This window comes from Citrobacter braakii, from assembly GCF_002075345.1.
GTDB classification, from domain to species: domain Bacteria; phylum Pseudomonadota; class Gammaproteobacteria; order Enterobacterales; family Enterobacteriaceae; genus Citrobacter; species Citrobacter braakii.
In genome coordinates, this window is the sequence record NZ_NAEW01000002.1 from 56,955 (window position 1) to 113,825 (window position 56,871).

At 49.0% G+C, this 56,871-nt stretch carries 58 protein-coding genes, 3 tRNA genes and 2 pseudogenes (2 of these 63 running past the window's edge); 15 read left to right on the plus strand and 48 right to left on the minus strand.

The window, feature by feature from the left end:
- A protein-coding gene (gene tar / locus BZK42_RS04630; RefSeq protein ID WP_080858823.1) for a methyl-accepting chemotaxis protein II crosses the window boundary here: on the minus strand, positions 1-264 show its 5' end (the start). It extends 1,392 nt beyond the left edge of the window; 264 of the gene's 1,656 nt are visible here — the first part of the coding sequence; it begins with the start codon at positions 262-264; the stop codon falls past the left edge of the window.
- Positions 265-670: 406 nt separating this feature from the next.
- Between tar and BZK42_RS04635 the strand changes: the two genes are divergently transcribed.
- Positions 671-1,930: a dicarboxylate/amino acid:cation symporter gene (locus BZK42_RS04635; RefSeq protein ID WP_016153439.1), complete on the plus strand. Its 1,260-nt coding sequence runs from the start codon at positions 671-673 to the stop codon at positions 1,928-1,930.
- 75 nt (positions 1,931-2,005) lie between these two features.
- On the opposite strand, the gene cheW is transcribed toward BZK42_RS04635, so the two are convergent.
- The 6 genes from cheW to flhD all read right to left on the minus strand — a co-directional run bounded on the left by cheW (position 2,006) and on the right by flhD (position 7,449).
- Positions 2,006-2,509 carry a chemotaxis protein CheW gene (gene cheW / locus BZK42_RS04640; RefSeq protein ID WP_080858824.1) on the minus strand — a complete coding sequence of 168 codons (504 nt, stop codon included), beginning with the start codon at positions 2,507-2,509 and terminating at the stop codon, positions 2,006-2,008.
- A gap of 20 nt (positions 2,510-2,529) precedes the next feature.
- A complete protein-coding gene (cheA, locus tag BZK42_RS04645) occupies positions 2,530-4,584 on the minus strand; it encodes a chemotaxis protein CheA (RefSeq protein ID WP_016156813.1) in 2,055 nt (684 codons plus the stop codon).
- Positions 4,585-4,588: 4 nt separating this feature from the next.
- Positions 4,589-5,518: a flagellar motor protein MotB gene (motB, locus tag BZK42_RS04650; protein ID WP_016153441.1), complete on the minus strand. Its 930-nt coding sequence runs from the start codon at positions 5,516-5,518 to the stop codon at positions 4,589-4,591.
- Positions 5,515-6,402 carry a flagellar motor stator protein MotA gene (gene motA, locus BZK42_RS04655; protein WP_016153442.1) on the minus strand — a complete coding sequence of 296 codons (888 nt, stop codon included), beginning with the start codon at positions 6,400-6,402 and terminating at the stop codon, positions 5,515-5,517. The genes motB and motA overlap by 4 nt, the downstream gene beginning before the upstream one ends.
- A 124-nt stretch (positions 6,403-6,526) precedes the next feature.
- Positions 6,527-7,111 (minus strand): flagellar transcriptional regulator FlhC, encoded by a 585-nt coding sequence (gene flhC / locus BZK42_RS04660; protein WP_085951062.1) that lies wholly within the window; start codon positions 7,109-7,111, stop codon positions 6,527-6,529.
- Positions 7,108-7,449, minus strand: coding sequence for a flagellar transcriptional regulator FlhD (gene flhD, locus BZK42_RS04665; RefSeq protein WP_016153444.1), 342 nt, complete (start codon positions 7,447-7,449; stop codon positions 7,108-7,110). Before flhD ends, flhC begins: the two co-directional genes overlap by 4 nt.
- 792 nt (positions 7,450-8,241) lie before the next feature.
- Here flhD and uspC point away from each other — a divergent pair.
- Positions 8,242-8,670 (plus strand): universal stress protein UspC, encoded by a 429-nt coding sequence (gene uspC, locus BZK42_RS04675; protein WP_016153445.1) that lies wholly within the window; start codon positions 8,242-8,244, stop codon positions 8,668-8,670.
- Positions 8,671-8,687: 17 nt separating this feature from the next.
- On the opposite strand, the gene otsA is transcribed toward uspC, so the two are convergent.
- The 6 genes from otsA to BZK42_RS04710 all read right to left on the minus strand — a co-directional run bounded on the left by otsA (position 8,688) and on the right by BZK42_RS04710 (position 15,554).
- Complete coding sequence (otsA, locus tag BZK42_RS04680; RefSeq protein WP_016156814.1) at positions 8,688-10,109, minus strand: alpha,alpha-trehalose-phosphate synthase; 1,422 nt, start codon at positions 10,107-10,109, stop codon at positions 8,688-8,690.
- On the minus strand, positions 10,084-10,887 hold the full coding sequence (gene otsB / locus BZK42_RS04685) for a trehalose-phosphatase (RefSeq protein ID WP_080858826.1): 804 nt from the start codon (positions 10,885-10,887) through the stop codon (positions 10,084-10,086). The genes otsA and otsB overlap by 26 nt, the downstream gene beginning before the upstream one ends.
- A 175-nt stretch (positions 10,888-11,062) precedes the next feature.
- Positions 11,063-12,049 carry an L-arabinose ABC transporter permease AraH gene (araH, locus tag BZK42_RS04690; protein ID WP_016153448.1) on the minus strand — a complete coding sequence of 329 codons (987 nt, stop codon included), beginning with the start codon at positions 12,047-12,049 and terminating at the stop codon, positions 11,063-11,065.
- Between the two features lie 14 nt (positions 12,050-12,063).
- A complete protein-coding gene (gene araG / locus BZK42_RS04695; RefSeq protein WP_016156817.1) occupies positions 12,064-13,578 on the minus strand; it encodes an arabinose ABC transporter ATP-binding protein AraG in 1,515 nt (504 codons plus the stop codon).
- 113 nt (positions 13,579-13,691) lie between these two features.
- Entirely contained in the window at positions 13,692-14,681 is a 990-nt protein-coding gene (locus BZK42_RS04700; RefSeq protein ID WP_003034602.1) for an arabinose ABC transporter substrate-binding protein, read from the minus strand.
- 315 nt (positions 14,682-14,996) lie between these two features.
- Complete coding sequence (locus BZK42_RS04710) at positions 14,997-15,554, minus strand: DJ-1/PfpI family protein (RefSeq protein ID WP_080858827.1); 558 nt, start codon at positions 15,552-15,554, stop codon at positions 14,997-14,999.
- Positions 15,555-16,107: 553 nt separating this feature from the next.
- Here BZK42_RS04710 and BZK42_RS04715 point away from each other — a divergent pair.
- On the plus strand, positions 16,108-16,611 hold the full coding sequence (locus BZK42_RS04715; protein ID WP_016153451.1) for a non-heme ferritin-like protein: 504 nt from the start codon (positions 16,108-16,110) through the stop codon (positions 16,609-16,611).
- A 138-nt stretch (positions 16,612-16,749) separates the two neighbouring features.
- Here BZK42_RS04715 and BZK42_RS04720 read toward each other — a convergent pair whose 3' ends face one another.
- Positions 16,750-17,001, minus strand: coding sequence for a DUF2766 family protein (locus BZK42_RS04720; protein ID WP_016153452.1), 252 nt, complete (start codon positions 16,999-17,001; stop codon positions 16,750-16,752).
- 128 nt (positions 17,002-17,129) lie between these two features.
- On the opposite strand from BZK42_RS04720, the gene BZK42_RS04725 reads away from it, so the two are divergent.
- A complete protein-coding gene (locus tag BZK42_RS04725) occupies positions 17,130-18,551 on the plus strand; it encodes an MFS transporter (RefSeq protein ID WP_080858828.1) in 1,422 nt (473 codons plus the stop codon).
- Between the two features lie 33 nt (positions 18,552-18,584).
- Here BZK42_RS04725 and BZK42_RS04730 read toward each other — a convergent pair whose 3' ends face one another.
- On the minus strand, positions 18,585-19,223 hold the full coding sequence (locus tag BZK42_RS04730) for an RpiB/LacA/LacB family sugar-phosphate isomerase (RefSeq protein ID WP_016153454.1): 639 nt from the start codon (positions 19,221-19,223) through the stop codon (positions 18,585-18,587).
- Between the two features lie 268 nt (positions 19,224-19,491).
- On the opposite strand from BZK42_RS04730, the gene yecR reads away from it, so the two are divergent.
- Positions 19,492-19,827: a YecR family lipoprotein gene (gene yecR, locus BZK42_RS04735; RefSeq protein ID WP_080858829.1), complete on the plus strand. Its 336-nt coding sequence runs from the start codon at positions 19,492-19,494 to the stop codon at positions 19,825-19,827.
- Positions 19,828-20,021: 194 nt separating this feature from the next.
- Positions 20,022-20,519 carry a non-heme ferritin gene (ftnA, locus tag BZK42_RS04740; protein WP_016153456.1) on the plus strand — a complete coding sequence of 166 codons (498 nt, stop codon included), beginning with the start codon at positions 20,022-20,024 and terminating at the stop codon, positions 20,517-20,519.
- A 45-nt stretch (positions 20,520-20,564) separates the two neighbouring features.
- On the opposite strand, the gene BZK42_RS04745 is transcribed toward ftnA, so the two are convergent.
- Positions 20,565-20,804, minus strand: a complete 240-nt coding sequence (locus BZK42_RS04745) for a YecH family metal-binding protein (protein WP_016153457.1) — start codon at positions 20,802-20,804, stop codon at positions 20,565-20,567.
- Positions 20,805-21,029: 225 nt separating this feature from the next.
- Between BZK42_RS04745 and tyrP the strand changes: the two genes are divergently transcribed.
- Positions 21,030-22,241, plus strand: coding sequence for a tyrosine transporter TyrP (gene tyrP, locus BZK42_RS04750; protein WP_019077056.1), 1,212 nt, complete (start codon positions 21,030-21,032; stop codon positions 22,239-22,241).
- Positions 22,242-22,269: 28 nt separating this feature from the next.
- On the opposite strand, the gene BZK42_RS04755 is transcribed toward tyrP, so the two are convergent.
- The 5 genes from BZK42_RS04755 to BZK42_RS04775 form a co-directional block, all read right to left on the minus strand.
- Positions 22,270-22,935, minus strand: a complete 666-nt coding sequence (locus BZK42_RS04755) for a YecA/YgfB family protein (RefSeq protein WP_080858830.1) — start codon at positions 22,933-22,935, stop codon at positions 22,270-22,272.
- A gap of 209 nt (positions 22,936-23,144) precedes the next feature.
- On the minus strand, positions 23,145-23,426 hold the full coding sequence (locus BZK42_RS04760; RefSeq protein ID WP_016153460.1) for a heavy-metal-associated domain-containing protein: 282 nt from the start codon (positions 23,424-23,426) through the stop codon (positions 23,145-23,147).
- Positions 23,423-23,779: a mercuric transporter MerT family protein gene (locus tag BZK42_RS04765; RefSeq protein WP_047416569.1), complete on the minus strand. Its 357-nt coding sequence runs from the start codon at positions 23,777-23,779 to the stop codon at positions 23,423-23,425. Before BZK42_RS04765 ends, BZK42_RS04760 begins: the two co-directional genes overlap by 4 nt.
- Entirely contained in the window at positions 23,757-24,899 is a 1,143-nt protein-coding gene (locus tag BZK42_RS04770; protein ID WP_029139580.1) for a transglutaminase-like domain-containing protein, read from the minus strand. Before BZK42_RS04770 ends, BZK42_RS04765 begins: the two co-directional genes overlap by 23 nt.
- Positions 24,900-25,105: 206 nt before the next feature.
- Complete coding sequence (locus tag BZK42_RS04775) at positions 25,106-25,576, minus strand: SRPBCC family protein (RefSeq protein ID WP_080858831.1); 471 nt, start codon at positions 25,574-25,576, stop codon at positions 25,106-25,108.
- 396 nt (positions 25,577-25,972) lie between these two features.
- On the opposite strand from BZK42_RS04775, the gene BZK42_RS04785 reads away from it, so the two are divergent.
- A complete protein-coding gene (locus tag BZK42_RS04785; RefSeq protein WP_080858832.1) occupies positions 25,973-26,314 on the plus strand; it encodes a hypothetical protein in 342 nt (113 codons plus the stop codon).
- 219 nt (positions 26,315-26,533) lie between these two features.
- Here BZK42_RS04785 and arsC read toward each other — a convergent pair whose 3' ends face one another.
- Genes arsC through BZK42_RS04800 form a run of 3 tightly spaced genes read right to left on the minus strand, consistent with a single transcriptional unit; the run spans position 26,534 to position 28,626 of the window.
- A complete protein-coding gene (gene arsC, locus BZK42_RS04790) occupies positions 26,534-26,959 on the minus strand; it encodes a glutaredoxin-dependent arsenate reductase (protein ID WP_019077061.1) in 426 nt (141 codons plus the stop codon).
- A gap of 12 nt (positions 26,960-26,971) precedes the next feature.
- Positions 26,972-28,261 carry an arsenic transporter gene (locus tag BZK42_RS04795; RefSeq protein WP_016156830.1) on the minus strand — a complete coding sequence of 430 codons (1,290 nt, stop codon included), beginning with the start codon at positions 28,259-28,261 and terminating at the stop codon, positions 26,972-26,974.
- Between the two features lie 44 nt (positions 28,262-28,305).
- Complete coding sequence (locus tag BZK42_RS04800) at positions 28,306-28,626, minus strand: transcriptional regulator (RefSeq protein ID WP_016153468.1); 321 nt, start codon at positions 28,624-28,626, stop codon at positions 28,306-28,308.
- A gap of 86 nt (positions 28,627-28,712) precedes the next feature.
- Here BZK42_RS04800 and arsH point away from each other — a divergent pair, with 86 nt between their 5' ends.
- Positions 28,713-29,411 carry an arsenical resistance protein ArsH gene (gene arsH / locus BZK42_RS04805; protein WP_016153469.1) on the plus strand — a complete coding sequence of 233 codons (699 nt, stop codon included), beginning with the start codon at positions 28,713-28,715 and terminating at the stop codon, positions 29,409-29,411.
- A 58-nt stretch (positions 29,412-29,469) separates the two neighbouring features.
- On the opposite strand, the pseudogene BZK42_RS29235 reads toward arsH, so the two are convergent.
- Positions 29,470-29,595 (minus strand): annotated as a pseudogene (locus BZK42_RS29235) (IS30 family transposase); the annotation flags it as partial.
- A 139-nt stretch (positions 29,596-29,734) separates the two neighbouring features.
- On the opposite strand from BZK42_RS29235, the gene BZK42_RS29240 reads away from it, so the two are divergent.
- Entirely contained in the window at positions 29,735-29,905 is a 171-nt protein-coding gene (locus BZK42_RS29240) for a YnfU family zinc-binding protein (RefSeq protein ID WP_162835200.1), read from the plus strand.
- A gap of 393 nt (positions 29,906-30,298) precedes the next feature.
- On the opposite strand, the gene cspA is transcribed toward BZK42_RS29240, so the two are convergent.
- Entirely contained in the window at positions 30,299-30,514 is a 216-nt protein-coding gene (cspA, locus tag BZK42_RS04810; protein WP_016153470.1) for an RNA chaperone/antiterminator CspA, read from the minus strand.
- Between the two features lie 297 nt (positions 30,515-30,811).
- On the opposite strand from cspA, the gene cspH reads away from it, so the two are divergent.
- Both cspH and BZK42_RS29630 read left to right on the plus strand, forming a co-directional pair.
- Positions 30,812-31,024, plus strand: coding sequence for a cold shock-like protein CspH (gene cspH, locus BZK42_RS04815; RefSeq protein WP_049040548.1), 213 nt, complete (start codon positions 30,812-30,814; stop codon positions 31,022-31,024).
- 65 nt (positions 31,025-31,089) lie between these two features.
- Complete coding sequence (locus BZK42_RS29630; protein WP_016153471.1) at positions 31,090-31,179, plus strand: hypothetical protein; 90 nt, start codon at positions 31,090-31,092, stop codon at positions 31,177-31,179.
- A gap of 641 nt (positions 31,180-31,820) precedes the next feature.
- Here the strand turns inward: BZK42_RS29630 and BZK42_RS04820 are convergent.
- From BZK42_RS04820 to uvrY, 14 genes and pseudogenes are all read right to left on the minus strand, one after another.
- On the minus strand, positions 31,821-33,692 hold the full coding sequence (locus tag BZK42_RS04820; RefSeq protein WP_080858833.1) for a DUF262 domain-containing protein: 1,872 nt from the start codon (positions 33,690-33,692) through the stop codon (positions 31,821-31,823).
- A 57-nt stretch (positions 33,693-33,749) separates the two neighbouring features.
- Complete coding sequence (locus BZK42_RS04825; protein ID WP_047358320.1) at positions 33,750-34,259, minus strand: hypothetical protein; 510 nt, start codon at positions 34,257-34,259, stop codon at positions 33,750-33,752.
- A 51-nt stretch (positions 34,260-34,310) separates the two neighbouring features.
- Positions 34,311-35,066, minus strand: coding sequence for a M48 family metallopeptidase (locus BZK42_RS04830; protein WP_080858834.1), 756 nt, complete (start codon positions 35,064-35,066; stop codon positions 34,311-34,313).
- Complete coding sequence (locus BZK42_RS04835; RefSeq protein ID WP_080858835.1) at positions 35,063-38,347, minus strand: type I restriction endonuclease subunit R; 3,285 nt, start codon at positions 38,345-38,347, stop codon at positions 35,063-35,065. Before BZK42_RS04835 ends, BZK42_RS04830 begins: the two co-directional genes overlap by 4 nt.
- A gap of 69 nt (positions 38,348-38,416) precedes the next feature.
- Positions 38,417-40,201, minus strand: a complete 1,785-nt coding sequence (locus BZK42_RS04840; RefSeq protein WP_080858836.1) for a cold shock domain-containing protein — start codon at positions 40,199-40,201, stop codon at positions 38,417-38,419.
- A gap of 22 nt (positions 40,202-40,223) precedes the next feature.
- Positions 40,224-40,908, minus strand: a pseudogene (locus tag BZK42_RS04845) (YecA/YgfB family protein).
- Entirely contained in the window at positions 40,905-42,089 is a 1,185-nt protein-coding gene (locus tag BZK42_RS04850) for a restriction endonuclease subunit S (RefSeq protein ID WP_080858837.1), read from the minus strand. Before BZK42_RS04850 ends, BZK42_RS04845 begins: the two are co-directional and overlap by 4 nt.
- Positions 42,079-43,602, minus strand: a complete 1,524-nt coding sequence (locus BZK42_RS04855; protein WP_080858838.1) for a type I restriction-modification system subunit M — start codon at positions 43,600-43,602, stop codon at positions 42,079-42,081. The genes BZK42_RS04850 and BZK42_RS04855 overlap by 11 nt, the downstream gene beginning before the upstream one ends.
- A gap of 233 nt (positions 43,603-43,835) precedes the next feature.
- Positions 43,836-43,922 (minus strand) — tRNA-Leu (locus tag BZK42_RS04860).
- Positions 43,923-43,934: 12 nt separating this feature from the next.
- Positions 43,935-44,008 (minus strand) — tRNA-Cys (locus BZK42_RS04865).
- Between the two features lie 51 nt (positions 44,009-44,059).
- A tRNA-Gly gene (locus BZK42_RS04870) sits at positions 44,060-44,135 on the minus strand.
- Between the two features lie 151 nt (positions 44,136-44,286).
- Complete coding sequence (pgsA, locus tag BZK42_RS04875; RefSeq protein WP_016153472.1) at positions 44,287-44,835, minus strand: CDP-diacylglycerol--glycerol-3-phosphate 3-phosphatidyltransferase; 549 nt, start codon at positions 44,833-44,835, stop codon at positions 44,287-44,289.
- A gap of 55 nt (positions 44,836-44,890) precedes the next feature.
- A complete protein-coding gene (gene uvrC / locus BZK42_RS04880) occupies positions 44,891-46,723 on the minus strand; it encodes an excinuclease ABC subunit UvrC (protein ID WP_016153473.1) in 1,833 nt (610 codons plus the stop codon).
- The gene (uvrY, locus tag BZK42_RS04885) at positions 46,720-47,376 is read right to left on the minus strand and encodes a UvrY/SirA/GacA family response regulator transcription factor (protein ID WP_006684079.1); all 657 of its coding nucleotides are present in this window, start codon (positions 47,374-47,376) and stop codon (positions 46,720-46,722) included. Before uvrY ends, uvrC begins: the two co-directional genes overlap by 4 nt.
- A gap of 295 nt (positions 47,377-47,671) precedes the next feature.
- Between uvrY and BZK42_RS29635 the strand changes: the two genes are divergently transcribed.
- Entirely contained in the window at positions 47,672-47,815 is a 144-nt protein-coding gene (locus BZK42_RS29635) for a hypothetical protein (RefSeq protein WP_428839379.1), read from the plus strand.
- 19 nt (positions 47,816-47,834) lie between these two features.
- Positions 47,835-48,059 (plus strand): DUF2594 family protein, encoded by a 225-nt coding sequence (locus tag BZK42_RS04890; protein ID WP_016153474.1) that lies wholly within the window; start codon positions 47,835-47,837, stop codon positions 48,057-48,059.
- Positions 48,060-48,125: 66 nt separating this feature from the next.
- Here the strand turns inward: BZK42_RS04890 and sdiA are convergent, their stop codons facing one another.
- The 8 genes from sdiA to BZK42_RS04930 form a co-directional block, all read right to left on the minus strand.
- Positions 48,126-48,848 (minus strand): quorum-sensing transcriptional regulator SdiA, encoded by a 723-nt coding sequence (gene sdiA, locus BZK42_RS04895; RefSeq protein ID WP_016156833.1) that lies wholly within the window; start codon positions 48,846-48,848, stop codon positions 48,126-48,128.
- Between the two features lie 231 nt (positions 48,849-49,079).
- A complete protein-coding gene (gene tcyN, locus BZK42_RS04900; RefSeq protein ID WP_003030477.1) occupies positions 49,080-49,832 on the minus strand; it encodes an L-cystine ABC transporter ATP-binding protein TcyN in 753 nt (250 codons plus the stop codon).
- Positions 49,829-50,497, minus strand: a complete 669-nt coding sequence (tcyL, locus tag BZK42_RS04905) for a cystine ABC transporter permease (protein WP_003030474.1) — start codon at positions 50,495-50,497, stop codon at positions 49,829-49,831. The genes tcyN and tcyL overlap by 4 nt, the downstream gene beginning before the upstream one ends.
- 21 nt (positions 50,498-50,518) lie before the next feature.
- Positions 50,519-51,505: a D-cysteine desulfhydrase gene (gene dcyD / locus BZK42_RS04910; protein ID WP_047358000.1), complete on the minus strand. Its 987-nt coding sequence runs from the start codon at positions 51,503-51,505 to the stop codon at positions 50,519-50,521.
- Between the two features lie 106 nt (positions 51,506-51,611).
- The gene (tcyJ, locus tag BZK42_RS04915) at positions 51,612-52,412 is read right to left on the minus strand and encodes a cystine ABC transporter substrate-binding protein (protein ID WP_016156835.1); all 801 of its coding nucleotides are present in this window, start codon (positions 52,410-52,412) and stop codon (positions 51,612-51,614) included.
- 100 nt (positions 52,413-52,512) lie between these two features.
- A complete protein-coding gene (fliZ, locus tag BZK42_RS04920) occupies positions 52,513-53,064 on the minus strand; it encodes a flagella biosynthesis regulatory protein FliZ (RefSeq protein ID WP_016153478.1) in 552 nt (183 codons plus the stop codon).
- Between the two features lie 57 nt (positions 53,065-53,121).
- Positions 53,122-53,841 carry an RNA polymerase sigma factor FliA gene (fliA, locus tag BZK42_RS04925; RefSeq protein WP_016153479.1) on the minus strand — a complete coding sequence of 240 codons (720 nt, stop codon included), beginning with the start codon at positions 53,839-53,841 and terminating at the stop codon, positions 53,122-53,124.
- 162 nt (positions 53,842-54,003) lie between these two features.
- Complete coding sequence (locus tag BZK42_RS04930) at positions 54,004-55,497, minus strand: flagellin N-terminal helical domain-containing protein (protein WP_075848423.1); 1,494 nt, start codon at positions 55,495-55,497, stop codon at positions 54,004-54,006.
- Positions 55,498-55,752: 255 nt separating this feature from the next.
- On the opposite strand from BZK42_RS04930, the gene fliD reads away from it, so the two are divergent.
- On the plus strand, positions 55,753-56,871 hold the 5' portion of the coding sequence (gene fliD, locus BZK42_RS04940) for a flagellar filament capping protein FliD (protein ID WP_080858839.1). 288 nt of this gene lie beyond the right edge of the window; 1,119 of the gene's 1,407 nt are visible here — the first part of the coding sequence; it begins with the start codon at positions 55,753-55,755; the stop codon falls past the right edge of the window.

The following is a 56,871-nucleotide window of genomic DNA, read 5'->3' on the forward strand; positions in this document are numbered from 1 at the left end:
ATCGTTTTTCGCTCTGCTTTGCTGGTTGGACGCGTCCATCATCATGCGTGCAGAAGAACGGCTTAAATTGATACGTGTTTGCAGCATCAGATCCCATGTTGAGGTGAGTTCACTTTGCTGCTGTCGAAGATCGTTAGAAATAACAAAACTTTGCTGATTCTGCTGCAATGAAGAAAACAACAGACCACCGGAAACAAGCTGTAGCAGTGCGAAAACCCCCAGCACCATCATCAGCATTGTGACAACGCGGATACGGTTAAACATAAGGCACCTTCCTGAAAACGAGTTATCAACGTTATCGGCAGTCGCTGAGATAACTTTACGTTTGCGAAAAGGAAATCCTGAAGGGACGTGAAGCCTCGCGGAAGGAGGGGAAGACGGGTGTACGGCAACCACAAATCATTCACATAAAAACGTCACAATTATCATGTGAATAACATTCAAACTTATCTGTGGGCGCGGTCATATTGGATGAAATAGTCATTATTTCGTGACCAAGATCACAAATACATATCCTCTGCACCACAACAAAATGGATAAAAAATTAAAAAAAGTTGTATCAGCTGGCGCTTTAATTCAATTTATATGATGAATATTTAGTTACCAATTAATAAATATAAAAAATGAGTAACCGAACAATAAATGTTAAATCCTTACTGAGGGCTTTTTAGTGGCAAATGCAAACAAACTCACGTTGTTTATCGTGATCTTCATGTTGGCGGGGATCCTGTCAGGGGCGGTGATCCACTCTTATGCCGCCCCCGGCGTAGTGACCGCCTGGGCCGATAATATTACGCTTCTCACCGACATCTTTTTGCGCCTGATTAAAATGGTGATCGCACCTTTAGTATTCAGCACCCTGACCGTCGGTATTATGCGCCTGGGGGAAACGTCCACCATCGGGCGCGTAGGCGGCAAAGCGATGATCTGGTTTATCAGCTCTTCCATACTGTCTATTCTGGTCGGTCTGTTTGTGGTTTCTCTTGAGCAACCCGGAAGCGGCCTGAACCTGGCGATCCCGCTGGAAGCCACTGATACCGGCCTGGCCGTGAGCGGCATGAGCCTGAAAGGTTTCCTGACTCACACCATCCCAACCAGCATAGCCGAGGCGATGGCCAACAATGAGATCCTGCAAATTGTGGTGTTCTCGATGTTCTTCGGTATTGGTGGCGCATCCCTTGGTGAGAAATTCAATGCCCCGCTGGTTGCCGCGCTGGATGTGGTCTCCCACATTATGCTGAAGGTGACTGGCTACGTGATGTACGTTGCGCCGCTGGCCATTTTCGCCGCCATTTCCTCCGTTATCTCCACCCAGGGTTTGGGGATCCTGCTTAACTATGCGTCGTTCATCGGCGGCTACTATGTGGCTATTTTGCTGACCTGCCTGGTTCTGCTGGCGGTCGGTTATGTCATGCTGAAAAAAGAGGTTTTTCGTCTGGTAAGCATGCTGAAAGATCCGGTTCTGGTCGCATTTACTACCAGCAGCTCGGAAGCCGCCTATCCAAAAACGCTGGAGCAATTAACCAAATTTGGTTGCTCGCCTAACATCGTGTCATTTGTATTGCCTATCGGTTATTCATTTAACCTGGTCGGCTCGATGGTTTACTGTTCATTTGCCTCGATGTTTATCGCGCAGGCCTATAACATTCACCTCTCCTTTGCAGAAATCACCGTCCTGATGCTGACGCTGATGCTGGCGTCAAAAGGGATTGCCGGCGTGCCGCGTTCTGCGCTGGTGGTGCTGGCAGCAACCATTCCGAGCTTTAATATTCCGGTTGCCGGGATTCTGTTACTGATGGGTATTGACCACTTCCTGGATATGGGACGTTCAGCAATCAACGTATTAGGTAACGGGATTGCAACGGCGATGCTGGCACAAGATGAAGGTTTACTGGAAGAAGAACCGGAGCTGGTTGAGCGGGAAGCGTAAGGGGAAATCTGCCGGATGTGCTACGCGTATCCGGCCTACAACCGCAATCATTGTAGGCCGGATACGGTATAGCGGTTACGCGACGTGACTGGCGGCAATATCCAGCAGCGCCATTTCTTCGCTATTGAGCAGCTTCTCAATGTTAACCAGGATCAGCATCCGGTCACCCAGAGCCCCCAGTCCCGTCAAGTATTCCGTCGACAGCGTTACGGCAAATTCCGGTGCCGGACGGATTTGTTCCGTTGTCAGCGACAGCACATCCGAGACGCCATCGACCACAATCCCGACCACCCGCTGGCCCAGATTCAGCACAATCACCACGGTGTTTTCGTTGTAATCCACATCGCTCTGGCTAAACTTCACGCGCAGGTCAACAATCGGCACAATCACACCGCGCAGATTGGTGACACCTTTGATAAACGCAGGCGTGTTAGCAATACGCGTCACCTGATCGTACCCACGGATTTCCTGCACTTTCAGGATATCGATACCGTACTCTTCATCCCCCAGCGTAAACACGAGGAATTCCTGACCTGACGGTTCGCCGGCCAGTTTAGTTACATTACTCATACCGGTCATATTATTCCCTTCTCACTCAATCAGGCGGCTGTGATCGCCACACGTTGTTCGCGGTTTAATCCCTGCAATGCAGAGACATCGACAATCAGCGCGACGCTGCCGTCGCCGAGGATCGTTGCTGCAGAAATACCTGGCACTTTGCGGTAGTTGCTTTCCAGGTTTTTGACGACCACCTGGTGTTGACCAATTAACTGATCGACCAGCAGCGCGTAGCGACGCCCTGCACTTTGCAAAATCACCACAATGCCTTGAGTCGCTTCGGTTTTTGCGCCTTCAACCTCAAAGACTTTCCACAGCTCAACCAGCGGTAAATATTCGCCACGCACTTCCAGCACGCGCTCTCCTCCGGCCAGCGGATGGAGATCTTCTTCGCGCGGTTGCAGTGATTCCATAACGGCATTCAGCGGCAGAATAAAGACTTCGTCGGCCACGCGCACGGACATGCCGTCGAGGATCGCCAGCGTCAGCGGCAGCAGAATTCGGATAGTCGTCCCCTGTCCCTGTTTGGACTGGATCTCAACATGGCCCCCCATCTCCTGGATATTTCGCTTCACCACATCCATACCCACGCCGCGGCCAGAGACATCCGTCACCTGTTCAGCGGTCGAGAAGCCCGGGGCGAAGATCAGCATACCGACTTCGTCATCGCTCATGTTTTCGTGGATCGGCATCCCCTGGGAGATAGCTTTGGCGAGGATTCGTTCACGGTTCAGACCGGCGCCATCATCGGTGACTTCAATACAGATATTCCCGCCCTGGTGCTCCGCGGAAAGCGTCAGATTACCGATTGGGCTTTTCCCGGCTTCAAGGCGTTTTTCCGGCAGTTCAATACCGTGATCGAGGCTGTTACGCACCAGGTGCGTCAACGGATCGATGATGCGTTCAATCAGGCTCTTGTCGAGTTCGGTTGAGCTTCCCACCTGTGTCAGTTCGACCTGTTTACCCAGCTTACCGGCCAGGTCACGCACCAGACGCGGAAAACGACTGAACACATACTCCATGGGCATCATACGAATCGACATCACCGACTCTTGCAAGTCGCGGGCGTTACGTTGTAACTGACCCATACTGGTGATGAGATCGCCATGATTGACGGGATCCAGTTCGTTAGAACGTTGTGCCAACATAGACTGGGTGATGACCAACTCACCGACCAGGTTAATGAGCTGATCGACCTTCTCAACCGCTACGCGGATGCTGGTCGACTCGCTGGCGCGGGCGGGTTTGTCGCGTTCCGCGCGTCCGTTTGGCGCTTCACTGGCGGCGGCTTTTGCCGCTGGCGCAACGGCAACCGGCTGCGGCTTCGCGACAACGGCTACCGTTTCTGCTTCAGCTTCAGCTTCAGTTTCAACGGCTACCGGCGCTGCGCTGACGGTTTCGAATTCAATCTGATCAGCTTCAATCACAAAGCACAGCACCGCGATGATGTCATCTTCTGCGAGGTTGCCATCAAGCGTTGCTGACAACGTGTCGCTCCCTTTCACCACATCGGTTAAGGTCGCCAGGTTCCCCAGCTCCTCTTCCAGTAAATCCACTTCATTGGCTTTCAGGCGCGTGAGAATAATGCGTTTCTTGCTCTCTTCACTTGCAGACTCAGGCTGTGCAACCGCCTCTTCCTGCATTGCAGCGCTGTCAACAACGCTCAGTTTTGCGGTGTTGACGACTGCCGGTGCGGTTTCACCTTTCGCTTCGAGCGCTAGCTGTCGTAACGCATTACAAATGTACTCAAAGCTGGCGGCATCCGGCTCCTCTGAGTTTTTATAGGCGTCGAGCTGTTCCTGCATAATATCTTTCGTTTCCAAAAACAGGTTGATAATGTCGGCATTGAGCTGCATCTCGCCACGCCGCGCTTCATCCAGCAGGTTTTCCATCAGATGGGTCGTTTCCTGCAAAATGGTAAAGCCGAAGGTGCCCGCCCCGCCTTTTATCGAGTGCGCAGCACGAAAAATTGCATTCAGCTGTTCGGAATCCGGGGCTTCAGGAACCAAATCAAGCAGGTGTTGCTCCATGTCAGCCAACAGTTCGTCAGCTTCATCAAAAAATGTTTGATAAAAATCGCTTATATCCATGCTCACGCTATCACCTCGGATTGGCTGGTGGCGATGTGGGAACGCTTGCCGGCGGGAGTTCCGCTGGCTGTTGTAAGACACTTACCGGCTCATTCTGGCTTTCAGCGTTTTCATGCAAAATGGCCTCTTCCGCCTGCTTATTGAGAACCAGCAGGCTAATACGGCGGTTGATAGCGTCTTCAGGACCGCGATCGCTCAGACGCATCGTGGCGGCCATACCTACCACACGTAATACTTTTCCATCATCCAGACCGCCGCTAACCAGTTCGCGACGCGACGCGTTAGCGCGATCGGCGGACAACTCCCAGTTGCTATACCCTTTTTCACCATTGGCGTAAGGGTAATCATCCGTATGGCCGGAAAGGCTGATTCGATTAGGAATGCCGTTAAGCACTGGCGCTATGGCTCGCAGGATATCGCGCATATACGGTTCCACCTCAGCGCTACCGGTTTTAAACATCGGGCGATTCTGACTGTCGATAATCTGTATCCGCAGCCCTTCCTGAACTAAATCAATTTTCAAATGCGGGCGCAGCGCACGCAGTTTGGGGTCAGATTCAATCAACTGATCGAGATCGCCGCGAAGTTTGCTCAAGCGGCTTTGTTCCATGCGTTTTCTCAGATCATCGATATTCGGCTGCTTGTTCACCTCTCCCTGCTGCTGGGTGTAATCATCCCCGCCGCCTGGAATTGGACTTTGGCTATTCGAAATACGATTTCCCCCGGTTACCGCAGTAGCCAGCGGCGTACGGAAATATTCGGCAATCTGGATCAATTCTTTAGGGCTAGAGATGGAAATGAGCCACATCACCAGAAAGAAGGCCATCATCGCGGTCATAAAATCGGCGTAGGCGATTTTCCACGAACCATGCGCCCCACCACCGTGACCTTTATGCTTGCGTCGCTTTACAACGATAATGGGATGGGCCTGATTTTTCATGCGTCCTCGGTCGTCTGCTGCGCAGTTGGATTTCTCACCGCACGAACATGCTCTTCCAGTTCGATAAACGATGGACGTTCGCTGGAATACAGAGTCTTACGACCAAATTCGACGGCAATTGGCGGCGCGTAACCATTCAGATTGGAGAGCAGAGTTATCTTCACACACTGCATCATTTTGGTGGTTTCAGCGCTTTTCTGGCGCAGAACGCTGGCAAGCGGAGAAATAAATCCATAGGCCAGTAAAATACCGAGGAATGTCCCTACCATGGCATGTGCAATCAGCGAACCCAGTTCAGCCGCCGGACGATCGGCAGAAGCCAGCGCATGGACAACCCCCATGACCGCCGCCACGATCCCGAACGCCGGTAATGAATCCCCCACCATCGCCAGACTGTTGGCCGGGACTTCGGCCTCACTTTCGTGAGTCTCAATCTCTTCATCCATCAGCGCTTCAATTTCAAACGTGTTCATGTTGCCGCTGATGATCAGACGCAGATAATCGACAATGAAATCAAGCATCACGGCATCAGCAAGAATGCGCGGATAGCTGGCGAAAATTTCACTCTCTTTGGGGTTTTCGATATCGCGTTCAAGCGAGAACATGCCCTGCTGACGTGACTTGGCCATCAGGCGATACAACAGCGCCAGCAGATCCATATACATCGCTTTGGTGTATTTTGAACGACGAAAAAGCATCGGGATGGCTTTCATCGTCCCCTTAATGGCTTTCCCGTTATTGCCGACGATGAATGCCCCAATACCCGCGCCACCGATAATCACCAGCTCAGCCGGTTGATAGAGTGCCCCAAGGTGTCCGCCGGTCATCATGTAACCGCCGAAAACTGTACCAATAACAACCAGGTAACCTAATAAGATAAGCACGACATCATCCTTTCGCAATTGACTATGACAGGATGCGCAGTCGGGCAGTTAACTCGAGGTCAGGACAAAAAAAAGCAGCGGTAATCGCTTACCGCTGCTGGAGTGTTTGTCCACACCGTATCAGTTAAACAGCCTGTTCGATCTGTTCATCCAGCAGTTGTGGAATAATATCGGCAGCATTCTGGGAAAGTTTACGTCTTTTTACGGCGCGTGATGGCGGTTGGCATAAACTGCAGGCAAAGCTGCCTGCGGGTTGGTGAGCGTGGGTAATAAAATTCCCACCGCAGCAATTGCATCGGGACAACTCCAGCAATCCGCTGTCGACAAAACGCACCAACGTCCATGCGCGAGTTAACGCCAGCAGTGGCCCTTCTTCTGGCTGCGGGCACTGCTCAAGATATAAACGATACGCTTTGATCACGGCATCCACGCCGCTGCACAAACCAGTTTTGAGCAGGAATTGCCATGCGTTGCAAAACATCGAAGCATGAATGTTTTGTTCCCATGTCATAAACCAGTCGGTGGAGAAAGGCAGCATCCCTTTTGGCGGAGGGCTGCCGCGTAATTCTTTATACAGCTTGATAAGTCGGCCACGGCTTAATTGCGTTTCGCTTTCCAGCATTTGCAAACGGGCGCCCAATGTGATTAATTCCATTGCTAGCTGGATATCACGCGCTTCCTGAACAATGCTTTTTTCGCTCATCATCAAGCCCTTTTCTTGCGCGCTGCTTCATCGATGTCACTTAACAGTCGCGTTGAAAGCATGATACCGGTATGAATTTGCTGAAGATCGTCAACGCGGGAGTCTTGCGTCAGGCGAGTAACGGTCTGGTGATCGTCGAAACGGAAATGACAGACCAGTTGGTTTGTTTCAGCCAGTTTGACCATTTGTGGAAGTGTTAATGTTGCCAACGTGTCCGCCATTTCTTCGCTGATACCAAGGCGAAACATCGCAGATGCTTTGTCCTGAACGATCAAACGCTGTGCAAGCAATAAATATGACAAATTGATGTCATAGATGTGTTTCAGCAACTCGGATGTATGCATTATTTGCATCCATAATAACCAACATTGTTTTCATGCGGTGAAACCGCACCCCGTGATGTCGCCGGGAAGGCCCGGTAAAAAAAAGCAAAAGGTCAAATACATAGCAGCGTGACGGCACTTACGCGTTGTCTAAACATTCCCTTTTCAGAAAGCCGCGCCCCTTACAAGCTCACATCAATTCTTACAAATGTCTAAGATTTTTCCTAATTCGACGCAACTCTACCCGCCGCCCGTTACACATACAACGTAGCTATGCTGCGAATTTGAAGAATATGTGACATAGATCACATAAACTAGCTAAACACTTAACATAAATCCATCAGCACAGCTTTTACTTTGCATATTTTTTAACCTCAAATTCGCCATTTCAATTCCTGACATACGAATATTCTTGCAATAAAAGCGAATAGTATTTTGTTCACAAACGTTAATATCACCTTGTGAAATAGCGAGCTTGATCACATATTTAATGTAAAACACCATTTCAATTAAATCCTTTATAAACAATGACTTAAATATTAAGGGTGATTAATTAATACCGGGTAGTGATAACCCATTAAATGTTAACTTTTGTTAATTTTTAATTAACACATTGTTTTCATTAGCGGTGAGTTTTACTTAAGTAAGCTGAACGTATTTACAAGTTATATGACGCAATTATTCTATTTATAAGAATAATTAATGAATAACCATGATGACATTCACACTATCCAGGAAGGAAACGTTGCAGTATGGAGTAAGCCGAGCAATGCTGAGAAACCCTCTCATAATTCTTGAAAAAAGGAGCGAGTTATGAGCTATACACACATTCTTGTGGCCGTTGCCGCCACCCCTGAAAGCCAGCAGTTGTTAGCCAAGGCGGTTTCAATCGCTCGCCCTGTCAACGCTCGTATTAGCCTGATAACCCTGGTCTCAGACCCTGAACTGTATAATCAGTTTGCAGCACCTATGCTGGAGGACCTGCGTGAAGTGATGCAAGAGGAGACTCAGGATTTTATCGACAAGCTCAGCAAAGAAGCACAGTACCCCATTGAGCATACCTTTATTACCTATGGGGCACTGAATGAACATATTCTGGATGTATGCCGTAAACACGCGGTCGATCTGGTCATTTATGGCAACCATAACCACAGCTTCTTTTCGCGCGCATCCTGCTCAGCAAAAAGCGTGATCGGTGCCAGCCACGTGGATGTTCTGCTGGTTCCACTGGCTGGAGATTGACCTGCGTTTTCTGAGCGTTACGCCAGTTTAGTGCAGGGAGAAACGTTGTCTGGCAATGGCTGTTTACTCTGACGTTGGATAACTTTTTCCAGATCGCAAATGAACCTCGCCTGCCAGTTATCGATATCGTTTTTAATGATAGTTTCGAGCATCTCAGCGTGGCGGGAGATACGCTCAGCAAGCGGCATCGTCAGAGCCTGGTTTAATGCGCCAGCCACTTCGTCGCGGTCATAAGGATTAACAATAAGCGCGGCAGTTAGCTCATTCGCGGCCCCGGCAAATTGCGATAACACCAGCACGCCGGGGTTGGCAGGATCCTGCGCGGCCACGAATTCTTTCGCGACCAGGTTCATACCATCTCGCAGAGGCGTCACCAGCCCTACATCAGAGTAGCGGAAGATTTTCATCAGCAATTTACGATCAAAGTACTGGTTCAGATAATAGAGCGGCGTCCAGCCCAACTGCCCATATTTACCGTTAATCCTCCCCGCTTCAGTCTCCAGTTGGTGCCGAATATCCTGGTAGGCCTGCACCTCTTCACGCGAAGTTGGCGCTATCTGGGTGTAGCGAATTTTACCGTGGTGCTGCGGATAGTGTTCCAGCAAAGCCTCATAGGCCTGAAAGCGCTCCGGCAAACCCTTAGAATAATCCAGACGCTCAACGGAGAAGATATTCTGCACATTTTTAAGTTCTGCTTTCAGTTGCGCCAGCTTCGGCGGCAAAGGTCCGGAAGCCTGGCGGGCGATCTCATCCGGCTCAATACCGATGGGATAGACCTGGGTACGAAACGCTTTTCCCCATGCGCGGTGGTGCTGCTCGCTCTGAGTGGTTACCTGAGTCTGGGCTGCCAGACAATCCAGAAAAGCCTGACGATCGTTTTCAGTCTGGAAACCGAGTAAATCAAAATCACACATCTGCTCAAGTAGCGTCTGATGTGGGGGTAAGGCATTAAAGATTTCCGGCGTCGGAAAAGGGATATGCAGGAAAAAACCGATACGGTTATTCACGCCGCGTTTACGCAGCTCGCTGGCAAACGGCAACAGATGGTAATCATGAACCCAGATTATGTCGTCATCGTTGAGCAGCGGCAGCAGTTTATCTACCAGCAAGGCATTCACCCGCTGATAGCCCTCCCATGCAGGACGCTGAAACTGCACCAAATCGAGGCGATAGTGAAATGCAGGCCATAAAACCGCATTGGAAAACTGGCAGTAATACTCTTCGTAATCCTGTTCACTCAAATTAAACGAAGCCCAGGTAATGTTGCCACGCGTGACTTTTTTTAATGGTTTGTCCTCATTACCCGTGTCGCCACTCCAGCCAAACCACAGGCCACCAGCAGCCTTCAACGCGCCCAGCACACCGACGGCAAGCCCACCTGCGCTCCCTTTGTCATCGGGTGAGGCGATACGATTAGATACTACGACTAAACGACTCATAGCCACCTCTTCTGTTATTCGTTGCTTTCGATTCTTGCTGCGAAGAGTTAATTTGTTCCAGCCAGTGCCAGACATCACTCACGCCATCCAGACGCCATGTCGCCTGCGTCGCTCCATTCCCCACCTTCACGGAAATGCCCCCTGCGCGATTAACCACGCCAAATCCTGTTTCGTCCGTCAGATCGTCACCAAAAAAAACGGGGATCCGTCCGGCAAAAGGTGCTTCCTGCATAAATGCGGCAATTGCGTCGCCTTTGTTCGTACCCTTTGGTTTTATCTCCACAACGCATTTTCCGTGCTGTAAAGCCAACTGCGGCCATCTGTGCGTAATACGCTCAGCCAGATTAATTAGCGCCGCTTCATGTTCCGGGGCCTGGCGATAGTGCAGTGCGAACGCCATCCCTTTTGCTTCAAGCGTTGTACCCGGCATCGTCGCCAAGGCGGTACTTAATAGCTCTCCTGCTTCGCGTTCTATTGCCGCAGCCAGGCGCACTATATGAGTTTGACCATTGATGTCACGGCGCTCTGCCCCATGCACTCCGGCGAGCGGAAAACGAAAGGGAGTGGTAAGCGCGTCAAGCTCAACCATCGAGCGCCCTGAAATCAATGCCAGCGCACCCGCATTATGCGTCGCCAACTGATGTAATAACTGCAGGATTGTCTGAGGGACAACGACCTGGTCTGGATAGGGTTTGATCTCAGCCAGTGTCCCATCGAGATCAAAAAAATAAGCACAGCTTGCAGATTGTTCAGGGGGTAAGATCAGTGATGCTGTCACCCGGTTATCCTCCTCATCATGGTCTGTACGCCGCGCGGATCGCGCCGTATATATGATGTATGACGGATATAAGTATAGACAGTGTGACCATGCTCGCCATTTGGAAAAACAATCGCCAGCCGGGTAGCGGCTGGCGATGAGCTAAAGCTAGACTAAAAAGTTGGGGTTAAAATCATCAAACAGTACGCTTCGCTTTTTGCTTGTAACGGTCGAAGATCACCGCCGCCAGCAGGATCAGACCACGTACGACATACTGTGCGAACGGAGAGATGTTCAGCAGGTTCATTGCATTCTCAACCGTTCCCAGAATCAACACCCCGGCTACCACATATGAGATTTTTCCGATGCCGCCTTTAAGCGAAACGCCCCCTAACACGCACGCGGAAATCACGATCAGCTCATAGCCGATTGAGGTCATTGGCTGGCCGCTGGTCATACGTGATGCGAGGATAATCCCGGCGATGGCGGATACCAGCCCGGACAGAATAAAGATAATAATTTTGGTACGAACGACCGGAACCCCAGCCAGACGTGCCGCCTCTTCATTCCCCCCAATGGCCAGCGTGTTACGACCAAACGTGGTTTTATTGAGCAGTAAGCCAAAAACGATGAAACAGACGACCGTGATCCAGATAGGTGCCGGCAGACCAAACCAGTTGGCGTAGCCGAGAGTGAAGAAGCGCTCGTCTTCAATCCCTACCGCCTTACCGTCGGAAATAATGTAGGCCAGACCACGCACAATCTGCATCGTCGCAAGGGTCGTGATTAGGGCGTTAATTTTCAGCCGCGCAATAACGAACCCATTCACCAGACCACATAGAATACCGAGCAGTAGCCCGGCAGCCACGCCAATCCACAGGCTTTCGGTCATATTAATGACCACGGCTGTAGTGACCCCGGCGCAGGCAATCACGGAGGCAACGGACAGGTCGAAGTCACCGGATGCCAGGCAAAACAGCATCCCACACGCGACCATACCCGACATCGATACCGCCAGCCCCAGCCCCTTCATGTTGATGAAAGTGGCAAAGTTAGGCACAAAGAGGGAACAAACCAGGAACAGCGCGGCGAACACGACCAGCATCCCGTATTGATCCCAAATACGACCAAGATTTAGCGCCGACTTTGCAGCACCTGAACCCGATGTTGAAACGGAAGACATCATTCTCTCCTTATTCAGGCTACAGCCTGGCTAACTTTTGGCATAGCAAGGCTTAACGCCTGGCGCTCATCCGCCTGTTCATGAAGTAACTCACCGGCAATTTCGCCTTCTCTCATCACCACAATACGGTCGGCGACACCGAGCACTTCTGGCAGATCGCTGGAAGCAAACAGCACGGCCACGCCGCGCGCCGCGAGGGCATAAATCACGTTATAAATTTCATGCTTGGCACCCACATCAATACCGCGTGTAGGTTCGTCCAGCAAAATCACTTTCATCTCTTCCGATAACCAACGGCCGAGGATAGCCTTCTGTTGATTACCGCCGGAGAGGTTCATAATCAGTTGCTCCGCGCCCGGCGTTTTAATATTGAGTGAGCGAATATGGTGATCAGCATTGGTCTCTTCCCAGCCGTTGTTGATCACGCATCCGCCCAGAACATGTTTACGACGGGCACTGATGTTGATGTTGTTACGTACCGAATGGACCGGAATGATCCCTTCAGCCTTGCGATCTTCCGGGCACAGCATCATCCCCGCTTCAATGGCGTGGCTCGGTTTACGGATATCAATAGGCTGTTCATCGATAAACACCTGGCCTGCCGTGATACGCGTGCCGCCAAACAGACCTTTCATTAATTCGCTACGTCCGGCGCCCACCAGTCCAAACAATCCGACAATTTCACCACTGCGCACTGATAAACTGATCGGGGTACGCACGCCTGGGGCTTTGACGTCATGCAAACGCAGGCGCTCTGCACCATAAGGTCTGGATTTCCAGCCATAAATATCACCGAGGTCGCGCCCGACCATCGCCTGCACCAGCGCGTCGTGATCGACCTGCTGCATATCCGTGAACGTTTTGACGTAATGACCATCTTTAAACACGGTGATAGCATCGCTAAGGGCAAAGATCTCCTCCATACGGTGCGAAACGTACAGGATGATGCGCCCTTCGTTGCGTAGCTCACGGATGACGCGAAACAGATTCTCAATCTCGCGCGCTGAAAGGGAGCTGGTCGGTTCATCAAACGCGATAATTTTGGCGTTGCGCGCCAGCGCTTTCGCAATCTCCACCATCTGCCATTGCCCAATGGAGAGGTATTTCAACGGCGTATCGGGATCGATATCCATGCCCAGATGCTTGAGCTGAAGCCCCGCTTCATAGTTCAGCAGCGAGCGGTTCACAATCCCGCCTTTGTGCGGCATCTGTCCTAAATAAATATTCTCGGCAACGGTCATTTCCGGGACGAGATGCAGCTCCTGGTAAATAATGGCAACACCGGCGTTCAGCGCGGCATTGGTGTCCGCAAACGAAACCTCTTGTCCACGGATCGCCAAAGATCCCGTCGTTGGCGCATAGTTGCCGCTGAGAATTTTTAATAGTGTTGATTTCCCGGCACCATTTTCGCCCATCAGCGCATGCACCTGACCGGCATAGCAGTCGAAACTGATATCCGTGAGCGCTTTAACGCCGGGGAACGTTTTGCCAATGCCGCGAAATGAGAGATACGGGGTAGACTGTTGCATAACGTCTCCGTGAGTCAGATCTTTATGCCGGATGCGGCTTTGCCTTATCCGGCCTACTGAGTACGCAATTCGTAGGCCGGATAAGACGCGTGGCGTCGCATCCGGCATTTGTGTTACTTACCGCCTAAGCCTTTCTTCGCCAGTTCTTCTTTAAAGTTATCGCGGGTAATCAGCACCACATCCGTCACTTCAGTAAACGCCGGTGGCTCTGCACCTTTCGTTACCCAGTTGTAGAGCATCTCACTTGATTTGTAGCCGTGAACGTCCGGGCTTGGCAGGAGTGAACCGTAGAACCCGGTCGCTTCGCCTTTGGAAAGTTCGCTCACGGCATCAACGCCGTTGATGCCGATACCAATCACATTCGGCGCTTTGAAGCCCTGCCCTTCGGTCGCACGTACGCCGCCCAGCACGGTGTTGTCGTTCATGCCAACAATCAGCCAGTGTTTGACTTCAGGGTGCTGAACCAGCATGGAGTTAGCGGCATCGAATGCCCCGGGGATATCATTCGATTTTGTGGGGACCTGGTAGATCTGTTTTTCCGGGAAGCCTGCGGCTTTAAGCGCTTCCATTGAACCCGATGTACGGCGACGCGCGGTATCGAGTTCATTCGCGGTAATGGCCATTACGGCTGTGGATTTCACATCCCAACCGCGCTTTTGCATCTCCTTATACAGCTCCTGGCCCTGGCGCTCACCAATTTTGGTTGCAGCCATCATCACCAGCGGCACGGTATCCATCGGCTTACCTTTGGCGTTAGCAAACTGGTCGTCGACGGCAATGACTTTCATATCGTAGCCACGCGCCTTGGCCATAATGGCAGGCCCGAGTTTGGGGTCCGGCGTACAAATCACAAACCCTTTTGCGCCACTTGCAGCCAGGCTGTCGATGGCGTTAAGGGTCTTCTCACCATCCGGGACGGCAATTTTAATCACCTCAAAGCCAAGGTCTTTACCGGCTTTATCGGCAAATTTCCATTCAGTCTGGAACCACGGTTCTTCCGGTTGTTTGACCAGGAAACCGAGCTTCATGGATTCAGCGATAGCGGATTGTGACATAATGGCAGCCAGACCGATGGCAGCCAGCGCTTTAGTGAATTTGTGCATGGTTAACTCCAGCTTTAACGTTCTTTTATGTAGGGTAAAATCAGACGATTTTTTGTAATTCGGACGTAAAACAAGGCATTACCTTTTAGTGATAAGATCAATGCCAGTGCTGAGAGTAGTTTTAGCGGGAAATTGATTCTCCATAAGAGAGCGGCATCACACCACAGAATTACAGTAATTGCGTACATAAATTCAGCGGGAAATGACATAAAAAAACGCGGTTTTGTCGACGGGGAAAAAGAGGGGTAGCAGATTAATCCATAACATCAGCCAACGAATCCTTGTTCCCGAATACCGAAGCATTCGGGAACATGATTACCATCGGTAATAAATGTGGTCAGCGTGATCGCGAACCGGAATGTCATCTCCCAGCAGGCGCGCCGCAAGCGTCAATGCAAAATCGAAAATATGCCCTAACCCTTTGCCGCTAATCAGATTGCCATCTTCAACAACCGGCGCATCGATATATTCCCCGTCCGTGACGTTTTGCCACAGATCTCCTGAGCAAACATAGCGACGCCCCTTCAGCAGACTATTGCCGCCCAACACGCGCGCGGCCGCAGAACATACCGGGCAAATGAGCTTTCCTGCCTGATCATGACGGGATACAAACTGGATGACCGCCTCACTGGCGGCAAGATTAACGCTGCCCTGAGGCCCGCCTGGCAATACGACGGCATCGTAGAGATATGTCTGGCGCGCGGCCAGCGTGCTATCCATCACCATCGGTACGTCATGATAACTCACCACCGCACGTGACTCTGCGCAGGCCAGGGTTTCAACTTCGATATTCAGGCGACGCAGAATATCAAGGGTAACAATCGCCTCCGCCTCTTCAAAACCGGGTGCCAGCAGCACCGCAACCTTCTTCATATGTAACTCCTTGCTTAATCCACATAAACGAAACAATTAATGACGACCAGTGCAGACTGTTAAATTTCTCAATTTGATTAAAACTGATCTGGCGCAAAAAATTAGCCATCAGATAATTTGTACTAATCCATCCCGATCGTGAAATTGCCTTTCAACTTGGGCAGATAATCATCAGATGCCAGACAATACCTTATTGTGGAATTTAATTTTGTGATATGAAACACCATTTCATTATCATGAAAATCATTTAATGACATAAATTTCAACCCCTTACATTCATGTCATCTATATATCAAAACAGCAGAAGCATGAATACTGTTATGACAATATGTAAAAAAACATAAATACGCAGATTTAAGGATTTTCTTATACCAGGGCAAGCGTTATGCTGAATCTCGATCGGAGCGAATATAATTCGTGATCACTAAAGGACCGGCGGAACGGATTTATTCTGCTAACAGTTTTAATTGTACGTAGAGGTGAAGTGCAGCGGCAGCCCGCTGTACTGGCGTGAGTAACGTACATCCCCCTTTCTGGAAATAAGGATATTGATATGGCTGCAGTTGGAATTGTTCATAAACTCAATACACAAATGAATCTCGAGTTCTACGCCTCGAATCTTTACCTGCATCTCAGCGAATGGTGCTACGAGCATAGCCTGACAGGTACAGCCACGTTTCTACGCACGCAGGCGCAAGGTAACGTGACTCAAATGATGCGTATGTTCAATTTTATGAAAAGTGCCGGGGCTAATCCCATCGTCAAGGCCATGGATGTGCCGGGTGATGAACTGAGTTCCCTTGAAGAATTGTTTCAGAAAACGTTGGATGAATATCAACAGCGCTCGAGTAAGCTCTCGCGTTTAACCAATGAAGCTGAAGCATTAAACGATGCGCCAACCATTGATTTTCTTCACGATCTGGAAAAAGAGCAGCAGCAGGATGGCGTGCTGTTACAGACGATTCTTGATGAAGTCCGCAGCGCCAAACGCGCGGGGTTGTGCATGGCGCAAACCGATAAGCACTTGCTCAACGTCGTTAACTACCAGCATCACTAATCTTCAGTTTTCATCGCGTTAATGCCGGATAGCGATGCTGCGCACCTTATCCGGTCAACCTCTGATTTTCCCTGGCACGCGCCTCCCATTCTGCGAGGCGCAAAAAAACCTTTCTAAAACCTGAAACAACGGTTTATTTTAGTGGGATTCATTCTGCGGCGTGAATTTCAACTCGATCAAGGCAACCGCTTTTTGTATTGCGCGCATAGTGACCGGATCGGCCCCTGCAGGATGGCTGGAAAAATCGATGTTTTTCAGTTGGCTGGACATTTTTTCCCGAACTTCTACCGGGGCAATAACATCAAGAACATCCAGAATTTGCTTGATAACCAGCTGACAGGCAACAACGTCCGAGAGCAGTTCCTGATCGGCATTCAATGTTTGGGACATAGTGAGCTCCTTATAGAAAGGTCGTCATAGTACCTATTCAGCGATCGAAACGATAGCCGCGCACACATTACAAATGCGCTGAAAATAAAAAAGGTCCAGTCAGTTTCTTTTGAGATGGCAAGCACAACATGAGTGAACAGTTAGCGGTTGAGAACCAACGCGGTCTTTCCCCGGCAGCATTACTTGTTGCCGGGGCTTTCTTTATGGAATTTATTGACGGCACGGTGATTGCCACAGCCCTACCCGACATGGCCAAAAGCTTTGGCGTGCAGGCGGTAGACCTGAACATTGGTATCAGCGCCTACTTGATCACCCTCGCGGTGCTTATCCCCGCCAGCGGCTGGATTGCGGATCGCTTCGGCGCCCGAAAAGTGTTTACCCTGGCGCTGGCGATTTTTACTCTCGCTTCAGTTTTATGCGGTTTGTCCGAAAGCCTTGAGAGCTTTGTAGCAATGCGAATTTTACAGGGTGTGGGTGGCGCGCTAATGGTTCCTGTTGGCCGTCTCGCGGTACTGCGCACCACGCCTAAACATCAGTTGATCACCGCCATAGCGACCCTGACCTGGCCCGCGTTAGTCGCGCCTATCATCGGACCACCGCTTGGAGGATTCATTACCAGCTATGCTAACTGGCGTTGGATCTTCTTTATTAACGTACCGCTGGGAATTTTGGCGATCGCGCTGGCGCTACGTTTCATCCCGGATATTCATGACGACGAGCACCGTCCATTTGATATAGCGGGTTTTATCGCGACCTCAGTTGCGATGGTTAGCCTGGTGTATGCCATGGAGTTACTGGGAACCCAGCAGCCGCAGGGCTGGCTAACCGCCGGGCTGCTGGCGCTAGGAACCGTGACCTTTCTGTTTGCCCTGCATCATTTTCGTCGCACTACCTGGCCGATGATTCGTCTTGATGCCATGAGCGTCCCTACTTTTCGCGTCACCCTGTACGGCGGGTCACTATTTCGTGCTTCTATTAGCGCTGTACCATTTCTGCTGCCGTTAATGTTCCAGGTCGGTTTTGGCATGAACGCTTTTCACGCGGGTTCGCTGGTTCTGGCGGTGTTTGTGGGCAATCTGACGATAAAACCTGCCACCACGCCGTTGATACGCTGGCTGGGCTTTAAGAAACTGCTGTTAATCAACGGTGCGTTAAACGTCCTGGCGCTGTTGGCCTGTGCATTAATTACGCCGCAGACCCCGGTGTGGGTTATTTTGTTGGTGTTGTATCTGGGCGGCGTGTTCCGCTCAATTCAGTTTACCGGCATCAGCACGCTTGCCTTTGCGGACGTCCCCGGGCCACAAATGAGCTACGCCAATACGCTGTTCAGTACGGCAACACAATTAGCGGTAGGCTTGGGCATTTCATTGGCCGCTATCGGGATCCGTATCGGCGATGAGGTGAGTGAATGGCTGGCGTTAGGCAATATTCCGGGGATCAGTTTCCGGCTGGCCTTTGTCGCTATTGCGATTATTTGTCTGGTAGGTATGGTTGATACGCTGCGGCTTACCCATGATGCTGGAAGCGCGGTTTCTAACAAGAACAAATAGCCCGGCAGGCGAACACCGCCGGGCCAACAGGATTTAGCCAACTATCTCGCGTACAAACGCTTCGATCGCTTTGTCCTGGCAGTTTTCAAAGAAGCACTGCTGGAAGCGCGGACCAGATACGGCGGTTTTTACCAGTTCAGGATCGATAGCGCGCAGAGTGTCCAGATAGTTTTCTTTTACCACCGCTGCTTTCACCTGGTTCAGAATACCCGCGTTACGCACCTGCGGTTCTTTACGCTCTGGTGGATACCCTTCGCCGTTACGACCAGTGAATGCTTTTTCAAACATATAGCGTACATTCAGCTCAGCACCCCAGCCAAAACCTTTGGCGAATGCCAGAGAAAGCGCATTCCCGTTGTTGATCTGAGAGAACAAGAATGCGTCTGCCGGATCGAGACAGTAACCGCACACCACGCCCGGATGTATATTCAGTGACATCATTGCCCCCTGACCCGTACCGCAACCCGTAACCACAAAATCCACGGCTTTGGAATTGAGCAGGATGCTGGCCATAATCCCTAAATGGATGTAGGTCAGATGATGGTCATTTTCGTCGCTCATCCCGACGTTATACACTGGAAAACCTTTCTCATCCGCAACGGCTTTAAGCTCGTTATGAATGATGGCATTTTTGCTTGCCTGGCTGTTTTCCATCATCAATGCAATTTTCATTCTGTAATCTCCTGAATGCGCTGCGGAGGCCCGCTGAAAGTCATAACATTCAGGCCACATTACTATTTTGCAAACTCACTTTCAAATTTAATGAAATTTTGTTTTATAAAATAATGAGGTGCTCACATTTTTCCTGAGACAGCTCAGAATAGCCTCAATAAAATGACGTCGTTGCGATTAATCGCAGGTGATCTTCGGGCTATTCAAGCCATTGATGCGCCACCACATATGCCATGATAGCCTATCTCCGAACTTTCAGAGCGATCACATGAAGACCTTTATCCTTGCCCTTTTGCCGCTCGTGCTGACAGGATGCACTATTACTAAACAGGCGCAGGTCAGCGAAGCCAGTGCCATCACCGGCGTCGTTCGCCTGACCTACAACCAGGCCATGCTACAAACGGCGCGTACCGATGACTACCTTACCCAAGGCACAGCCACCAAAGAGTGTCAGCGCCTGGGCTATGCCAACGCAATGGCGTTTGGTCAGCCGGTATCTACCTGTAGCGTATATGCCGGTTCTCTGTGCTTAAATACCAAAATCACGCTCGCCTGGCAGTGTCACGGCGTTGCGGTATCCCAATCGCCCTCCTTCAATTATTAATATTTTCGACCAGCACATTATTGCTGGTCTTCTGCCTTTTCATTATTTATATTCTCCGCTTAATAGCGTTAATGCGTTTTATTCCCATTCGCATTTTTAATAAATAAATTTATTATTTTACCTTTTGCAAATAATTAAATAACAAATTATAGTGACGCCACGCTAATATATAATAACGTTTGTGGAGCACAACCATGCTGAAAACAGAAATGATCGACCAACTGAATGAGCAAATGAACCTTGAATTATATTCATCTCTGCTCTACCAACAGATGAGCGCGTGGTGCAGCTATCACAGCTTTGAAGGTGCCGCCGCGTTCCTGCGCCGTCACGCCCAGGAAGAGATGACGCATATGCAGCGTCTGTTTGACTACCTGACCGATACCGGCAGCTTGCCGTGTATTAACACCGTTCCTTCCCCCTTTGCTGAATATGCGTCTCTGGACGAACTGTTCCGTGTTACTTACGAACACGAGCAGTTGATCACCCAGAAAATTAATGAGCTGGCACACGCGGCAATGACCCACCAGGATTATCCGACGTTTAATTTCCTGCAATGGTATGTTGCCGAGCAGCATGAAGAAGAGAAATTATTTAAATCTGTCATTGATAAGTTATCGCTGGCAGGGAAAAGTGGCGAAGGTCTTTATTTCATCGATAAAGAACTGGCTACGCTTGATACACAGAATTAATGTTGTGGGGTAATGAAGGCAACCCGCCATCATTACCCGCTAAAATCAGTGACGGCAGATCTTGCTTTCGTGCGTAGAGAAGCCGTCTTCTTTTGCAATAAACTTTCCCTTCGCCGCTAAAAACGCCACCAGCTCAGCTGCCGACATATCCGCCGCAGAACAGGTGTGAAAACGAGCCTGCTCGCCAAACCGTGCCGTAATCGCCGCTTCAAGGCTGGCATTTGAATACTGCTCGCCAGATTCAATCATCATGTTGAGCACTTCGTGACCGTGAATAGATTCCATACTACCTCCTCAATAAAGTCCGTAGCCTAATGTGAACGGCACGGCCTTGCTTTGCGCTAACGCAGGTTTACCCGCAGATAAATATCATTTGTGATACATCTTAACGCGCCAAACATCGTAAAGATTAATGTACATTCATTGTAACGGTGATTTGACGAAAATAGCGTTTTGCCTTAACCTGCGCCGCAGATATAACCGTTGATTATCTCTGGGACAGAGGAAAGCGTGAAAAACAGAACCCTGGGTAGTATTTTTATCGTGGCGGGAACCACGATTGGTGCCGGAATGTTGGCAATGCCGCTGGCCGCGGCAGGCGTGGGGTTTAGCGTCACGCTGGTATTGTTAGTGAGTCTTTGGGCGCTAATGTGCTACACCGCGCTGTTGCTGCTTGAAGTGTATCAACACGTACCGGCAGACACCGGGTTGGGTACGCTGGCAAAACGTTATCTTGGTCGTTACGGACAATGGGTAACGGGCTTTAGCATGATGTTTTTAATGTACGCGCTGACGGCGGCGTATATCAGTGGCGCTGGTGAGTTGCTGGCTTCCAGCATCAGCGACTGGACCGGGACAACGCTCTCCCCGACAACAGGCGTACTGCTGTTCACCTTTGTTGCCGGTGGCGTGGTTTGCGTTGGCACATCTTTGGTCGATCTGTTCAACCGTCTGTTGTTCAGTGCCAAGATAATCTTCCTGGTGGTGATGCTGGCCCTGTTAATGCCGCATATCCATAAAGTAAACCTGCTTACGTTACCGCTTCAGCAGGGGCTGGCACTGTCTGCAATCCCGGTTATCTTCACTTCGTTCGGTTTTCACGGCAGCGTCCCCAGTATCGTCAGCTATATGAACGGTAACATCCGTAAACTGCGTTGGGTGTTTATCACCGGTAGTGCCATTCCGCTAGTCGCCTATATCTTCTGGCAACTGGCCACGCTTGGCAGTATTAACTCCTCAACGTTCATGGGGCTGTTAGCCAACCACGCTGGTTTAAACGGTTTATTACAAGCATTACGTGAAGTCGTGGCTTCGCCGCACGTCGAACTGGCGGTGCATCTGTTTGCCGACCTTGCGCTGGCAACCTCTTTCCTCGGCGTCGCATTGGGATTATTTGACTACCTGGCCGACCTCTTCCAGCGCCGCAATACCGTAGCAGGAAGAATGCAAACCGGCGTGGTGACCTTCCTGCCGCCGCTGGCATTCGCGCTGTTCTATCCGCGTGGTTTCGTCATGGCCCTGGGGTATGCGGGCGTTGCCCTGGCGGTGCTGGCGCTGCTCATTCCCTCGATGCTGGCATGGCAGAGCAGAAAACAGAATCCACAGGCTAAATATCGCGTGGCAGGGGGTGCTCCGGCGCTGGCGCTGGTATTTTTGTGCGGCATTGTGGTGATAGCCGTACAGTTTTCTATTGCAGCAGGATTACTACCGGAAGTGGGTTAAAACAAAAGGGGCTTAACGCCCCTTTTTCTTAATGCAAACAGCACTGCTTATATTTTTTGCCGCTACCGCACGGACAAAGGTCATTGCGCCCTACCTTGGCATCCACTTTGACCGGTACTTTAATCGGCGTTTCCTGAGGATGCGCCATCCAGTAAGCATGCAGATCCAGCGCCGCCAGGCGGATGGCATCCACGCTCTCTTCGAACGCTTCTGGCGTCATTTTCTCAACGACCGCAAAGTTTTCTTCCGTACCGTGCAGCGCAATAGCCTCGAGCGCTGGTTTTAACGAGTCTGGTAACGCGGACCAGTCCGACAGCGCGACGCCGCGCATATAACCAAAACACCACTCTTCAACGATGGTCAGTTCATGCTCGTCAATTTCACGCAAACCAAACAGCGGCTCAAACTGCTCAGGATATTCATCCAGGCGATCGGCCGTATCCGCCATATGTTGAAACGCCAGGTTCATGAAACGCGTCATTTCTTTTTCGGAGGACCAGCGAGGAACATACTGCGCGCCGCCCCAAATAGCGACCAGCCACTGCTCCGGTTCAATTTCATACGGTGAACTCAGTACCGCCGTCAGTAAACCATCCAGTTCTGACACATCCAGAATAGCCTTATCCGTATTGTACTTAGTCAGTACATCATCCAGCCATTCCAGTTCGCTCTCGTTTAATGGTCCCGTTTTCATAACGCTTTTCCTTAGTCAAAAAATCTTGCCTGTGATCATCCTACATGGCTGGAGGGATAACAGATATAAATGGGCATATGCGGCTTACAGCAGCCGCCTGTTCAGGTTAACAGGAAAAGAGGGGAATTCCGGTAGTTAACGCACAAAAGAGAACACTAAGCCGCCGGGCATCATACCGGGAAAACACAATAAAACCACCCGCAGGTGGTTTACTGTTGTTCAATACGGTTGAGCGTTGCGGTATAGCCCGTTTTCGCTACTGCGTTAAGTAGAGTATCGGTTGGGAAACCTTCTGGCACGATGGCTTCTGCCTGCCGGGTTTTGAGAGAGGATTTTGCTTTAATCACGCCGTCGGTTTCACGTAGCGCCTGATTGACCGAAATAACGCATAACGAGCAGGTCATATTTTGTATATCCAGCACCACTTTTTGATTGGCCGCCTGAGCCCACAGCGGCAACAGCAAGCATGCAACTAACGCGAAGATCTTCATTCAAATACCTCATAAAACCAGGCAACAAGCGTTGGGTAAAATAGCACCGGCAAAATCAATGCCAGCGCGCACCAGTAGAGAACGCGCGCTTGCTTCAGAGTTAACCACCCGGAGCACCACAACCGTTTGGAAAAATAGAGCCGCCAGAAGACACGCAGTAATAATCCCAGGGACAGCAGTACCAGAGGAGTTCGCAAAAACTCAAACCGGGTGAAAACGGCGAAGCTCGCCGCCGAAATACCAAACAGCAGGTAAAGTAGCGGTCCAACACAGCATAAGCCAGCGGTGACGGCGGCCGCAGCAGCCGTCAACAGGGTAATCCCCGCACCTTTAGCGTTGTTCTGTGGCGACATAGCTGTAGGAGAACGCTTTAGGATCATAAAAATTGATCGGGTCGCCATCGACTTCAGCGTAAGGATAACCAAAGTTATTCATGGCCCCCTGCTCCGTTGCCGGATACAACTCGAAATCACGCCCGTAGTTGAATCCAACCCAGTTCATTTCCCAGTTACCAAACAGGTAAGCGTTAACCGCCTGGACATCGGCATCCTGATGCGTTTTTTTCTCTGCCAGACGCATTTTGGTCACGTCAGCAGGATCGCACGGTAACCAACCGTAACCTGCCAGATAGAACTCAGCACGGCAGTGTTGACCGCCGCTCACATTGGCAACGCCTGCACTGTCGGCTGTGCCAAAAGCACTTTTCGAGTAACGTTCGAGCTTATTGGCCTTGCCCAGACGGATGCCAAACAGTTCGCGCGCCGGAATACCGCTGGCCCGCGCCAGAGCAACAAAAACGGAGCTCATGTCGGTGCATTTTCCTTTGAGCTTACCGCTTTTTAATATCTCCGCCACATCTCCCGTGCCGCAGCCAATAACGTCGTTGTCACGCTCCATATGGCTGCTGACCCATTCGTAAATCAGGCGCGCTTTTTTTAGCGGATCCTGCTCATTACCGGTGATTTTACGCGCGGTTTCCAGGACCAGTCCATCAACTGGGGTATGTGCCGTCGGCAACAGATACGGTTTTACATCCAGCGGATAAATAATCTGCTCAGGTGCCTGCCAGTTTTTCAGCGCGTCCTGCTTCAGCGGTTCCCAGTCGGCGGTTTCAATGTCGATATCAACGTTAACCAACAATTCACCCTGCGAGTCAGCCCAGGTGGCAAACAGCGTTTTCGCGCCATAGGTATTATTGGTGGTGACGTACGCCTGCTTATAGTTTCCGCTAAAGGCAAGCGCTGTCATTTGTTGAAACGCGGTATCCACCGGTAGCGGGATCCACAGTTTCACCACGCCGCTCGATCCCTTAGGAGGATTAAGTTTATACGTTTGAGATAAGACAAAGCGTCGACGAGCTATTGGCGCAACGGATGGCTCAGCGGCACGTACCGTCTGGCTAATGACTGCAGGGCCGACTAATCCGGCGGCGGAAAGGAGAACGCTATTTTTGAGAAACTGACGACGTTGCATTGCTGTCTGTCCAGATTGTAAGAGTTGAGCTACGGCTAAAGGGGAAACCGTACGCGATCATCACAGCAGACAGAGGCTGGCATAAAAAGGCGAGTCGATGGAGATTATTCATCAATAACAGACCTGTTAACTGTGAATGAAGTGAGAAACTGCAAGGTCGCTATTAAGCCATTTACAGCCAAAAAAGTACAGCAGCGGAGATACGTTCAGACTATATACACAGTCGTTGCCAGTTTGCGGGCTAACCCTCTTGCCCCCTCGCGCATGACCGTATTGTGATTCCAGCGAAATACAGGTGCTGCCAGCGGGGCGAGATAATTCATCCAGCGGATCGTGGTACGCACATTCCAGTCATATCTGACAATAGTCGCTGTACCATTGGCAGTAAAAGACCATACCCCTCGCCCTTCCACCGCGCCGCTGGCTTGTCCTTCGAGCAATGTGCAAGGCCGTATTTTCAACACATTGATATCAAAGGTTAAGCGATAAGGAAGCGCCCCTTTCCAGGTATAACGATGCAACGCCCCAATACCCCGTAAATCCCCTTTCCTTATCTCAACGATGCGTTCCAGACTTCCCCACCATTCAGGCCACCTGTCCGGATGGGAAAAAACATCCCATACCTCCTGAATTGAAGCCTCAACCCGCCAGACTGTGGAAAACTGATAGTCAGCCATAGTGCAGGCTCCCTCAAGGCGTGAAAAAATTGACGGGGAAACGGGTGTTGATAACCATAGCATCCAGCAGAACAGTTTCTAATCGCTGCCCATCTGGCGCATAGCTGATCACTTTGGCAGGGAGTCCATGATAGTTATCCAGCCAGATGTCGTAGCGGTGAACGCAACTCGCGGAGAAAATGAGACGCGCATAACCGCCCCCTGTATCGGTACTATCTGCAAACTGGAGTCATCAGCTGTCGACTGTTTTTATTATAGTTCTTAATTGCGCGGCACTCCTCTCCCGGCCCCTCAGACTCCGTACAGACAACAGGCTTAAATTGTTCATTTTCTATTCAGATGAGATGAAGGTATAAGACTATACTTTAATAGCCATACTTTTAATGGGTATTAATCATGAAACTGCCATCGGTATTGTCATGCGCCGTCCTCGTATTGCTGCTGGCGTCATCGTCCGCCGCAGCCAGCGCGTTACAAAACCAGGCCGCAAGAGAGCAAGAGTTAAGCGCGGCACTTCTTGCAGGAAATGGCGTCATCATCATTGGCGGGACGGATGATTTCGCTTTCACATTCAGGGCACGTAACCGAATCCACAGACATTTGGCGATTCAGGATGGCATAGGCGATCCCATCATGATGAATGGTTTTCAGGACCACAACTATAATCCCGCCCGGGATGGCTTTATCAACAACCCAGCCCGGGGAAGGTTTATGTTTAATGCACCGATTCGTCGATAGATTGATTGGCAATGGGGAGTGTGTAGCGGGCGGCTTAACGTATCTGGCTGGCTTACTTGACGCAAAATATCTATGGTTCGTCAAAAGCCGGCACAAAAAACCACCCGTAGGTGGTTTCGCGACACTGCTTATTGCTTTGATTGTTCTATGAGGGTTATCAGCCAAGAGCAGACCCCGGTATGAAGTTAAACAGGCTCCCGATAATATTAAGCGGAAAGATTACTTAACCCGCTTCCCTGTTTCGTCAATGACCTTTTCGCCATCCTCTTTGGTAAAAGAGCCTTTCTGACCTTCAGGTAAAATATCCAGCACAATTTCTGAGGGACGACAAAGACGCGTGCCAAGCGGCGTCACTACAATCGGCCGATTAATCAGGATCGGATGCTGAATCATAAAATCGATCAACTGCTCATCAGAAAACTTATCTTCATCAAGACCCAGCTGCTCATAAGGTTCAACGTTCTTACGCAGCAATGCGCGTACTGAAATGCCCATATCTGAAATCAGTTTGGTCAGTTCATCACGAGTCGGGGGCGTATCGAGATAATAAATAATAGTTGGTTCGTTACCGCTGTTACGGATCATCTCCAGCGTGTTACGTGAGGTGCCACAGGCCGGGTTGTGATAGATGGTAATGTTGCTCATATCAGTATCTCATTACAAAGTGACAGAGAGCCGCCACGCCAGCGCGGCCAGAGTGACGAACAGCACGGGCAGAGTCATGATAATGCCAGTGCGGAAGTAATATCCCCAGGTGATGGTCATATTTTTCTGTGCCAACACATGAAGCCACAGCAGAGTTGCCAGACTGCCTATCGGGGTGATTTTAGGACCTAAATCGCAGCCAATCACATTGGCATAAATCATCGCCTCTTTGACGACGCCGGTCGCAGCACTCCCGTCAATGGACAATGCACCAATCAGCACCGTCGGCATATTGTTCATCACAGACGACAGGAAGGCAGTCAGGAAGCCGGTACCGAACGTGGCAGCCCATAAACCTTTGTCTGCCAGCATATTGAGTACAGCAGAAAGATACTCGGTGAGTCCTGCATTACGCAGGCCGTAGACGACCATATACATACCCAGCGAGAAAATCACGATCTGCCAGGGCGCCCCGCGCAGCACTTTCCCGGTATTAATGGCGTGGCCACGCTTGGCTACCACGAACAGCACCGCAGCCCCAACTGCTGCTATCGCGCTTACTGGGATCCCCAGCGGCTCCAGAACAAAGAAACCGACCAGCAGGAACAGCAGAACAATCCAGCCCGCCCTGAACGTCGCCGGATCTTTAATCGCACTGGCAGGCATCTTGAGCAGTGAAACGTCATAACTGGCCGGGATGTCGCGGCGGAAGAAGAGATGGAGCATGACCAGCGTGGCAGCAATGGCCGCCAGGTTCACAGGAACCATCACGGAGGCATACTGTGTAAAGCCCAGGCCGAAGAAATCCGCCGAGACAATATTGACCAGGTTAGAGACAATCAGCGGCAGGCTGGCTGTATCTGCGATAAATCCTGCAGCCATGACAAAGGCCAGCGTCGTCGCCTGGCTGAACCCCAGGGCGAGCAGCATCGCAATCACAATCGGCGTCAGTATCAGTGCTGCACCGTCGTTAGCAAACAGCGCAGCAACAGCAGCGCCAAGCAGTATTATCCAGGTAAACAGCAGGCGACCACGCCCGTTACCCCAGCGGGAGACATGCAGCGCGGCCCATTCAAAGAAACCGGACTCATCGAGCAGCAGGCTGATGATAATCACCGCGATGAATGCCGCTGTTGCGTTCCAGACGATATTCCAGACTACGGGAATATCATCAATGTGGATGACCCCTGTCCCCAGTGCCAGTAAGGCTCCGATACTTGCGCTCCAGCCAATGCTGAGACCTCTGGGCTGCCAGATGACCAAGACCAGCGTCAGTATAAAAATACTCCCTGCCAAAAGCATTTTAGATTCCTTTATATATGATTATGCGTATGTAAAAAATTCTCTCAACAGGATGTGCAGGCTGATTTTTTCAGCCATTCACCCACATCTTTCCTCAGACACTGCCAGGACGTCGTGATCGTCTCAGCGGCCCACGCTGGCATGTGGGGAGACAGACGGTAGTGAATCCATTTGCCTTCCCGGCGGTCAAGCACCAGCTCCGCTTCTCGCAGAATAGCCATGTGGCGAGAAATTTTAGGCTGTGATTCAGAGGTCGCCGCGCATATATCGCATACGCACAGTTCGCCGGATTCCCGGAGAAGCATAACAATGGCGAGACGGGTTTCATCCGACAGGATTTTAAAAAGCTGAACTGGCTGTAGCATTTTTTACTCCGTTCCCTTTAGAATACATATATGATAAATCATATGTGTTGAATTTGAAATCACAGAACCTCCCGGAGGAGTAAAAAATGGAACACTTTCCTGCACTGAATGCTGATTGCTTCGATCAGCAGATTGCTGAACGCCTGCAGCTCCAGGAGCCGCCACGCATACTGATCCTGTATGGCTCGGTAAGAGAGCGTTCTTACAGTCGCTTTGCCGCAGAAGAAGCGGGACGCCTGCTGACGGCGATGGGAGCGGAAGTAAGACTGTTTAACCCCTCAGGTTTACCCCTGCCGGATGATGCCCCAGATACGCACCCAAAAGTCACCGAGCTGCGCGAGCTGGTCAGATGGTGTGATGGGATGGTGTGGAGTTCCCCGGAGCGGCATGGGGCAATGAGTGCGGTGATGAAGGCACAGATCGACTGGATACCCTTAAGCGAAGGGGCCGTTCGCCCTTCACAGGGTAAAACACTGGCGGTGATGCAGGTCTGCGGCGGGTCGCAATCTTTTAACGCCGTGAACCAGATGCGTATCCTTGGGCGCTGGATGAGGATGTTCACGATCCCTAACCAGTCCTCAGTAGCCAAAGCCTGGCAAGAATTCGATGAGAACGGGCGAATGAAACCTTCGTCCTGGTATGATCGTATCGTCGATGTCGCCGAGGAGTTGTTTAAAATCACGCTGCTGCTCAAGGGGCAAACCGATTACCTTGCCGATCGCTACAGCGAACGAAAAGAGAGCCATCAGGAGCTTTCATCCCGCGTCAATCAGGCGAAAATATAAAGTCCTTTTTTACTGAGCTCAAAAACGTCCGCTTTTTGCTGGGCGTTCAACCGCTGGATGCAACAATTTTAATTCTTTGCTGGCTGCGAACCGATAAGCCAGCTCCTTTTGGAAAATACTGTCTGAGCAATCTTTTCGTATTTTTATTTGAACCACGCAGCCAGGAAGATTGAGGATTACAGAATTAAATTTGGGAAGCCGCCCTTATCATCAGGCTCTTTGCGATACCTTTTCTTTTATTTACATATCCAAAACATCATAAAGTTAAGATTTTTTGGACGAATTAGGGTATGGTTGAAGTTCATCCACTCAAGGAAAAGCCTATGTCAGAACGTAAAGACTCTAAATCACGCCGCAACTATCTTGTCAAATGCACCTGCCCAAACTGTACCCAACAATCTGAACACAGTTTTTCAAGAGTACAAAAAGGTTCTCTTTTAATCTGTCCTCATTGCAATAAAGTATTCCAGACAAACCAAAAAGAAGCAGCCTGAATCCGTTTTAGACTCTATTTCTGGAACAGAATCACCACATCTGTATTTTAAGATTTATCAAGCTACAGATAATAGAAAACCCGCTGGCTGCGGGTTTAGTATTTTCATATTTAAAAATAAAAAATATGGTGATATCTGGGAAAAGCTATCTTCTTGCGTATGTTGTCGTGCAAAGCAAGTGGTTAGACTTTTCGTGCAGCGAACCTACACGTACTCACAATGGTCAGCATACTTTCTCATGCAAAAGAGAGATGAAATATGCTGACCGTTGCCCTGAATGCCGGATCAGTAACATTTCATCTCTACTGACCCAACAATACATCCATTGCTTCTGTCAGTATGTCTACTCAGGCTTTAGCCTTCTTCGTTATCGCATACAGACAAAAAAAGGATTTACTCTGTAATAACTACATTGCCAGCAACCGGACCTTTAGTACCATTCTCAATGGAGTAAGAGACTTTTTGCCCTTCAAACAAGGTGCGGAAATTATCGCTCTGGATAGCAGAAAAATGTACAAATAAATCTTTACTACCGTCAACAGGAGAAATAAAACCGAATCCCTTATCGGCATTAAACCATTTTACTAAACCATTCATCTTTTTTGACATTTTGTATTCCTTAATTTGGCCTTCCGGCGAACATGGTTTTATTACAGAAACTACTTAGTGCTTAGTGGGGAGACTCAAAGAAGGGATAAATATAAAACACCTGAAATGAGAACTGCTTTAGTAAACTACTTTGTATTTTGTCTGTTCTTCAAACCGACGCGACCATTAACGCACGGGCGTATATAATAATCAATGTTTATTTTAGCTATCCAGATCTCACGATAGCTGAAAAATATTTCTGGCATTATCCAAGGGTATGTGTATAGTGCAACACGTTATTAGCTTTAAGGAATTTTTTTGTCTCGTAAAATGACAGGAATTGTCAAAGCCTTTGACTGCAAGAGCGGTAAAGGCCTTATCTCCCCCTCCGATGGTCGCAAAGATGTACAGCTTCACATTTCAGCCTTAAGTCTCCGTGACTCAGAAGTACTCATCCCCGGATTACGCGTTGAGTTTTGTCGAATAAATGGTCTTCGAGGCCCCTCGGCTGCGAACGTTTATCTCTCATGACCTGTAGCCGCCCCTCCTGACTTCTGGAATCATAAAAGAGAATTTCAAAACAGGGAGAGTTTCATATGTATCAGAAAATCTATCTCAACGACTGGCTGACGGGCCTTAAGAGCTCATGCTGCACGCTGATAGTAACTCTGCTTGTTTTCATCTAACCTGTTAGTTCAAGACCGGTAAGAGTTGCAATAGCGTTGGCGTATCTATGTTGAGCCCGTCAGGGTGATATGCTTGCGTTACACCCCAAATGCCTGTGATGTACATAGGATGAAAGCCAGGGGATTTCTGAGCTTGAAGGTTCGCTGAGCGAGAAGCGAGAAATTTCAGGCACAAAAAAACCACCCGTAGGTGGTTTCACGACACTGCTTATTGCTTTGATTATTCTTTTCTTTCCCATGGTACCCGGAGTGGGACTTGAACCCACACAGCGCGAACGCCGAGGGATTTTAAATTCTACGTAGGATCAATGAGTTACATAGCAGTGCATTGCGAAACTTTGCTGACGTTGAATGGTCGTCTTTGCAACCACTGGCAGAAAATGGATAGCCGTAGATTGCGTTGAGCACAGAAACAGCACAGGGTAATCGTCTACCTGGTCCTGTAAAGGAGGTTGTTGCCACACAAGCTAAAGCGCTTGACCTGCCCCCAGTATTCGGTACAACTGTCAGTTAGTAATATCTGTTCTGTGAACCGCTCTCTGAATGTGATCCATTCATAATCAGCGCTACCTTTAGAGGTTGAATACCCAGCCCCTGGTAAACATAACGTTCCAGGGGGTACTTTGCGATGAAGGATATTTTTACAGCGTAAATTCGTTTCCGGGTCCAGTGCCCAGGTTATTTACTATATAAGCATCTATTCTCTGATCATTAAATCGCCAGCAGTCAATGGCAAGATCCATCAGCAGGCGTTGCCTTGATGTGATGTTTTCCGCGGACCAGTCTTGATATTCATATCCATATTTCAGCTTAAAGCGATTTAATGCAGTGTTATCACCAATTGAGTACTGGGAGTGGAGTAATCGAGTCATGATGATTTCAGAGTTTAAATATTCTGTTTGTTTTTTCAAAAACCAGTCTTCACTCAAATCATTGCAGTTATTGACGGACTGGTTAATTGTACCCTCTAATAATGTTACATTACCAATCTTGTAGAGATAACTTGTTCGATTTGCATCAGAGAACTCCCCGTTTTCAGGGGCGTTTCGTACCGTCTGAGGAAGAATATGCTCAATTTGCATCTGCTGAATAGCCTGCTGGCTCTTTTCCGGAAAACCGCAAAGATGGCGGATATGATTCTCTAATCTACCCAATACATAACGTTGGCGATACTGAGGCGTAAAATTATAGTCATTAATAATTGAGAATCGTTCTTTAAATTCATCTAAACGCTCCACAACAAAAGGTATAAGTGTTGCTGAAACAACATTTGCAACCTCTGCTTTCGTTTTCACATCCCGAAGCTTTACAGCCCATTGAGTAAAGCGTTGCTCATATGTCTTCGATTGAATAGCCATTGTATTTGTAAAGAATAAAAAGCTCTCAAGTTGAGCACCTAAGAAATCCATTACATCATCAGAACAACTAATGTCCAATGCCATTAGTAAAACCAAATGCTGACGTGAGCGATATTTATTAATATATCCAATGTTACTTACGTTTGGAAAACGGATATTTTCACGCCAGTAGGCTGCTTCATTTGTTGCATTGACCAGGTTAGCGTATCGTTCTGATAATTTTTCCAATTCTTTGACGAGGACCATAGGGCGTGTCTTATACTGCAACGACAGTTCCCCCTCAGCTGAAATGATCCATTTATATATATCATCTTCACGCAAAATCCCGTGATGATATCGTGCCATCAGAAAGTAACGTAAAAAACGAAGCGGGTTATCACTTTCGCCGCAAGACTCAAGGTTATTAGTGATGGATTTCCATGTTGTCTTTATTGCCGAAAACTGTTCTTCTTTTATCTGACTGAAAATCAAATTTTTAACAAGATCCATAGCATTAAGGCTGGCACCACGCTGATTGATCGTTTCGAAGATCTTTAATGCGCTACTTAAGTTCTCTGATTCAATGACAACCAGCTCAACTTTTGTTAAAAAAAAGCGAGCGAAGGAGATTAATCCATTCAAGCTATCTTGCAATTGGTATTTAAGATAATCACGAATGTGATCATACGCGTCAGCCATTTTTTTTACTGAAGCTGTTTCCGCAAAGGTATTGGTTTGCCCTTCAATTAACCGCGAAATAAATCCTCGACTTTCTTCATATTGAAGATCTAGTCTAATTAGATTTTCCTCACTATTAATATCATAACTAGAGAGCCATTCCTCAATAGTTTTCAGATATTCCAGCCCTTTTTTGTCAAGTGTATCCAATCTATCTTTTAATAGATCCCGTAAGGCACACATAGTGATGACAATAGTGGTCAACCGCTGCTGTCCGTCAATAACATCATGCTTTTCCCCATTCTTTACGATAATAACAGAACCGAGAAAATAACCATTTTGATCTTTCTGCTCTGGTTGGTATTCATTGTCTAAATCCATGATAAACTGTTCAACCTGATCATCAACCTTCCATACATACTCACGTTGATAATCGGGAACTAAAAAATAATAATCGCTTAATTTTGATATATTTTTTACATCGGCTTCTATTTTCATTTTATATCCTTACATAGCTGGATGAACACCACAGATCATACTGATCCCAGATCCAATTCACAAACGAACAGGAGAGTAGACCCCTTCTACATTACAGCTATCTCCGTCATCAAAAATCAACTCTCCTGCACTATAACCATCCATGGATAAAATAGCCTTTTCATTGAGAGCCAGACTAAGGCACATTGATGTTTTTATCATATTATCTGTACCATAAACCTCATACCAGTTATCTTCTTTTTTAGAAACCTCTACCTCATACTTTCCTGAGTCAATATTAACCATGCTAAATACATTATCTACATCACATGAATCCTTGCTATCTGTAAAAATTATTTTTTTATCATAGCCATCAACCCTGAGATATGCGTCTTCAGAATAAGCATAAACATAACAATATTTAGTATTAACAAAAGAATCCTTCCCAGTAATTTGATATAAATTACTATCTTTTCTTGTGACATTTATTTCCCACGTATTGGCATGAACATAACCTGGAGCCAAAAACAGGGTTAATAAGAACGGTCCAATCTTGGCTTTAAAGTTTCTAACAATTTTGAAAAACATAAAACCCCTTCTTATATAGTTCTGTAATATTTTAATTTAGCTGGGCTCTTACTACATATCAGCCAACAACATCCCAGCCATGCCATCCAGCCGTTTCTTGACCTTTTCCCACCCAGGCATAACCTGCCCCATCAGGCGGTAAAACTCTTCACTGTGGTTGTGCTCAGCAACATGGCATAACTCATGTAGCAAAACATAATCGATACATTCTGAGGATGCCTTAACCAGCCATGGATTCAGGGTCAGACAGCCTTTTGCTGAACAGTTGCCCCATTGCGTTTGCATCGCCCGCAGACGTATCGGAGGACGCTCACTGACCCAAAGGGTCTGCGGAATCAGTAAATCAAGCCTGCGCTGAAAAACATCTCTGGCACGTTCCCGATACCATTCGGCCAGCAACGCTTTAATCTTTTCTGCCGATTTGTGTCTGACAGTCACTTCCAGCCGCCCACGCAACATTTTCACTCGTTGCGGTACAGTAGCGTCTTCTGTCACTTTCAACTGATATTGCTTACCGAGATAATAATGGCTTTCTCCGCTGACATACTGACGCGAAACAATGTGTGTCTGTTGCTCCCTGAAATCACGCAGTTGCTGGTATATCCAGCGACTTCTTTTTTTCAGCGCAGACAACACCTCGTGCTCCGGTGTTTCTGGAGGTACAGAGACAATAACCCGGCAGTCCGGATGCACCTTGATGAGCACCCTGCCCTTAACGACCTGACGCGAAACACACTGTACGACGATGACCTCATCACCATAGACAATGCGTATTGCTTTCATTGCTGGCGACTCTTTTTCACTCATGATTTCATTAAACCAACGCGCAGTATCTGGATGATAGTTTCCACAATACGGTTTACCTGGTTCATTCCGGCACCTATTTCCCGGCAGGCCGTAAACAGCAGCGGTAAGAGATTTGTCTTGACTGCTTTCTCGATATCCTGAGGGTTCAGGGAGTTTTCTGCCACCGCTTTGACGATAATGCTGTCCACTTCAAAAGCAAGTTTTGTCCACTTATCCTGCACCTGATCGTCGTTTACCGCAAAAACCTCAGGTAGCTCTTTTTTAAATACACCGTAATACGCCTGAGCATGTTTGTTTACCGCCAGTGCATCCGGGATATCACTGAGCTTACGGGCTTCAACTTTTTCTTCAAACTCACGGAATAGGAGATACTGTTTTAGTGGATGGTCGAACAGTTTTTCTGCTTCTTCGATAGCCATACGCAGGAGTTTTGAAAAAGCCTCCTGAGCGTACGGGTCATCACGCAGTTCCTGCTCAATCATCTTCGTCACACGGGTTTTAATGATGTCGGTTTCATTGCGGGTTTTATTGTTGTCCCACTCTTCGGGCTTTTCGCTCTTGCCCATTTTACCTACTTCATATACGCCATTCGGTTCGCGAACCTCAACGCCGGTGACATGCTTATCCAGCAATTTTTTCACTTGCTCAGCGTAGTCGTCATAATTGACCTGCTCGCCGCTGACCTGCATTGCCCACTGGCGCAGACTGGACATCTGTTTTACGGTTTCTTTATAGAGATTTCGGTCTTGTTCCGTAAAGCTCTTGTCGGTGAAGAAGGTAGCGGACTGCAGTGCCACTTTCAGGCATCCGGCAAAGGCCGTTAATGCCTCGAAGAAATCATCACGGGTTTTCTGATGGATATCGACCATATCTCCGTCACGTTCTTCCATTTTAGGCACCAGAACTGCACGCAACTGCTCAGTATCATTCTTGTTTATGACACCGGCAAATATGGCCCACAGTTGGTTATAGAGATGTGGCAGCCGCTTGTATTCAGAACTCATGGCGCTGTACAACCCATCAATATCCTTGATGTCGTATCCTCCTTGAGTTCGGGAGGCGAGATCCTGATATTTACCGATAGTCGTGTCCAGCTCAGCCAGAATGCCGCGATAATCAATCAGCAGACCGAACTTTTTCAGTGGATGCAGTCGGTTCACCCGGGCAATCGCCTGGATAAGGTTGTGGGACTTGAGCGGCTTGTCGATATACAGCACGGTATTCTTCGGTTCATCAAACCCGGTGAGCAGTTTATCAACGACGATCAGCAATTTAAGCTTATCATCGGTATCGAAACGACTGATGATATTGCGGGTATACACAGACTCCTCCTGCGTGCCGACATTATCCTTCCACCATTTCGTCACTTCCGGCAGTTTGCTTTCATCCACCTCGGTATTCCCTTCCCGGGAATCCGGCGGGCTGATAACTACAGCTGACTCAAACAACCCGGCTTCATCAAGATACTTTTTATATTTGATGGCGGAAATCTTGCTGTCGCAGGCAAGTTGCCCTTTCAGCCCCTCATCGATATTCTTCGAGAAGTGTGTGGCGATATCGAGTGCGATCAGCCGGATGCGGTCATCTGCACTGTAGACCTCACCTTTACGGGCATATTTACGTTTAAGGTCGGCTTTTTGCGCTTCGCTTAACCCATCGGTAATACGGTCAAACCAGGCATCTATTGCCCGGTCGTTTACCTCAAGATCAGGAATACGCTCCTCGTAGAGCAGAGGCGTCACCGCCTGATCTTCTACCGCCCGCTGCATGGTATAAGCGTGGACAATCGGCCCGAATTTATTGGTGGTCTTATCTTCTTTCAGCAGAGGCGTACCGGTAAATGCCACAAAGGCGGCATTCGGCAGGGCCAGTTTCATTCGCACATGGTTCTCACCACCCTGGCTGCGGTGTCCTTCATCAATCAGAACGATGATGTTGGGGCTGGTATTGACGCATTCAGGCAATTTTGTCGCTGAGTTAAATTTCTGGATAAGGGTAAAGATTATACGTTCTTTACCAGAGCCAATCTGCTGTGCCAGCTTCTGACCAGAGGTCGCCATCGCTTTGGCTTTATCATCCTTCCCGGCCAGTTCTCCACCAGAAGCGAAAGTACCGCTGAGCTGCCCTTCAAGATCGACACGGTCCGTCACCACCACAATGCGACACTGCTTCAGGCTGTCATGAAGAATCAGCGCCTTGCTGAGGAAAACCATGGTGTACGATTTACCTGACCCCGTGGTATGCCAGATCACCCCACCTTCCCTGCCCCCATCCGGTCTGCGAGTACTGATGCGTTCCAGCAGTCTTTTAATCCCGAACACCTGCTGATAGCGAGCGACTATCTTCCCGGTCTTTTTATCAAGCAGCGTGAAGAAGCGGGTCATCTCCAGCAGACGTTCCGGCGAAAGCAGGCTGATAAGCAGCTTATCCTGTCCACTGACAGCCAGTTCACCTGCGGCTATTAACTGTTGGTACCAGTCGAGATCGGCTGAAGGACGATGATCAAACAACGCATGAATTTGTTCAGACGATAACTTATGGTTGCGCAGCGCATACATCTGCGCGTCAGTAATATCTTCTTCGCGCCATGCCGCCCAGAATTTCATTGGTGTATGACAGGTACCGTAGCGCCCGTCATGCCCGTTAATCGATAGTAATATCTGGCTGTAAGCAAACAGCTGCGGGATTTCATCGTTGAGCTGGTTGCGGATACTCTGGGATATCCCCTCGTCAATGGTTGGCCCTTTCTTACCGTGACCTGCCGGGCTTTTCGCTTCAATGACAGCCAGCGGGATACCATTAACAAAACAGACAATATCCGGCCTGCGGGTTTCAACACCGCCTGACCGCAATACCGTAAACTCTTCAGTAAAATGGAACTGGTTATTTTCCGGATGTTCCCAGTCAATCAGCGCAATCGTGGGGTTCACCTTCTTGCCATCGACAAACTCGGTGACAGCAATACCGTAGAGCAGATGGTTGTACATCCGCTCGTTAGCTTTCAGCAGCCCTTCATTCAGTGCCGGAGAACAGACCTGTGATATCAGGTTATCCAGTGCCTTTTCCGATAACTGACAGGTTTTGCCACCTGCCATAAACGAGCGCTTCGACAACACCTCACGCAGAACCGGACGCAGCACTACCTCATCCTGTTTATAGCCCCGATAACCCATAATCTGTTTCGGGGATAAAAACGTCCAGCCGAGGCTGGTTAGTAATGTCAGTGCCGGAATTTTGGCGCTGTATTCTTCCTGGAATTTAGGTTGGTAGTGCTTATCCACCCGGTAATCCTTCTTGGCAAAGAGGTGAAACTGTATGCCTGGATGGACATACTCAAAATGGACGAAGACTTATGATGAAAAGAACGGCGAGTCCCGATAAAGGCGATCGTACTTGACCTGTTCTGTCTCTCCCTTGTTTACATTACCAAATTTCTCCTGATGCGTCGTACAGCAGGAACCACAGGATGCACAAATAAATCGTCCTTCTGAACATTTTTCATGCAAATCTCTGGCGTCAATTATTTCGCTACATTTGTAACCAATACAGTGATTAATGTAATGCCCAATACCAAACTGTTCGCAGGAATGACTGGCGCATTTAAAGACGGTTAGACGATACGCGGCCTGGAAAGGTTTTTTCACAAATCCTTTCGACTTCGTATCCCAGACGCTGACCTCAACACGAGCATATTTCATATCTGGAACCATCAACACCCCACAACTACGGCAATTCAAGCGGGAATGTAATTCTCTGATACGGTTGAAATACCCGGCCAGTTTAATTGGGAAATCTCGCTTAGAAGGTTCGCCAGCAAACAGATAGGTCATGCCATAATGGGCAAGCCAATCATAAATAGTGAAATCAATATAATCCCGACTGAGGTCGGGTAGTACCTGCGGATCATGGCAGACTTTCGAACGACAAAGGTATTTTTTCTCTATCGTTCCATCAGACTGTTTTGCATTCCAGTGAAATGCCTCACAGGATAATTTTAAATTCCGGGAACGAATTTTCAATGAGCTACACTGCGGGAATAATTTGAAAACAGAAGGATGACTTACAGGGATTTTACCCGATAACACTCCCTGCCATATCTCATGCAGAATAATACTCAGAACCGACTGTTCATCGTTGCGCCCAATCAACGGCAACAATTTACTCAGAATAAAGTATTCAGGATCAGAAGAAATCTCAGGATTTGATTCAATATCATTAACGAAACTGAAATCTTTTCTGAACACTTTCTGTTTAATCAAATACGCATTGATAAAAGGACTAATCACGGAATGTTTGTAAAATTTCTCTCTCGATGAGAATTTCTGCTGATAGGCATCACGGACAAATGGTTGTATATTCATTTTATTTTTCGTGAAACTACGTCGAACAAAGTTTCCTATATCATCATGCCGATGTTCAAGAATCAGCTTACTGCTTATATAATCGTAAAATGCCAAGTAGAGAATAGCACTTATAGATACGTGACTGAGTAATACATTGATGATGTCCGATGGTGCCCCCCCCTGGCAACTCGTAGCCGCAGAACAGCTTTTCACCCAAACAGCGAACTGACCAATATTATCATCGATAAATGACGAAGGCATGACCGCAGGAGATATTTGTTGTGCGATTAAATCATCAAAATTTTTATCAGAGGCGAAAGATGTAAATTGGTCATCGTAGTTACGTGATTTTAAAAATAGCGGTAATATTTTTGTGGCAGCAATATCACTCATAACTAACCGAGTTATAGCACCTTCGCCAAAGGACTGAGTAAGGCAATTAACAATGCTGTCACGATAAGGCCAACGAACGAAATCAACACCCTCCTCAATAATAGCCCGGAGATACTCAATGAGGAGCTCACCCGTCTCCTCATCTGTTTTATCAAGTAAGTGAACGTTAAAAGCTGTAGGCTTACCATTTTTACCTGTACCTTGCCTGAACAGTACCGGTGTATTGTCAGCAGGCGTATAGTTCCGGTTTATCTCATTCTTATGAAAAAACAGCTCATTACCGTTCTCAGACGAGATAAACCCAAAGTTATTTTCTCGATCCGTTTTGCTGTTATAGCCTCCGAACCAGAGAACATGTCCCAGGTACCACCGGGAACTATCTAGACTGTTCACTGCCATAAGTAAGCCTCCTTCCGCTTTGTCAGTGCAGGCAGCACTTTTTAAATTTTTTACCGCTGCCACACGGACACGGGGCATTACGACCGGGCAGTTTTTCTGCCCTCTTCACGGGAACAGGCCGGGATGATACCTCTGACATTCTCACCGACAACCAGTGCTGATAAAGCGCCAGTGCCGCAGGCTGAATGAGAGTAATACTCTGTCAAATTGAGCGGGTGACATTTTCTCAACCACAGGGAAGTTTTTTTCGATACCATGAAGGGCTATTGCCTCCAGCGAGGGGCGTAAGGCCTCCGGCAAGGCTGACCAGTCATCCAGAGACCGGCCTTTCATATACCCGAAACACCACACTCTTCGACGATGGTATATGTTTTACCTTTAACCTTACGTCCATTGAATATCGGTTCAAACTGTTCAGGGACCTCATACAAGCAGCCTGCAATATCGTTAATATGCTGAAAACACAGCCCCACAAAACGCGTCATCTCGATTTCGGTGGCCCAGTGAGGGTGGTAGTCACCACGTCCCCAGATAGCACTGAGCCAGGTATTAGGGGGAATCATATTAGGGCCAGAGACAATCGCCGTCAGGAAGCCATCCAGCTCAGAGAAACAGAGCACAGAGTCATCATTACCATATTTCAGCAACACCTCTTCCAGCCAGTCGATTTCCCGGTCAGTCAGTGGCCCTCTTTTCGTCAGTTTCATGCAGCAACAGCCTCATCGATTTTCACCCGACGTTTCCCGGTCAGTAATTGCTGCATCAGGGCTTTTTTCTCGTCTTTCAGGCAGGCGAGTTTTTTCTCCAGCGTGGAGATTTCGACGTCAGCTGCGGACAGGACGATGGCGATTTTTTGTTGTTCTTCATAATTAGGTATTGCTAATTTTAATGTCTTTATGTCATCACTATTGATTGATTCAAATGTGCTACCTTGTGATAGGGAACACCATTTTGGTTCAAACCAAAGAAACCATTGATAAAGAAATGATTGGCTCATTTTTCTCTTGGATTTTATAGCCGATATACCACGCCCTATACATGCTTTATGTTGAGAAAGTGCAACAGTACCTACAGGTGCCCTGACACTTAGAAGAATATCTCCGGGAGAACATTCTTTCGTAATGTCAGACGTATAAACTCTGGGACATGAAACTCGGCACTTTATATCGGTATTACCCTGTATTAATGGTAAACCTAAGCCATTATCATTGTAGGCTTCGGATTTAGGCGATGACCCCATAATAATATGCGCTACTTCAGACAATGAGCACGTATACCACTCCCCACTAAATCTCCCCCCATTCTCATCCAGCAACCGTTTTTTTCCCGTGAGCAATTGCTGCATCAGGGCTTTTTTCTGCTGCTGACTATTGGCGAGCAGCTTTTCCGTCACCGAAATGGCCTTATCCCAGGTTGACAGGATTTGGGCTATTTTCTTTTGTTCAGCAACAGGAGGGGTAAGCACAAATTGATTATCAATGTCTTTTTTTTGAACATGTAATAATGTTGATTTGAAACCATGAGCCTGCGCTTCAATTTTTTGAGTTATATGCAATAAAGCTAAATACAGCCAGTGTCCATGAACATTTTCATTTGCAAATACCTTGTAGATATGCTGATTCAAAACACCTTTTGGCCCATTCCAAATGAAAGGACCGAAGGATACACCTTTTGTACCTGCCCAGGAAAATAGTAACTGCCCTGGTTCAACCAACCATTTATCCTGAGGAACACCTGAAAAATAGTTATAATTATCGCTTCCATTCAAATTTTGAATTCGAATGATAGGGATACCTTGTGTATCCCACTCATGTGGCTTAAAACTATTACCATTTTGTAACTTACAAATATCTGACACTTGGAGAAGCGTCCACCCCTTAGGCACCATAACCCAACTCCTCCAGATAACCCGCCATCTGCATTTCCAATTTCGCTAGTTCCACTTTCAATTGCTCACGCTCAGCACGCACGGCTAGTAAATCAATCTCGTCCTCTTCCTCAAAGGTATCCACATAACGAGGGATATTGAGGTTGTAATCGTTGTCCTGAATTTCCTTCAGGCTGGCAAGATAAGCGTATTTCTCGACGTTATCGCCATTGCGGTAGGTCTTAACGATTTTTTCGATGTTTTCTTCACTGAGCTGGTTCTGGTTTTTACCTGCCTTGAATTCGCGGCTGGCATCGATAAACAGCACCTTGTCATCCACTTTCTGTTTTTTGAAAATCAGAATCGCAGCCGGTATCCCCGTACCGTAAAACAATTTTTCCGGCAGACCAATTACCGCATCCAGCAGATTTTCATCAATCAGTTTTTGGCGAATCTTACCTTCGCTGGAACCACGGAACAGCACACCGTGTGGCACTACCACGCCCATACGACCTGTCCTCGGTTTCAGGGTTTCTATCATGTGCGAGATAAAGGCGTAATCCCCCTTAGTCTTCGGCGGTACACCACGACGGAAGCGGCCAAACTTATCGTTCTCGGCCTCATCGTGGCCCCACTTATCCAGGCTGAACGGCGGGTTAGCGGTCACGATATCAAACAGCATCAGGTCGCCATTTTTATCGAGCAGCTTCGGGTTACGAATGGTATCGCCCCACTCGATTTTGTGGTTGTCTTCGCCGTGCAAGAACATGTTCATTTTCGCCAGCGACCATGTAGAGCCAATGGCCTCCTGACCGAACAACGCATAATTGCGGCTATCATGTCCTGAGACAATTTTACGCCCGCACTTCATTAGCAAAGAACCGGAACCACAGGCCGGGTCGCAGATGGTATCACCCGGTTGCGGATCGAGCAGTTCAGCAATCAGATCCGAGACTTCCGGCGGAGTATAGAACTCACCTGCTTTCTGCCCACCGCTGGCGGCAAAGTTTTTGATCAGATATTCGTAAGCATTACCGATAACGTCCAGCGTACCTACACGGCTCGGCTTCAGGTTGAGATCTTCACCGGCGAAGTCTTCCAGCAACTGGCGCAGAATTGTGTTCTTCTGTTTTTCTTCACCCAAGCGGTCAGTGTTAAACGAAATATCCTGGAAGACACTTTTCCCGGCGTCTTTCAGTTTGGTGCCATTGGCTTCTTCAATCGCATGCAATGCCTGATCGATACGCTCGCCGTTGCCCGGTTCATGACGGCGCTCATACAGAGCATAGAAACTGGCGATTTTTGGCAACACGAAGCGTTCATTCGCCATCATCGCTTCAATCAGCTCCGGCGTATCACCATATTGTTCTTTATATTCGTCGTAGTGATCTTGCCAGACATCCGAAATGTACTTGAGGAACAGCATGGTAAGGATAAAGTCTTTGTAAGTATCAGCACTGATGGTGCCACGGAAGGTGTCGCACGCGGACCACAGGGCTTTGTTGATGGTATCCTGACTGATTTTATTATTCATGAATCATCCAATTACGAGAGTGATTGCACCAGCATTCAGCATTGGCAATTAATGGGCTAATAATACCGGAAAACATATTTTGGGGCATGTCATACTCTGACAGAAATCAAAATGAAGTAAGAGGAAAAAGAGAAATGAAGCAGGATGATGAACGCAATAAACAAAAACAAAAAAACCACCCGTAGGTGGTTTCACGACACTGCTTATTGCTTTGATTATTCTTTTCTTTCCCATGGTACCCGGAGTGGGACTTGAACCCACACAGCGCGAACGCCGAGGGATTTTAAATCCCTTGTGTCTACCGATTCCACCATCCGGGCTCGGGAAGAAATTGGAGGCGCGTTCCGGAGTCGAACCGGACTAGACGGATTTGCAATCCGCTACATAACCGCTTTGCTAACGCGCCGAAATCTTCTGGCTTTTCAGCCGACATCCGCTATTGCCGATGTCTTTAATTTGGAGCGGGAAACGAGACTCGAACTCGCGACCCCGACCTTGGCAAGGTCGTGCTCTACCAACTGAGCTATTCCCGCATCACCAAGTAACTTTGTTAATCACTTGATTTTGTTATCGTCTGGCAATCAGTGCTGCCGTTCGATGCGTTGCATTCTACTTACCTGACGCAATGAGTCAACGATATTTTTCACCACTGACGATCGTTTGCTGAAATTTGCGCCGAAACGATCACTGTTCAAGCAAATCTCCCCACGCAGCGCTCAAATACTGGAACATTGACCACAACGTCAGTATCGCGGCGACGAAGAAAAGTGCGATCCCGGCGTACTCTACCCAAATATTTGGACGCCACAGCAGCCATGCGAGCGCGGCCATTTGCGAAGTGGTTTTCACTTTGCCGATCCAGGACACCGCCACACTGCTACGTTTACCCAGTTCAGCCATCCACTCACGCAGCGCAGAGATAATAATTTCACGCGCAATCATCGTGGCGGCAGGAAGCGTTACCCACCAGCTGTGATAGTGCTCGGTCACCAGCACCATCGCGATAGCCACCAGTACCTTATCAGCCACCGGATCGAGGAAGGCGCCAAAACGCGTGCTTTGGTTCCAGCGACGCGCCAGATAGCCGTCAAACCAGTCGGTGACCGCCGCAATACAGAAGATCAGCGCACAAACGAAGGGAGCCCAGGTGAATGGCAGATAAAAAGCCAATACAAAGAATGGGATCAGGATGACGCGAAACAGCGTGAGCAACGTAGGGATATTAAATTGCATATGACGGATAACTATCTGTTGTCAGTAAAATTACCCCTATGTTGCTACAGAGGGCCTAATGTTTCAACGAGTAGAAGATCTTTTCTGCCAGAGCTTGCGAAATACCCGGCACTTTTGCAATTTCTTCAATACTCGCGTTACGAAGACCTTGCAAACCGCCCATATATTTCAACAACATCTGCCGACGCTTCGGCCCGACACCTTCAATAGTCTCCAGCGTGCTGGTACTTTTCACCTTCGCCCGTTTTTTACGGTGCCCGCTAATTGCATGATCGTGAGATTCATCGCGGATATGCTGGATAACGTGCAATGCAGGCGAATCCGGCGGTAGGCTAAAGCCCTCACCTTCCGGCTCAAAGAACAGCGTTTCCAGGCCTGCTTTACGATCGGCCCCTTTTGCCACACCCAACAAAAGCGGGTGCTGTTTGTCCCAGGGCACGTCCAGCTCAGCAAACACGGCTTTCGCCTGCCCCAGTTGACCTTTCCCGCCGTCGATCAATATGACGTCCGGAATCTTACTTTCTTCAATCGCCTTACCGTAGCGCCGACGGAGAACCTGATTCATTGCCGCATAATCATCACCCGGCGTAATACCCGTGATGTTATAGCGGCGATACTCGGCGCGCAGTGGTCCATTGGCATCGAATACCACGCAGGAGGCTACCGTCTGCTCGCCCATCGTGTGGCTGATATCAAAGCACTCCATGCGTTTCACTGCGGGTAACTTGAGTACTGATGCCAGCGCCGTCAGGCGTTGAGTAATGGTCGACTGCTGGGAAAGTTTTGTGGTTAACGCCACCGCCGCGTTGGTACGCGCCAGCTTCAGATACCGCGCGCGATCGCCTCGCGGTTTCGTCTGAACGTTGATCTTCCGCCCGGCCAGCTCAGACAGAGAGTCTGCCAGCAGGGTTTTATCGCTAAGATTAAAATCGAGCAGGATCTCACCGGGTAAGGTGCGCATCTGACTTCCCTGCAGATAAAACTGTCCGACAAAGGTTTCAACGACCTCGCCGAGTTCTGTTCCACCAGGGACTTTCGGGAAATAGCTACGACTGCCTAACACTTTACCCTGGCGAATAAACAGCACGTGCACACAGGCCATGCCGGCGTCAAACGCCACGCCGATGACGTCCAGATCGTCTCCGGTATTAGAGACAAACTGTTTTTCGGTCACGCGGCGTACGGCCTGAATTTGGTCACGAATGCGGGCAGCCTCTTCAAACTCGAGATTTTGGCTGGCCTTTTCCATCCGGGCGATCAGCTGCGTTAATACCTGATCGTCTTTCCCGGACAGGAACAGACGAACGTAATCAACCTGCTGCGCATACTCTTCCTCACTCACCAGGCCCGCCACACACGGACCGAGGCAGCGGCCAATCTGATATTGCAGACAGGGCCGCGAGCGATTGCGATAAACACTATTTTCGCACTGACGAATAGGGAAGATTTTCTGCAGCAACGCCAGCGTTTCGCGTACGGCGTAGCCGTTAGGAAACGGTCCAAAGTACTCGCCTTTGGCATGCTTGGCCCCGCGATGCATTGCCAGGCGAGGATGGGTATCGCCGCTGAGGAAAATAAAAGGATAGGATTTATCGTCGCGCAGCAAAACGTTATAACGCGGCTGATACAGCTTGATGTAGTTGTGCTCAAGCAATAACGCCTCGGTTTCGGTGTGCGTTACCGTGACATCAATCTGCTGTATTTGCGCGACCAGTGCTTCGGTCTTACGCGATGCAAGGTTGCTACGGAAGTAGCTGGAAAGCCTTTTTTTCAGGTCTTTCGCTTTCCCGACGTAGATGACCGTCCCGGCGTCATCATACATACGATAAACACCGGGCTGACTGGTCACGGTTTTCAGGAACGCTTTGGCATCAAACTGATCGGTCACTGGCTTGTTAATGTCTCCGCATTACACAGGCCATGGCGAATTGCCAGGTGAGTCAGCTCAACATCGCCGTGAATGTTTAATTTACTGAACATTCGATAGCGATAGCTGTTCACCGTTTTAGGACTAAGATTCAGTTGCTCTGAGATCTCATTGACCTTCTGACCTTTGGTGATCATCAGCATAATCTGCAACTCACGTTCAGACAAACTGGCAAACGGGGTTTCCGTTTTCTCAGGCTCAATCTGGCTAAGCGCCATCTGCTGAGCGATATCGGAGGCAATATAACGTTGGCCAGAATAAACCGAACGAATCGCACTCACGACCTCCTGGGGCGCAGCCCCCTTACTGAGATAGCCCGCGGCTCCCGCCTGCATGACTTTTGCAGGTAACGGGTTTTCGGTATGGACAGTCAGCATGATCACTTTAATGTCAGCCGTTGAACGCGCAATTTTACGCGTTGCCTCAAGGCCACCAATACCGGGCATATTCATGTCCATCAGCACAACGTCAACGGAATTTGAGCGGCACCATTTTACCGCATCTTCACCGCAGCACGCCTCACCGACAACTTTAATGCCTTTTATATCTTCAAGAATGCGTCGTATCCCTGCGCGCACCAGTTCGTGGTCATCAACAAGAAAAACGTTGATCAAAGGAATATCTCCAGAATAGGGATAACGCTACCGATAGTTAATCGGTCCTATGTTAACGGGTTTTATCTCAACTTTGAAATGTAAAAATCGCCGTCTTTCGATTTTGCTCTCGTTTTTGGAAATTAGAAGGTACGACGAGTGGAAACTTTCTGTTATGGCAACCTTTTGCCACGGTTATATCTGCATAGCTGTTTCAGAATAGTGACAAAAAATTCATATTCGTCCGTTGAATGCAAAATAGGCAGCTAAAGTTGTAACAATAATTAACGAGTAAAATACTCGAAATAAACAACAGATGGAGAAAATATATGCAGTGCAACATGTTGTTTATTTTAATGTCCGCGACTTATGTTTGCGCAGAAAACAACCGCTGATATTTTTAGCCTCGCTTATGGTATACTCCGGCGCCTTAAGATTTGACATCGCACTTTTTCATTGAAACATAACGAGGAAAATAAATGAGTACGCCTGACTTTTCCACTGCTGAGAATAACCAGGAACTGGCCAACGAAGTCACCTGCCTGAAAGCCATGTTAACGCTGATGCTGCAGGCAATGGGCCAAGCCGATGCAGGGCGCGTGATTCTTAAAATGGAAAAACAGATCGCGCTGATTGAAGATCAATCACAGGCTGCGGTATTTTCCAGCACTGTTAAGCAAATTAAACAGGCCTACCGCCAGTAATAAGAACCCGGCTGACAGCGATGCTCTCAGCCGGGTTTGCGTCTGACACTCAGAACGATAATTTACTCAGATCAGCCCGGTTGCCGCAGCATAACAGGCGATCTGCGTTTTGTTGGGTGCATTAAATTTCTTTTGCATATTTTTCTGGTGAAAGTTAACGGTATTTTCAGAAATCGACAGAATTATCGCTATCTCTGAAGAGGTTTTCCCCTCTGCCGTCCATTTCAATATCTCTTTTTCCCGCTTGCTAAAGCGCATCTCTGGCGCCATGACCATGTCATCTTGCAGCCGCGTCAGTACCGACAAGCTTTCCCGCACCAGCAGTTGCATCCTGAGCTCTACCTCATCGTTTGCAAAGCGACTATTACGGACACTCGCACGCGATACCGATAAAAAACCCAACGCCCGATTAGGCAACATTAAGCATTGCGTCATCCCTTTACGTAAACCGTGATTGCGCGCGGCATCCCACAGGGGCTGTGCATCGCGAAATAAGGTATCGTTCCAGGGTAAATGCCCCTGACTGAAGTTTTCAGGCTTCAGCACCGGATCAATAGCGAAATAATTCTCGGACTGATAATGCGCCACCCATGCTTTGGGATAGGTCGTGTGAAGCGACGTTTTAGGTCGGGTAAAAGGTACGGGATGACGAACACAGAGCGCGTAAAAATCGAACTCTAAATGCTGCGTCTGTTGTTGTAATTCATTATAGACATCCTCTGCCGTCGCCATTTCCTGAAAGCGTAACAGCATACTCCGTCGCCAGGTGAAGAAATCATGACCCTGCATACTAAGTGGTAATACCCCTGAGATTGATAATCATCCAAACATATGAAACAAGCTAACACATAAATGTATTTTATATATGCAAATTATCGGACAAATGGTCAATTACTTGAGCATTACTCAACGACGGCAGGAAGTAACGGTATTGGGAGTTAATATTAAAGCAATAATTATAAATAGTTATGCGAACAGCACTCGCCAAAAAACAATTTCGACGAGTGCTGCATGCACTATTTATTGCATCAGAAACTTTTCAAGAAACTGACGGGTTCGCGGTTGCTGCGGATGCGTGAATAAGGACTTAGCGGGCCCCTGCTCCACTATCCGTCCTTGATCCATAAATATCGCCCGATCGGCAACGTCGCGCGCAAAGCTCATTTCATGCGTCACAATCACCATGGTGCGTTTTTCCTGCGCCAGTTGGCGGATGGTGTTAAGTACCTCACCAACCAGTTCAGGATCAAGCGCGGAGGTAGGCTCATCAAAAAGAATAACCTCAGGTCGCATCGCCAACGCCCGGGCAATAGCCACGCGCTGCTGCTGCCCGCCGGACAAACGCCGCGGATAGCTGGTTTCTTTACCAGCTAACCCGACTTTCGCCAGCAGTTCGCGCGCTCGGGCTGTCGCTTCGGCTTTCGGTTCGCCTTTAACAATCACCGGACCTTCAATAATGTTTTCCAGCACCGTGCGATGCGGGAACAAATTAAAGTTCTGGAACACAAAGCCCACGTGCTGGCGCAACTGACGAATCAGACCTTTCTGCTGAGTTAACGAACGCGCGGTATCAATGGTAATCTCACCCACCTTAATGGTGCCCGCCTCCGGTTGCTCCAGCAAATTAATGCTGCGCAGCAGCGTCGTTTTGCCCGAACCGCTCGGCCCGATAATCGCCACAACTTCACCGGGTTTGACGTCAAGATCGATCCCATGCAGCACCGTTTGCCCATGGAATTTTTTGACCAGGTTTCTGACTTCGATAGCACTCATTTCGGCTCTCTCTCCTGGCGATTCAGTTGCTCTTCAAAATAGTTTTGCAGTGCAGAAAGCACCGTCGCCATCACCCAATAAATCAACGAGGCTGCCAGATACATCGTGAATACCTCCAGCGTACGCGAGGTAATCAACTGCGCCTGACGGAACAGTTCCGGTACCTGAATAGTCGCGGCCAGAGAGGTGTCCTTCACCAGGCTGATAAAGCTGTTACTCAGCGGCGGGAGCGCAACCCGCGCAGCCTGCGGCAGGATTGCCCGGCGCATGGTTTGCCACCGCGTCATACCAATACTGGCACCCGCTTCCCACTGCCCTTTGTCGATGGAGGAGATTGCCGCACGCAGCGTTTCCGCAGCGTAGGCCGCCGTATTAAGCGATAAGCCAATCATCGCCGCCGGAATAGGATCAAGCTCAATACCAAACTGCGGCAGACCGTAATAGATCATGAACAGCTGGGCAATCAACGGCGTTCCGCGAAAGATAGAGATATAAAAGCGCGCCAGCCAGCGCACAGGCAGCAGCGGCGACAGACGCATCAGCGCCAGGATAAAACCCAGCACGAGACCAAAGAACATCCCACCGATACTCAGTTGCAGCGTAAAAACTGCGCCCTTGAGCAGATACGGCAGAGAATCAATCACCAGTTGGATACTTTCATGCATTAGCGTTTTTCTACCTGGTCGTTACACGTGAGGATGGTAGGCAAACAGCGCAGGCGCCCCACCAGTATGAATAAAGAGAATTGGCCCTTCATCTTTGAAGCGCTTCTGGCTAATGCCATCAATCAGACCCGCCATCGCCTTGCCGGTATACACCGGATCTAACAAAATGCCTTCCAGACGCGCCAGCAGTTTTACCGCCTCCATTCCCTCTTCGTTTGGCGTACCGTAGCCTGGCGCATAATAATCGTCCCATAACAGGATTTCCGCTGAGGCCGTCAGTTCCAGCTCCCGAGCAATATCCTGCTGCAGTGCAACAACTTTGGGCTTTTGATCCGCCACGCTGCGTGAGACGGTCACGCCGATAAGTTCGACGTCAGGCATCAATTGCTCCAGGCCCACGGCCAGTCCGGCATGGGTTCCCGCACTGCCCGAGGCCACCACTACGGAAGAGAGCGAAACGGCCCCTTCACACTGTTGGGCAATTTCCAGCGCGCTTTCCACATAGCCCAGCGCACCCAGTGCATTGGAGCCCCCAACCGGGATCACATACGGGCGGAACCCTTGCGCTTCAATCCGCGTCGCCAGATCCTGCAGCTGTGCATTCGGATCGGTCAGCGCATCGCACATTTCAATCTGCGTATTAAACAGGTCCAACAGCAGACGGTTGCCATTGGTGAGATAGTTTTCGGCAGTGGTGCCTATCGGATTTTCCAACAGCGCCACGCAGTGCAGGCCTAGCTTAGCGGCGACCGCCGCCGTCTGGCGAACATGGTTAGACTGAATAGCACCCGCGGTTATCAGCGTATCCGCGCCTTCACGCAGCGCGTCTGCGGCCAGAAACTCCAGCTTACGCAACTTATTGCCGCCCATAGCCATCGGCGTGACGTCATCGCGTTTAATGAAAATATCGCGCCCGAGATAATCTGAGAGGCGCGGAAGATATTCGAGTGGCGTTGGCGCGCCAATAAATTCCAGACGTGGAAAGCGCGTTAAATTATGCAGCGGCATACAGCCTCCGGTATTCGTTGTTGTGATGTTCTTTTATTATGCACGTTCAGGCGCAATGAAATAAAAAAAGGCGCTGTTAAAGGCGCCTTTTTTCATCAGATGACGATTATTTCGTCACATCTGCTCCAAACCATTTTTCAGACAGGGCTTTCAGCGAACCGTCTTTCTGCATTTCAGCAATGGCTGCATCCACCGCTTTCAGCAGATCTTCATTGCCTTTACGCAGCGCCACGCCGGACTCCTGGCGGGAGAATGCTTCACCGGTAACGGCCAGCGTATCCTTGGTTTTTTTCACCAGATCCAGCGCGGCCAGACGGTCAACCAGGATGGCGTCGATACGCCCTACGCGCAGATCCTGATATTTGGTCGGGTCATCATCATAGGTACGAATATCCACGCCCTGCACGTTCTGGCGCAGCCACTCTTCATAGTTGGTTCCCAGACCCACGCCGACTTTTTTACCTTTCAGATCGGCAGCAGTCTTAATAACGCCTTCATTGCCTTTCTTCACCAGCGCCTGGATACCAGAGACCGTATACGGGGTAGAGAAATCGTATTTTTTCTTACGATCATCAGAGATAGTCACTTGGTTGATGACCACGTCAATGCGTTTGGAATCAAGAGAAGCCAGCATACCGTCCCATTTGGTCGGCTTCAGCGTGGCTTTCACCCCAAGATGCTTGGCCAGTTCCTCGGCAAACTCCACTTCGAAACCGGTCAGCTTGCCGTCATCGCCCTGAAAACTAAACGGGGGATAGGTCCCTTCCAGGCCCACCAGCAGCGTGCCGCGCTCTTTAACTTTATTTAACAGACCTTCATCTGCATAAGTCTTCACGCTCATTCCGGCGACAAGTGCAACAGCCATTACACCCATCAGAGCCTGACGTCCCAGAAGTGCTAATTTCATAGTTACCCCGAATATTGTCATTAGTGACTATCATTTATGACTACAGTGTAAAGCGTTTGCCGTGATCCACAAACACGACTCTGTTACACCTTATTCGTTTTTAATATATATCAGAACTGGCTGTCCAGGAGGATTTCTGCATATGTCCCATATGCGTATGGGCTTTAAACTGCTCATACTTACGCAAGGCGATGCGGTAATTGTTGGTGCTGGTTTCCGGTAGCCACGGGGCAAGGTTTTCGTCGAGAAACCCTTCCTGCAGCAGATCGTGAGAGATATTTTGTTCGGTCAGATGATTCCCGAGGCGACGCAGGCGCACAACGTATTCGCGTACCGTGCCGTGACTCATTTCGGTCTGCTCGAATAAAAATTGCTTGAAGCCGATAATGTCAAAAAAGTCGCTCTGCTCTTTGCAGTGCAAATCACCACAAAAGCGACACAGTGCCACCCACTCTTTTTTCTCCTGTTCCCACTCTGCTTCATTCAGCAACGTGTCCAGTCGGGCGATGGCGATTTTATTCACAATTTGCCCGCGGCGAACCAGCGTGATCCTGTCGAGCAACTTAAAGCAATGGGCGCAATGCGTCTGGCTGTGTTTGAAATCTTTGAGGTAGCGGCTTAGAGGCCGTCTTTTTGATTGCTGCACCGTCATGAGAACTCCTGGTAGTCAATTCGTAATGCGGCATTGTTCAGGGGTAATGGTGTACCCCTATAGCTTACCCAGCTTGGTGCGTAGACGTTTGATGGCCTGACTGTGCAACTGGCTAACCCGTGACTCCCCCACTTCCAGTACCGCGCCAATCTCTTTCAGATTCAGCTCTTCCTGGTAGTACAGCGTTAACACCAGCTTTTCGCGTTCCGGCAACGCTTCGATCGCGTCCATCACGCGCTGGCGGAGGTTACCCTCAAGTAGCTGCTGTAACGGGTTTTCCTGCTGATGTTCTTCCGTCACCAGCTCAATACTATCGCCATGCTCTTCCCGCCACTCGTCGTAGGAGAAGAGTTGGCTATTATTGGTATCAAGCAACATCTGACGATACTCTTGCACAGGAATAGCCAGACGCTCCGCCACTTCGGTTTCCGTCGCGTTACGCCCTAATTCCTGCTCCAGTTGCCCCATCGCCTGTGCCACTTCGCGAGCATTGCGCCGAACGCTACGCGGCACCCAATCCCGGCTACGTAGTTCGTCCAGCATCGCTCCACGAATACGCTGCACTGCGTAAGTGGTAAATGCCGTTCCTTGCAAAGCGTCATATCGGTCGACTGCATTCAATAACCCGATGCCGCCCGCTTGTAGCAGGTCATCCAGTTCTACGCTCGCCGGCAAACGCACCTGAAGGCGCAATGCTTCGTGACGCACCAACGGTACATAACGCTGCCACAGCGAGTGTTTATCCATTACACCTTCAGCGGTATACAGTGAATTCACGATAAACAGCCCTGCGTTAAATGAGTTATCGGCATGATTATCCGTTTCTGCAGGGGTTTTAATCGGGTGAATAGTGGGTGAAATGGGGGGTTATTTGGGGGTTACGGGTAAAGCTGAATGTAAAAAACCCCGCCGGAGCGGGGTTTGCGCAGTAAGCGTAAATTAACGCAGCAGAGACAGTACGTTCTGCGGAACCTGGTTGGCCTGTGCCAGTACAGAAGTACCTGCCTGCTGCAGGATCTGTGCTTTGGACATGTTGGACACTTCGGTCGCGTAGTCAGCATCTTCGATACGGCTACGTGCAGAAGTCAGGTTGTTAACGGTGTTGCCCAGGTTGGTGATGGTAGAGTCGAAACGGTTCTGCACCGCACCGAGGTCGCCACGTAAAGTGTCAACCTGAGCCAACGCGGTATCAATCAGTTTCAGCTGGTTACGCGTAGCTTCGCTTGCCTGACTTTGTTTAACCAGAGAAGCATTTGCAGTACCTGCATTTTTAACGAAAGTGGTTTCACCGCCTTCACTAACAACGCCATTAGCATCAACTGTGTAATTGGTAGCACCAATAGCTAAAGCTCCACCCGTTTTAGTTGCTTTTGCCGCAACCAGGTCAGACTCTTTTGCTGCAACGTTGGTTGCATGAGTGGTCAGTTTGTTACTGCCCGCTGCGCCCTGCTCATAAATGCTGCCACCAGAAAGAGTCATGGTACCACCGGTACCGGTTGTCGCCCCAGTGATGTCCATAGTAATGGTGGTACCATCAATAGTAGCGGTGAACTTACCGTTACCGTCAGCATTTGCTGTGTTTGTTGCAGCAGCAGTCCATTCGGTACCTTTAAAGGTAAATTTAGCGTTAGGGCCGCCTGCGGTTACTGCAGCTGCTGCAGTAGCAGCTGCGTCAGCGGTGGCTGTTGTTCCTGGGTTAACTTGCGTGTTTGTAGAGCTAGCGGTTAATTTACCATCTGCTGCCCCAACAAAAGCAGCTGCAAATGCACCTGTACCACCAGTCTGAACGGTGACAGCACCCGATTTTACGTCGACAGCATAGTTGTCAGCGCCAAGTTTGTAGTTCATGCTACCAGTCGCGCCAAAATCTTTGACCATTTGGTCAGCGGTTACCGCTTTATCGCCAGTTACGCTGAAAGTATTCAGGCCCAGCGTGCTGCTGGTGATTTCTTTCAGGTTAATGGAGATGGTTTCGTTATCGTTAGCACCAACCTGGATTTTCAGGGTGTTGTCACCCGCCAGTACTTTCACGCCGTTGAACTGAGTCTGACCGGATACGCGGTCGATTTCGCTCAGACGCTGAGTGATTTCAGCCTGAATGGAGCTCAGGTCGCTATCTGAGTTGGTGCCGTTAGATGCCTGAACGGACAGTTCACGTACACGCTGCAGGTTGTTGTTGATTTCGTTCAGCGCGCCTTCAGTGGTCTGCGCGATGGAGATACCGTCGTTGGCGTTACGGGAAGCCTGAGTCAGACCTTTAATATTAGAGGTGAAGCGGTTTGCGATCGCCTGACCAGCAGCATCGTCTTTCGCGCTGTTGATACGCAGACCAGAGGACAGACGCTCGATAGCGGAGCTCAGAGTAGACTGAGATTTGTTCAGGTTGTTTTGGGTCAACAGCGACAGGCTGTTTGTATTGATGACTTGTGCCATGATCTTTTCCTTATCAATTACAACTTGATGTTATTGGGCTGTTGCCCACGGTTTCTCACCGTAACCCATGTATCGGCATCTTAATTTCGAACTTTAGAAAATTTTTACTTTCTGCCCTCTTTTTTCTTAGCCCCTGAAATACCCTCTTTATATGCCATTATTCTGCGCATTATTTTTACAAAACTATCATTAAACTTTGCGCGCAGATTGCCGATAACCCGCTTAACTACTGTTTGCAATCACAAGGAATTAGGCATGCCTTCATTTACTTCATTGGGCGTTGGCTCAAACTTACCACTGGATACATTGCTGACAAACCTGACTACTGCTGAAAAAAAACGCTTAAACCCAATTACCCAACAGCAGAGTACGAATACGGCAAGATTAACCGCCTACGGCACGCTAAAAAGCGCGCTGGAAAAATTCCAGACGGCAAACACAGTGCTAAACAGTGCCGATCTGTTTAAAAGCACCACCGTAACCAGCAGTACAGAAGACCTTAAGGTATCGACCTCTGCCGGCGCAGCCCCCGGGATCTATACCGTTAGTGTTACGCAACTGGCGCAGGCTCAATCATTAAGTACTAAAAGTGGAATCAGCTCAACGAAGGAAGCGTTAGGTGATACCTCCTCCGAAAGCCGCACTATTAAAATTGAGCAAAAGGGCCGTGAAAAACCGCTGGAAATTAAACTCAGCAAAGACCAAACATCGCTGGAAGGGATCCGTGATGCCATTAACGACGCCGACAGCGGTATTTCCGCCAGTATCGTTAAAGTTAAAGAAAATGATTATCAGCTGGTATTGACCGCCGAAAGCGGTGTCGATAATAAGATGACCATTTCCGTCAGCGGCGACAGTAAGCTCAATGATTTACTGGCCTACGACAGCACAGCCGGCAGCGGAAATATGAAACAACTGGTGGAAGCAAAAAATGCGTTATTGAAAGTTAATGGTATTGATATTGAACGCCCAAGCAACACCATTACCGATGCTCCGCAGGGCGTAACGCTGAATCTGACTAAAGAAGTGACCGACGCGCGAATCACCGTCACCAAGAGCAATGATAAAGCAACCGAAGCAATCAAAGGTTGGGTGGATGCCTATAACTCGCTGCTGGATACGTTCTCAACGCTGACCAAATACACCGAAGTTGATCCAGGAGCCGAAGCGCAAGATAAAAATAACGGTGCGCTGATCGGCGACAGCGCGGTACGTACTATCCAGATAGGCATTCGCGCCCAGTTTTCCAATGGTGCCAGCGACGGCGCATTCAAAACGTTGGGCGAAATCGGTATTACCACCGACGGTACCTCCGGCAAGCTGAAAATTGACGACACTAAGCTGGAAAAAGCGCTGAAAGATAATACCGCGGCG

What these genes read in the sequence shown, in the direction of transcription:
- BZK42_RS04830 (WP_080858834.1), bottom strand. Translation starts at nt 35,066, where the DNA reads ATGAGTGAAAAAGAGTCGCCAGCAATGAAAGCAATACGCATTGTCTAT.
- BZK42_RS29630 (WP_016153471.1), top strand. Translation starts at nt 31,090, where the DNA reads ATGTATCAGAAAATCTATCTCAACGACTGGCTGACGGGCCTTAAGAGC.
- motB (WP_016153441.1), bottom strand. Translation starts at nt 5,518, where the DNA reads ATGAAAAATCAGGCCCATCCCATTATCGTTGTAAAGCGACGCAAGCAT.
- BZK42_RS29240 (WP_162835200.1), top strand. Translation starts at nt 29,735, where the DNA reads ATGTCAGAACGTAAAGACTCTAAATCACGCCGCAACTATCTTGTCAAA.
- BZK42_RS04730 (WP_016153454.1), bottom strand. Translation starts at nt 19,223, where the DNA reads ATGAAAATTGCATTGATGATGGAAAACAGCCAGGCAAGCAAAAATGCC.
- araH (WP_016153448.1), bottom strand. Translation starts at nt 12,049, where the DNA reads ATGTCTTCCGTTTCAACATCGGGTTCAGGTGCTGCAAAGTCGGCGCTA.
- BZK42_RS04850 (WP_080858837.1), bottom strand. Translation starts at nt 42,089, where the DNA reads ATGGTGCCTAAGGGGTGGACGCTTCTCCAAGTGTCAGATATTTGTAAG.
- BZK42_RS04760 (WP_016153460.1), bottom strand. Translation starts at nt 23,426, where the DNA reads ATGAAGATCTTCGCGTTAGTTGCATGCTTGCTGTTGCCGCTGTGGGCT.
- BZK42_RS04725 (WP_080858828.1), top strand. Translation starts at nt 17,130, where the DNA reads ATGAGTGAACAGTTAGCGGTTGAGAACCAACGCGGTCTTTCCCCGGCA.
- dcyD (WP_047358000.1), bottom strand. Translation starts at nt 51,505, where the DNA reads ATGCCGCTGCATAATTTAACGCGCTTTCCACGTCTGGAATTTATTGGC.
- BZK42_RS04710 (WP_080858827.1), bottom strand. Translation starts at nt 15,554, where the DNA reads ATGAAGAAGGTTGCGGTGCTGCTGGCACCCGGTTTTGAAGAGGCGGAG.
- yecR (WP_080858829.1), top strand. Translation starts at nt 19,492, where the DNA reads ATGAAGACCTTTATCCTTGCCCTTTTGCCGCTCGTGCTGACAGGATGC.
- BZK42_RS04770 (WP_029139580.1), bottom strand. Translation starts at nt 24,899, where the DNA reads ATGCAACGTCGTCAGTTTCTCAAAAATAGCGTTCTCCTTTCCGCCGCC.
- ftnA (WP_016153456.1), top strand. Translation starts at nt 20,022, where the DNA reads ATGCTGAAAACAGAAATGATCGACCAACTGAATGAGCAAATGAACCTT.
- BZK42_RS04890 (WP_016153474.1), top strand. Translation starts at nt 47,835, where the DNA reads ATGAGTACGCCTGACTTTTCCACTGCTGAGAATAACCAGGAACTGGCC.
- BZK42_RS04715 (WP_016153451.1), top strand. Translation starts at nt 16,108, where the DNA reads ATGGCTGCAGTTGGAATTGTTCATAAACTCAATACACAAATGAATCTC.
- BZK42_RS04720 (WP_016153452.1), bottom strand. Translation starts at nt 17,001, where the DNA reads ATGTCCCAAACATTGAATGCCGATCAGGAACTGCTCTCGGACGTTGTT.
- BZK42_RS04700 (WP_003034602.1), bottom strand. Translation starts at nt 14,681, where the DNA reads ATGCACAAATTCACTAAAGCGCTGGCTGCCATCGGTCTGGCTGCCATT.
- cspA (WP_016153470.1), bottom strand. Translation starts at nt 30,514, where the DNA reads ATGTCAAAAAAGATGAATGGTTTAGTAAAATGGTTTAATGCCGATAAG.
- BZK42_RS04800 (WP_016153468.1), bottom strand. Translation starts at nt 28,626, where the DNA reads ATGCTACAGCCAGTTCAGCTTTTTAAAATCCTGTCGGATGAAACCCGT.
- BZK42_RS04765 (WP_047416569.1), bottom strand. Translation starts at nt 23,779, where the DNA reads ATGTCGCCACAGAACAACGCTAAAGGTGCGGGGATTACCCTGTTGACG.
- BZK42_RS04785 (WP_080858832.1), top strand. Translation starts at nt 25,973, where the DNA reads ATGAAACTGCCATCGGTATTGTCATGCGCCGTCCTCGTATTGCTGCTG.
- BZK42_RS04775 (WP_080858831.1), bottom strand. Translation starts at nt 25,576, where the DNA reads ATGGCTGACTATCAGTTTTCCACAGTCTGGCGGGTTGAGGCTTCAATT.
- pgsA (WP_016153472.1), bottom strand. Translation starts at nt 44,835, where the DNA reads ATGCAATTTAATATCCCTACGTTGCTCACGCTGTTTCGCGTCATCCTG.
- BZK42_RS29635 (WP_428839379.1), top strand. Translation starts at nt 47,672, where the DNA reads ATGGAGAAAATATATGCAGTGCAACATGTTGTTTATTTTAATGTCCGC.
- BZK42_RS04745 (WP_016153457.1), bottom strand. Translation starts at nt 20,804, where the DNA reads ATGGAATCTATTCACGGTCACGAAGTGCTCAACATGATGATTGAATCT.
- tcyL (WP_003030474.1), bottom strand. Translation starts at nt 50,497, where the DNA reads ATGCATGAAAGTATCCAACTGGTGATTGATTCTCTGCCGTATCTGCTC.
- BZK42_RS04930 (WP_075848423.1), bottom strand. Translation starts at nt 55,497, where the DNA reads ATGGCACAAGTCATCAATACAAACAGCCTGTCGCTGTTGACCCAAAAC.
- BZK42_RS04755 (WP_080858830.1), bottom strand. Translation starts at nt 22,935, where the DNA reads ATGAAAACGGGACCATTAAACGAGAGCGAACTGGAATGGCTGGATGAT.
- uspC (WP_016153445.1), top strand. Translation starts at nt 8,242, where the DNA reads ATGAGCTATACACACATTCTTGTGGCCGTTGCCGCCACCCCTGAAAGC.
- BZK42_RS04840 (WP_080858836.1), bottom strand. Translation starts at nt 40,201, where the DNA reads ATGGCAGTGAACAGTCTAGATAGTTCCCGGTGGTACCTGGGACATGTT.
- flhD (WP_016153444.1), bottom strand. Translation starts at nt 7,449, where the DNA reads ATGCATACATCCGAGTTGCTGAAACACATCTATGACATCAATTTGTCA.
- otsA (WP_016156814.1), bottom strand. Translation starts at nt 10,109, where the DNA reads ATGAGTCGTTTAGTCGTAGTATCTAATCGTATCGCCTCACCCGATGAC.
- araG (WP_016156817.1), bottom strand. Translation starts at nt 13,578, where the DNA reads ATGCAACAGTCTACCCCGTATCTCTCATTTCGCGGCATTGGCAAAACG.
- BZK42_RS04795 (WP_016156830.1), bottom strand. Translation starts at nt 28,261, where the DNA reads ATGCTTTTGGCAGGGAGTATTTTTATACTGACGCTGGTCTTGGTCATC.
- fliZ (WP_016153478.1), bottom strand. Translation starts at nt 53,064, where the DNA reads ATGACGGTGCAGCAATCAAAAAGACGGCCTCTAAGCCGCTACCTCAAA.
- BZK42_RS04855 (WP_080858838.1), bottom strand. Translation starts at nt 43,602, where the DNA reads ATGAATAATAAAATCAGTCAGGATACCATCAACAAAGCCCTGTGGTCC.
- BZK42_RS04825 (WP_047358320.1), bottom strand. Translation starts at nt 34,259, where the DNA reads ATGTTTTTCAAAATTGTTAGAAACTTTAAAGCCAAGATTGGACCGTTC.
- BZK42_RS04820 (WP_080858833.1), bottom strand. Translation starts at nt 33,692, where the DNA reads ATGAAAATAGAAGCCGATGTAAAAAATATATCAAAATTAAGCGATTAT.
- tcyJ (WP_016156835.1), bottom strand. Translation starts at nt 52,412, where the DNA reads ATGAAATTAGCACTTCTGGGACGTCAGGCTCTGATGGGTGTAATGGCT.
- tcyN (WP_003030477.1), bottom strand. Translation starts at nt 49,832, where the DNA reads ATGAGTGCTATCGAAGTCAGAAACCTGGTCAAAAAATTCCATGGGCAA.
- sdiA (WP_016156833.1), bottom strand. Translation starts at nt 48,848, where the DNA reads ATGCAGGGTCATGATTTCTTCACCTGGCGACGGAGTATGCTGTTACGC.
- arsH (WP_016153469.1), top strand. Translation starts at nt 28,713, where the DNA reads ATGGAACACTTTCCTGCACTGAATGCTGATTGCTTCGATCAGCAGATT.
- arsC (WP_019077061.1), bottom strand. Translation starts at nt 26,959, where the DNA reads ATGAGCAACATTACCATCTATCACAACCCGGCCTGTGGCACCTCACGT.
- cheW (WP_080858824.1), bottom strand. Translation starts at nt 2,509, where the DNA reads ATGACCGGTATGAGTAATGTAACTAAACTGGCCGGCGAACCGTCAGGT.